The sequence below is a fragment of the Shinella sedimenti genome, assembly GCF_022601905.1.
In the GTDB taxonomy this organism is placed as follows: Bacteria; Pseudomonadota; Alphaproteobacteria; order Rhizobiales; family Rhizobiaceae; genus Shinella; species Shinella sedimenti.
This window is the reverse complement of the sequence record NZ_JAKVIN010000004.1, coordinates 394,741-449,217: the sequence shown is the minus strand read 5'-3', so window position 1 is coordinate 449,217 and position 54,477 is coordinate 394,741. Positions and strand designations below refer to the sequence as shown.

Genomic DNA, 54,477 nt, shown 5'->3' with positions numbered 1-54,477 from the left:
TCCGTGTTCGTCTTGAAGCTCATGTTCACAAGCCAGTAGATCGGCAAAAGCAAAAACACGATGTAAAACGTCGGCACTAGCCAGGACAGGCTACGCCTGGAGCGTACGCCCTTGCTGACGCGGGCATCGCTGGAGACCGTCTGAAGGGTGGTTGCGGTGGTTGCCTGTGAGGTCATGGTTTCCTCCCTCACGCCTGTTCGTCGCTGCTGGTCATGACCGTGTAGAAGATCCACGACAGAAGCAGGATGATCAGGAAGTAGATGATGGACATGGCCGCTGCCGGCCCGAGGTCGAACTGGCCGATCGCCATCTTCACAAGGTCGATCGACAGGAACGTGGTGGAATTACCCGGACCGCCGCCTGTGACGACGAAAGGCTCGGTGTAGATCATGAAACTGTCCATGAAGCGTAGCAGGAATGCGATCAGCAGCACCCGCTTCATCTTCGGCAGCTGGATATAGCGGAACACGGCCCAGCGTGACGCCCCGTCGATCTTGGCTGCCTGGTAAAAGGCTTCGGGAATGGAGACCAGACCGGCATAGCACAAGAGAACAACAAGGCTCGTCCAGTGCCAGACATCCATGATGATGAGCGTCATCCAGGCATCGAAGATGTTGTTGACGTAATTGTAGCTGATGCCGAGCGACACCAGCGCGTGGCCGAGCAGCCCGATATCGACGCGGCCGAAGACCTGCCAGATCGTGCCGACGACGTTCCACGGAATGAGCAGCGGCAACGCCATCAGCACGAGGCAGACAGGCACGCCCAGGCCCTTCTTCGGCATGTTGAGCGCAATCAGAATGCCGAGCGGGATTTCGATCGAGAGAATGATGACGGAGAACAGCAGGTTGCGCCCAAGCGCCTGCCAGAAGCGATCCGATGCCATGACATCGGAAAACCAGCCCACACCGTTCCAGAAGAACTGGTTGTTGCCGAACGTATCCTGCACGGAATAGTTCACGACCGTCATCAGTGGAATGACCGCCGAAAACGCGACCAGCAGCAGCACCGGCAGCACCATGAACCAGGCCTTGTTGTTCCAGGTCTTGTTCATCGTCAGCCCTCCCTGCCGACACGCCAGCTGTCGGCGTAGATGTTGATGGCGGCGGGATCGAAGATCACGCGCGGCTCGGCGGGGATTTCGCCGTCCTCCGGCACGACGATGGCGATCGGCTTGCCGGCGAATTCCGCCCGCACGATCTTCTGGCGGCCGATGTCTTCGACCTTGCTGATCGAAACCGGCATGCCGTCACGCGAAAGCGAAATGAATTCCGGGCGTATGCCGAGTTCAGTCCTGGCGCCGGCGGCGACAGCCGGCCTGTAATCCAGCGTTAGCGTCTGCCCGCCAACATTTACGCTGCTGCCGTCGATGGCGGCTGGCAGCACGTTCATGCCGGGCGAGCCGATGAAATAGCCGACGAAGGTATGTTTCGGTTTCTCGAAGAGCTCGGCCGGCGTACCGATCTGCACGATCTGGCCATCGTACATGACGACGACCTTGTCGGCGAAAGTCAGCGCTTCGGTCTGGTCGTGGGTGACATAGACCATGGTAAAGCCGAACTGGCGGTGCAGCTTCTTCAATTGCGAGCGCAGCTGCCATTTCATGTGCGGGTCGATGACGGTGAGCGGCTCGTCGAACAGGATCGCGTTCACATCATTGCGCACAAGGCCGCGGCCAAGCGAGATCTTCTGCTTCTGGTCCGCCGTCAGTCCCCGGGCCTTTTTCTTCGCCCAGCTTGCCAGATCGATCATCTCGAGGATTTCGCGCACCCGGCGGTCGACCTCCGGCTCGGCCACGCCGCGGTTGCGCAACGGAAAGGCGAGGTTGTCGTAGACGGTCATGGTGTCGTAGATGACCGGAAACTGAAAGACCTGCGCGATGTTGCGTTGCTGCGTGGACAGATGCGTGACATCCTTCCCATCGAACAGGATGCGGCCTTCGGAGGGCTGCAACAGGCCTGAGATGATGTTCAGCAGCGTGGTCTTGCCGCAGCCGGAGGGACCAAGCAGCGCATAGGCGCCGCCGTCATTCCACTCGTGATGCACTTCCTTCAGCGAATAGTCCGCCTCCGACTTTGGCTTTTCGCCGTAGGCGTGGCGGATATGATCGAGGGTGATGCGTGCCATAACCGTCTCCCCTATGCCGCCATCGCGACCGGCGCGCCGAGCGCCCTGCCATCCGCACCGAAGGCCATCAGATGGCGGGTATCGACATGGACGGTGATCAGCGTATCCGGCTCGATATTGTGGATGCCCGGTGAGAGCATGACCCAATGGCTGCCCTCGAACTGGACGTAGATGAAGCTTTCCGAACCCGCGATTTCCGAGATCGCCGTGCGGACCTGAAGGCTGGCCGATGCCGAATTCTGGCTTGAAAGCGCAAGATGATGCGGGTGGAACGCGATGGTGCAGGGACCGTCCGCCAGCGCAGACAGATGCGCCGGCACCGGCAGGACCGGCTTGCCGCCAACCTCGAACTGCCCGGCCTTCTTTGTGACCTGCATCGTGTTCAGCGGCGGGTCAGCGAAGGTGCGGGCCGTCAGGAGATCGTTCGGCCGGCGATAGACATCGATGGTGCGGCCGAACTGCGTGATGCGGCCTTCGGACATCGTTGCCGTGTTGCCGCCCAGAAGCAGTGCTTCCGAAGGCTCCGTCGTCGCATAGACGAAGATCGCGCCGGAGGCGGCGAAGATCTTCGGCAGTTCCAGGCGAAGCTCCTCGCGCAGCTTGTAGTCGAGATTGGCAAGTGGCTCATCGAGCAGCACGAGGCTGGCATTCTTGACGATGGCGCGCGCCAGAGCCGTGCGCTGCTGCTGGCCGCCGGACAGGTTGAGCGGCGTGCGGTCGAGATAGGGTGTGAGCTTGAGCAGTTCGGCCGCCTTGCGCACCTCGCGGTCGATGGTCGCCTTGTCGGCACCCTTGATGCGCATGGGCGAGGCGATGTTCTCATAGACGGTCAAGGCGGGATAGTTGATGAACTGCTGGTAGACCATGGCGACACCGCGATCCTGCACGCGCACGCCCGTCACATCCTTGCCGTCGAACCAGACGGACCCCGCCGTCGGCGTGTCCAAACCCGCCATCAGCCGCATCAGCGATGTCTTGCCCGACAAGGTCGGGCCGAGCAGCACGTTCAACGAGCCGCGTTCAAGCACGAGATTGGTCGGGTGGATGTGCGTCTCCGCTCCCGCCATCTTCGTGATGTTTTTCAGTTCAAGCATTCCTATCTCCGTAGCTCTTCCCAGACACCGGATTAGGCGCTATCGCCGGGCGTTTACCGCCCCTGCATATAGTCCTCCAGCACAGCCGCCTCGGCGGCCGAAATATGCAATCCTCTCTTCGTTCGGCGCCACAGCACGTCCTCGGCGTGCCGCGCCCATTCCTCCTGCATCAGCCAACGTACTTCGACCTCGTAGAGATCGCTGCCGAAATGCCGCCCCAGATCCTCCGTCGTCCGCGCATCGCCCAGCAGGGCGGACGCCCGCGTACCGTACAACCGCACCAGCCGGCGTGCATGGGCGGGTTGCAGGAACGGAAAGCGCGCGGAAAGCGCCGTCACTTCGCCGTCGAAACCGTCAATGTTGAAATCACCGCCCGGCAGGCGGGAATGCGCGGTCCAGCGCGCACCCTTGGCCCCGATGGCCTCGCCGATCTTCTCCAGCGCGGCCTCTGCAAGCCGGCGGTATGTCGTAAGCTTTCCGCCGAAAACATTGAGCAACGGCGCCTGCCCGTCCGCACCTTCCACCTTCAGCACATAGTCGCGTGTCGCTTCCTGCGCCTTGTTCGCGCCGTCATCGAAGAGCGGGCGCACACCCGAATAGGTCCAGACGATATCGTCGCGCAGCACCGGCTCGGCAAAATACTCGCTTGCCGACGCGCAGAGGTATTCGATCTCCTCGTCCGCGATGTGCACACCGCGCGGGTCGCCCTTGTAATCGCGGTCCGTCGTCCCGACCAGGGTGAACTCTTCCTGATAGGGAATGGCGAACATGATACGCCCATCCGGGTTCTGAAAGAAGTAGGCGCGGGGATCGGAAAATTTCTTCTTCACGACGATGTGGCTGCCCTGCACGAGGCGGACATTGTGCACGTCGTTGCGGCCGACGGCCAAGGAGAGGACCCTGTCCACCCAGGGCCCGGTGGCATTGACCAGCATGCGGGCCTGCATGGTTTCGCGCGCGCCGGTCTCGGCATTCTCCGTCTCGACGATCCAGTGCCCGTTTTCGCGGCGTGCATTGACGACCTCGGTGGCCGTGCGGATATCGGCGCCGCGATCGGCGGCGTCGCGGGCATTCAGCACGACGAGACGGGCATCATCGACCCAGCCGTCGGAATATTCGAAAGCCTTGCGGAAAAGTGCCTTCAGCGGCCGGCCGGCGGGATCCTTTGCGAGATCGAGGGTGCGTGTGGCAGGCAGCAACTTGCGGCCGCCGATATAGTCATAAAGGAAAAGACCGAGGCGGATAAGCCAGGCTGGCCGCAGGCCGCCCTTCTGGAACGGCAGCACGAAACGCATGGGCCAGATGACGTGCGGCGCCATCGCCCAGAGCACTTCACGCTCCATCAACGCCTCGCGCACCAGGCGGAATTCGTAATGTTCGAGATAACGCAGCCCGCCGTGAATGAGCTTGGTGGAGGCTGAAGACGTGCCGGACGCGAAATCCTTCATCTCCGCGAGCACGACCGAGTAGCCCCGCCCGGCGGCATCACGCGCAATGCCGCAGCCGTTGATACCGCCGCCGATAACGAAAATATCGTGGATCACGTCGCCCTGCAAAACACCCTCCCATTTCGCATTGCACAAATTTGCGCATCTGCGAAAGCAAGAAGAGTAAAAACGAAAATATTTCGAATGTCAAACGAATGCAGGCTGAAATAGCTGGCCAGCTCACTCCACGGCGGAAGTCTCGATGAGGCGCACGTCGTTTTCCTGGCAGATCGCCCGGATATCGTCGACGGGACAGCTGTCGGTGATGAAGGTGTTGACCTGCGAGAGGTGGCCGATCCTGACGGGCGCGGTTCGCTCGAACTTCGTTGCATCCGAAACGAGGATGACATGGCGGGCGTTCGCGATGATCGCCTGTGCGACCTTCACTTCACGGTAGTCGAAGTCCAGCAAAGCTCCGTCCTGATCGATTGCAGAGGCGCCAATGACGGCATAATCCACCTTGAACTGCCGGATGAAGTCGACCGCCGCCTCTCCGACGATGCCGCCGTCCGCGCCGCGCACAACGCCGCCGGCAATCACCACCTCGATTGAGGGATAGACGCGCAAGCGGTTGGCAACGTTGATATTGTTGGTGATGACCATCAGTTCCTTGTGGTCGAGCAAGGCTTCGCCCACGGCTTCCGTCGTGGTGCCGATATTGATGAAGAGCGAGGAATTGTTCGGGATCATCGCCGCGGCCGCGCGACCGATCGCCTGCTTTTCCGGCGCGGCAATGGAACGGCGCGCCTCGTATTTCACGTTTTCATTGCCGCTGGGAAACAGTGCGCCGCCGTGAATGCGCGTCAGCACCTTGTCGTCGCACAGATCGTTGAGGTCCTTGCGGATGGTCTGCGGGGTCACGGAAAAGCGCGCGGCGAGGTCTTCCACGAGCACACGCCCCTCGGCCTTGGCGAGATCCAGAATCTCCGCCTGCCGCCCTGTCAGAAACATGATACGCCTCCCACTGCTTTCGTTTTCTTTCATCATATGCAAAAACGAACCCACATCAATTGACCCGCCAAACCTTCTTGGTCCGCGCGTCGCTTTTGTGATACTGCCGGCAAGCGTGATATCGGGAGGAAAGCGCATGTTTCATCCAGCCTTGTTCAAGGGTGCCAACGTCGTCGTTACTGGCGCAGGCCGTGGCATCGGGCTGGAGATCGCCCGACAGTTTCTCGACTGCGGCGCGCATGTGCTTCTGCATGGCGGACGCGCCGCCTCCGGCCCCTTGCCCGATTTCCTGGAGAACGCCGTCGCGGAAGCGCGCGCCCATGTCGTCTATGCGGACTTCCTTGAGGAGGGCGGCATCGGCGCACTCTTGCAGCGGGCCGACAGCCTGTTCCCCCACGTCGATGTACTGATCAACAATGCCGGCACGATGGTCGGCCGTTTCCCGGCCGCCGACCTCACCGACGAGCAATACGAAACCGTCGTGCGCCTCAACCAGACCTCTGTCGTGGAAGTGACGCGCGCATTGCTGCGCTCGCTGCGCCGCGCGCAGCATGCCGCCATCGTCAACACGGTCTCCATTTCCGCGTTGACCGGTGGCAGCCCGGGTTCGGCGATCTACTCGGCCACCAAGGCGTTCGTGTCGACCTATTCCAAGGCCCTGGCCCGTGAGCTTGCGCCCGACGGCATCCGCGTCAACTGCGTCTCGCCTGGCACGATCACGACCGACTTCCATTCCCGCTACTCGTCCACGGAGAAGCTGGAGGCGACGCGCAAGACAATTCCCCTGCAGCGGCTCGGCACGCCGGAGGATTGCGCGCCCGCCTATCTCTTCCTGGCATCCAATGCCCTGTCCGGCTACGTTACCGGCCAGGTGCTGGAGGTGAATGGCGGCCAGCTCATCTGCTGACCGCTCCGGTCCTCACGCGTTGACGTCGATGACGACACGCCCCTTCACCTTGCCTTCAAGGATCTGGTCGGCCAGTTCCGGCAGGTCGGAAAGCCGGCGCTCGACCACCATGGCTTCCAATACATCCATCGGCAGGTCGGCCGCGATGCGGCTCCAAGCATCGACACGCTGGTCGTAGGGCCGCATGACGGAATCGATGCCAAGCAGGCTCACGCCGCGCAGCAAGAACGGGATGACGGTGAAGGAGGGCACCCCCGCACCGGCCGCCAGACCGACCGCGGCGACAGCGCCGTCATATTTCATCTGCTTGAGGACGCGCGCCAGCATGTCCCCGCCTACGGCGTCGATCGCGCCGGCCCAGCGCTCCGATTCGAGCGGCCTGCTGTTTGCCTCGGCAAGCTCCGCCCGCTCCACGATGGTTTCCGCGCCGAGCGATTTCAGATAGCCGGCCGTTTCCGGCCGGCCGGTGACGGCGGCGACCGAGTAACCAAGCTTCGCCAGCAGCGCGACGCCGACCGAGCCGACCCCGCCGGCGGCTCCCGTCACCAGCACCTCGCCCTTCAGCGGCGAGACGCCTGCCTTTTCCAGCGCGATGACGGACAGCATGGAGGTCAGCCCGGCCGTACCGATCGCCATGGCCTGCCGTGTCGAAAGCGTTTCCGGCAACGGCACCAGCCAATCCGCCTTCACCCGGGCCCGCGTCGCATAGCCGCCCCACCACACCTCACCAACCCGCCAGCCGGTCAGCACCACCCGGTCGCCCGGCCGGTAGCGCGGATCGTCGGAAGTCTCGACCGTTCCGGCGAAGTCCACACCCGGCACATGCGGAAAGGTGCGTACCAATCCGCCCTTGCCGTTGATGCACAGGCCGTCCTTGTAATTGAGCGTCGAATATTCAACCGCGACGGTAACATCCCCGTCGGGAAGCCGCGAATCGTCGAGCTCCTGGATCGAGGCGGTGACTGCGCCATCGCCGGCCTTCTCTACCAACAGTGCCTGAAACGTCATCGCGTGCTCCTCCTGTTCTGTACGTCATCGACATATAGGGCGCAGGGCATTGGTGCCGCCACTGTTCTTTTGTATCAAGGGGGCGGGAGGGCCGTTCGGACATGATAGACAAGCTAGAATATTTCATCGCGCTGGCACGCGAACGACACTTCGCCCGGGCTGCGGAAGAAATCGGCATCTCCCAGCCGACCCTTTCGGCCGCGATCCGCCAGCTGGAGGATCAGCTTGGTGTGATGCTCGTCGTGCGTGGCTCGCGTTTCCAGGGCCTGACGCCCGAGGGACAGCGCGTGCTGGAATGGGCGCGCCGCATCGTCGGCGATACCCGCACAATGCGCGAGGAAATGCGCGCGGCGCGAAAGGGCCTTTCCGGCCACATCCGACTTGCCGCCATTCCCACGACGCTGTCCATGGTGCCGCGCATCACCGCGCCTTTTCAGGAAAAACACCCCGACGTCACTTTCTCCATCGTCTCGACCACCTCGATCAAGATTCTCGGGCTCCTGGAAAATCTCGAGATCGATGCCGGCCTGACCTACCTTGAGAACGAGCCGCTCGGCCGCGTGACCAGCGTGCCGCTGCTGCATGAGCACTATTGCCTCATCACGGCCAAGGGCAATCCGTTCTCGGATCGCGAAACTGTGACCTGGCGGGAGGCCGGGACTGTTAGGCTTTGCCTATTGACCGCTGACATGCAGAACCGCCGCATTATCAACCGTCACTTTGCCGAAGCGGGCGTTACGGTCGAACCGTCGCTTGAGGCGAATTCGATGATCGTGCTGTTCTCCCATGTGCGCACAGGCCGCTGGTCCAGCATCATGCCGCGAAATGTCGCAAAATCGTTTGGATTTCCTGACGAAATCAGTATAGTTTCTCTCACCGATCCCGATCCGCACCACACGATCGGCCTCGTTGCCACGCACCGCGAGCCCTTTACACCGCTCGTCTCCGCTTTGCTCCATGAAGCGCGCACGCTGGCCGAGAAGGGCATGAGTTAATAGTAGTTTCCTATCGATCAACGGGTTTGCTTTATTGACCGTTCGCGTCGTGGCTGAGAAGCTGTCCAGATAGTCCGCGGGGATCGACAGGGTTCCGGTTCTCGTCGAGCAGTTTCAAAAGCATCGGCGCGCAGGAACCCATCTCTTCCGTGGTTTCATTCGTGTCGGTTGGGAGGCCTGACCATGAATGTGCATGTCCTCGGCAGCGATGTCGAAACAAGAACGCTGGCTATTGTCGGCGACCTGAAGGGGCTTGAGGGGCCGCTTCTCCCCATCCTGCATGAGATCCAGGCGGAGTTCGGCTACGTCCCGCAGGAAAGCCTGCCGGTCATCGCGCGGGAGCTGAACCTTTCGCGCGCCGAGGTGCATGGCGTCGTCACCTTCTATCACGATTATCGCGACCATCCCACGGGCAGGCATGTGCTGAAGCTCTGTCGCGCCGAGGCCTGTCAGGCGATGGGCGGCGACGATCTTGCCGAGCGCGTTAAGTCGCTACTTGGCATCGATTTCCATCAGACGACTCTGGACGGCGCGGTGACGCTCGAACCGGTCTACTGTCTCGGGCTCTGTTCCTGCGCACCCGCCGCCATGCTCGACGGCGAGGTGCACGGAAGGGTCGACGCCGATCTTGCCAAGGAACTTGTCACGGAGGCACGCCGATGACCATTACCATCTTCGTACCGCGTGATGCCGCCGCCCTGGCGCTGGGCGCAGACCGTGTCGCCACCGCGATTGCCCGCGAAATCGAAACCCGCGGCATCGATGCCCGCATCGTGCGCAACGGCTCGCGCGGCATGCACTGGCTGGAACCGCTGGTCGAGGTACGCACGGAGAGGGGTCGCATCGCCTACGGACCGGTCAAGCCTTCCGACGTGCCATCGCTTTTCGAGGCGGGCTTCCTGCAAGGAGCGGATCATCCGCTCTGTCGCGGGCGGACGAAGGAGATACCGTTCCTCGCCCGCCAGACAAGGTTGACCTTCGCTCGCTGCGGCGTCACCGATCCGCTTTCGCTTGAGGACTATCGGCATTATCAGGGCATGAAAGGCCTGGAGAAGGCCGTGACCATGCAGCCGACCGACATCATCCAGCAGGTGACCGATTCGGGCCTGCGCGGACGCGGCGGCGCGGGCTTCCCGACCGGCATCAAATGGAAGACAGTTCTGGAGGCGCCGGGCGCGCAGAAATATATCGTCTGCAATGCCGACGAAGGCGATAGCGGCACCTTCGCCGACCGCATGATCATGGAAGGCGATCCCTTCGTGCTGATCGAGGGCATGGCGATCGCCGGCCTTGCGACCGGCGCGACGAAAGGCTTCATCTATACCCGTTCGGAATATCCCCACGCCATCGAGACCATGATCGCCGCCGTGGAGATCGCCCGCAAGGCCGGCATCCTCGGCCCTTCCGTACTGGGTTCCGGCAAGGCCTTCGACATGGAAGTGCGCGTCGGTGCGGGCGCCTATGTCTGCGGCGAAGAAACCGCACTGCTCAACAGCCTCGAAGGCAAACGCGGCATCGTGCGCGCCAAGCCGCCGCTACCCGCCTTGCAGGGCTTCCTTGGTCGTCCCACCGTCGTCAACAACGTGATCTCTCTGGCGTCCGTGCCCGTCATCATGGATCGCGGCGCAGAATTCTATCGTGATTTCGGCATGGGGCGTTCGCGCGGCACGATCCCGATCCAGATCGCCGGCAATACCAGGCACGGCGGCCTCTTTGAAACCGCCTTCGGCCTTACGCTCGGCGAGATCGTCGACGATATCGGCGGCGGCACGGCCTCCGGCCGTCCGGTCCGCGCCGTGCAGGTCGGCGGCCCGCTCGGTGCCTATTTCCCACGCGCGTTGTTCGACACGCCCTTCGACTACGAATCCTTCGCGGCCAAGGACGGTCTGATCGGCCATGCCGGCATCACCGTCTTCGACGATACTGTCGACATGCTGAAGCAGGCACGCTTCGCCATGGAGTTCTGCGCAGTGGAAAGCTGCGGCAAGTGCACGCCCTGTCGCATCGGCTCGACGCGCGGCGTCGAGACGGCCGACAAGATCGCGCAGGGCATCGAGCCCCAGAAGAACCGCGAATTGCTGGCCGATCTCTGCAACACGATGAAATTCGGTTCGCTCTGTGCGCTCGGCGGGTTCACGCCCTACCCGGTGCTCAGCGCCATGACTCATTTCCCGGAAGACTTTTCGCCGGCGCCGATCGCCGAAGCAGCGGAGTAAGCCCATGCCTCTCGTTCCCGAAATCGATTACGGCACCCCCGCCTCCCGCTCCGAGAAAATGGTGACGCTCACCATCGACGGTAACGAAATCACCGTCCCCGAGGGCACGTCCATCATGCGCGCCTCGATGGAGGCAGGCATCCAGGTGCCCAAGCTCTGCGCCACCGAAATGGTGGATGCCTTCGGCTCCTGCCGGCTCTGTCTTGTCGAGATCGAGGGCCGCAATGGCACGCCGGCCTCGTGCACGACGCCGGTCGCACCCGGCCTCGTCGTTCATACCCAGACCGGCCGCCTGAAGGACATCCGCAAGGGCGTGATGGAGCTTTACATCTCCGATCACCCGCTCGACTGTCTTACCTGCGCGGCAAACGGCGACTGCGAATTGCAGGACATGGCCGGCGCCGTGGGCCTGCGCGACGTTCGCTACGGCTATGAAGGCGATAACCACGTCAAGGCGCGCAGCAACGGCGAAGCCAATGCACGCTGGATGCCGAAGGACGAATCCAACCCCTATTTCACCTACGACCCATCCAAGTGCATCGTCTGTTCGCGCTGCGTGCGCGCCTGCGAAGAGGTCCAGGGTACGTTTGCGCTGACCATCGAGGGCCGCGGTTTCGACAGCCGCGTTTCGCCCGGTATGCACGAGCATTTCCTGGAATCCGAATGTGTTTCCTGCGGCGCCTGCGTGCAGGCCTGCCCGACGGCGACGCTGACCGAAAAGTCGGTGATCGAGATCGGCCAGCCGGAGCATTCCGTCGTGACGACCTGCGCGTATTGCGGCGTCGGCTGCTCGTTCAAGGCGGAAATGCGCGGCGAAGAGCTGGTGCGTATGGTGCCGTGGAAGGATGGACAGGCCAATCGCGGCCATTCCTGCGTCAAGGGCCGCTTCGCCTATGGCTACTCGTCCCACCGCGAGCGCATCCTCAACCCCATGATCCGCGAGAAGATCTCCGATCCGTGGCGGGAAGTGACCTGGGAAGAGGCCTACGCCCATGTCGCCTCCGAGTTCCGCCGCATCCAATACCAGTACGGCCGTGATTCCATCGGCGGCATCACCTCGTCGCGCTGCACGAACGAGGAGACCTTCCTCGTCCAGAAACTCATCCGCGCCGGCTTCGGCAACAACAACGTCGACACCTGCGCCCGCGTCTGTCATTCGCCGACAGGCTACGGTCTCGGCCAGGCCTTCGGCACGTCCGCCGGCACGCAGAACTTCGACAGCGTCGAGTTCACCGATGTCGTCATCGTCATCGGCGCCAATCCCACCGATGCCCACCCTGTTTTCGGCTCGCGCCTGAAAAAGCGCTTGCGCCAGGGTGCCAAGCTCATCGTCATCGATCCGCGCCGCACGGAACTCGTGTCGTCGCCGCATATCAAGGCATCCTACCACCTGCCGCTGAAGCCGGGCACGAACGTTGCCGTCGTCACCGCGCTTGCCCATGTCATCGTGACGGAAGGTCTCTTCGACGAGGCGTTCATCCGCGAGCGGTGCGACTGGTCGGAATTCGAGGACTGGGCGTCCTTCGTCGCCGAACCGCGCCACAGCCCCGAGGAAACGGAAGCCTTCACAGGCGTTCCGGCCGAAGCGCTGCGCGGCGCCGCCCGCCTCTTCGCGACCGGCGGCAACGGCTCGATCTATTACGGTCTCGGTGTCACCGAACACAGCCAGGGCTCGACAACCGTCATGGCTATCGCCAACCTCGCCATGGCGACCGGCAATATCGGCCGTCCGGGCGTGGGCGTGAACCCGCTGCGCGGTCAGAACAACGTGCAGGGCTCGTGCGACATGGGCTCGTTCCCGCACGAACTGCCGGGTTACCGTCACATCTCCGACGACGCGACACGCGATATCTTCGAAAAGCTGTGGGGCGTGAAGCTCAACAACGAGCCGGGCCTGCGCATTCCCAACATGCTGGATGCCGCCGTCGAAGGCACCTTCAAGGGCATCTACATCCAGGGCGAGGACATCCTCCAATCCGACCCCGACACCAAGCACGTCTCTGCGGGGCTGGCTGCGATGGAATGCGTCGTCGTGCAGGACCTGTTCCTCAACGAGACCGCGAACTACGCCCACGTCTTCCTGCCGGGCTCCACCTTCCTGGAGAAGGACGGCACCTTCACCAATGCCGAACGCCGCATCAACCGCGTGCGCCGAGTCATGACGCCGAAGAACGGCTATGCCGACTGGGAGGTCACGCAGAACCTTGCCAAGGCCATGGGCCTCGACTGGAACTACACCCATCCGTCCGAGATCATGGACGAGATCGCCGCAACGACACCGAGCTTTGCGATGGTGTCCTACGACTATCTCGACAAGGTCGGCTCAGTTCAGTGGCCCTGCAACGAGAAGAACCCGCTCGGCTCGCCGATCATGCACATCAACGGCTTCGTGCGCGGCAAGGGTAAGTTCATTCGCACGGAATATGTCGCAACCGACGAAAAGACCGGGCCGCGCTTCCCACTGCTGCTCACCACCGGCCGCATTCTCAGCCAGTACAATGTCGGCGCCCAGACACGGCGCACCGACAACGTCATCTGGCATGAAGAGGACCGGCTGGAGATACACCCGCACGATGCCGAAAACCGCGGCATCCGCGAGGGCGACTGGGTGCGGCTTTCCAGCCGCGCCGGCGAGACGACGTTGCGCGCGCTCATCACCGATCGCGTCGCACCGGGTGTCGTCTACACGACCTTCCACCATCCGACGACGCAGGCAAACGTCATCACCACCGATTTCTCGGACTGGGCGACGAACTGCCCTGAATACAAGGTAACCGCCGTGCAGATCTCGCCGTCGAACGGACCGTCCGACTGGCAGGTCGAATATGACGAGCTCGCCCGCCGGTCGCGCCGCATCAAGGGCAAGCTGGAGGCGGCGGAATAGGATCGAGCGTGCCCGAATTTCCCACCAACACGAAGGTCCGCGAGACCGCCCGGCGCAACGGGCGGCTCTCTGACGGCGAGCGTTTCGTTCCCGAGGAAACTCCGATCGCCTTCTCCTACGCCGGCTCCACCCATGCCGTCATGATGGCGACTCCGGCGGACCTGGAAGATTTTGCCATTGGCTTCAGCCTGACCGAGGGTATCATCATGGACCCCGCGGAGATCGAAACGATCGACGTGGAGGCGGAAGACAAGGGCATCGACCTGCAGATCCGTCTTTCGGACGAACAGAACGACGCGCTGGTCGCCCGGCGCCGCCATATGGCCGGGCCTGTCGGTTGCGGCCTTTGCGGCATCGAATCGATCGAACAGGCCGTTCGCGTCACCCCGTCCGTGCGTACGTCGCGACTTACGCTATCGGAAGACGAGGTGGTGGAGGCCGTGCGGTTGCTCAACGGCCAGCAGCCGCTGCACATGGCGACGCGCGCCGTTCACGGCGCGGGCTTCTATGTTCCGGGCCAGGGTCTTATTGCCGTTCGGGAAGATGTCGGCAGGCACAATGCGCTCGACAAGCTTGTCGGCGCGGCGCGGCGCGCCGGCCATGCCGGTCATGCGGGAGCTGTCGTCGTGACGAGCCGTGTTTCCGTCGAAATGGTACAGAAGACGGCAATCATCGGCAGCCCCTTCATCATCGCCATCTCCGCCCCCACCGCGCTCGCCATCCGCACGGCGGAGGACGCGGGCATGACGCTGATCGCATTGGTGCGCGGCGACGAATTCGAGATTTTCACTGGTGCGGACCGCATCGGAGCCGGCGCCCAGCGGCGTCTGGGCAACGGCTAGGAGACGGATATGTCGGAAGGCAACAAGATCGTACGCATGGCGAACCAGATCGCCACCTTCTTTCACTCCCAGCCGGCGAGCGAGGGCCCGAACGGCGTGGCGACCCACATCAACAAGTTCTGGGAGCCACGCATGCGCCGGCAGCTCTTCGACCTCGTCGACAATCATGGTGGTGAAGGCCTCGACAGCCTTGTCCTGGAAGCCGTGCCACTCATCCGCCGCCCCCCGCCCGCCGAAGTGCCGCCCGCACAGGCCGCGGCACCGGCAGCACCCTGATATCGAGGGATTGAGCGGGATCGCCCGGCATTTCAGCCGGACGATCCCACTGCAAACCAATCAGAATTCTTCCCAATCGGCGGCCGCTTGTGCCGTTGCGCTGTGCGATGCCCGCATCGTGCGCGCCACCGCATGAAGCTGGGCGATAGGCGCCGCGCGTTGCGTCTGGTTTTCGGTTTCCGCCAGGCGGAAGCGGCGAATGAGGCCATGAAGCGCATCCGCCTCACGCGCCATAGAATGGCTGGCGGCCGTGCTTTCCTCCACCATCGCCGCGTTCTGCTGTGTCGCCTGGTCCATCGCGTTGACGGCCTGGTTGATCTCGCGAAGCCCTGTCGACTGCTCGCGCGATGCTTCGACGATGGCGGCGACATTCGTGTGGACCTCGAGCACCTGCGTCAGGATCTCGCGCAGCGTTCGCCCAGTCTCATCGACAAGCGACACACCGTTCTTTACCTGCTCGCCCGATGTCGTGATGAGGGCCTTGATATCCTTCGCCGCGCTGGCGGACCGTTGCGCAAGCTCACGGACTTCCTGTGCGACGACGGCAAAGCCCTTGCCGGCCTCGCCCGCCCGCGCCGCCTCCACGCCAGCATTGAGCGCCAGCAGGTTCGTCTGAAAGGCGATATCGTCGATGACGCCGATGATGCTGGAGATCTCGCGCGAGGATTGCTCGATCTGCCCCATGGCGTCGATCGCCCGCTTGACGACTTCGCCGGATTTCTCGGCACCCGCGCGGGTCTGTCCCACCAGGCTGCCCGCCTCGTCGGCGCGCCGGCTCGAATCGCTCACCGTCGTCGTGATCTGGTCGAGCGCGGCCGCGGTCTCCTCGACGGAGGCCGCCTGCCTTTCGGTGCGCCTTGCGAGGTCGTCCGCCGCCGAACGGATTTGCTGCGCGCCCGAGGCAATCGCGTTCGCATTGGTTTCGACCGTTCGCATTGCCGCGTGGAGACCCGAAACGGCCGCATTGAAATCGCTGCGTACCTTTTCCATAGAGGGGACGAAGGGCATGGCGAGATGTTGCGTAAGGTCTCCCTCCGCAAGCGCCTTGAGCGCACCGCCCAACGCATTGATCGCCGACATGCGCTCCGTGACATCGGTGGCGAACTTGACGACCTTGTAGACCCGGCCGTTCAGATCGCGGATCGGATTGTACGCCGCCTGAATCCAGATCTCCTTGCCGCCCTTGCCGTAACGCACGAACTCGCTGGAGATGAAATTTCCCGCCGCAAGGCTCGTCCAGAAGTCGGCATAGGCAGGCGTCTGCGCATAGACGGGATCGCAGAACATGCGGTGGTGCTTCCCGACGATTTCCGTCAGGTCATAGCCGAGCCCGGCACAGAAATTCTCGTTGGCGTGCAGAATTTCGCCGGTGGGCGTGAATTCGATGACCGCTTGGGAGCGCGAGATCGCATCGAGCTTGCTCGCGTCCTCGGCAGCACGGATTTTCGCAAGCGTGATATCCGTCGCGAACTTGACCACCTTATAGGGTTTGCCACCCCGTAAGACCGGGTTGTACGACGCCTGGATCCAGATTTCGCTGCCGTCCTTGCGCAGACGCTTGTAGCTGCCTGAATCATATTCCCCGCGCCCGAGCCGTGCCCAGAACTGCCGGTAGTTATCGCTGGCCGTATGCGCGGCGTCACAGAACATCCGATGATGCTGACCGACGATCTCTGTCAGGTCATAGCCAAGCGCCGTGCAGAAGTTTTCGTTGGCAGTGAGAACGTTACCGGCGAGGTCGAACTGTATAACGGCCTGCGAACGCGACAGCGCGTCGATGATGTGGCCCGAATCCGTAAAGCTTGCGAAAGAAATCATGACCTGTCCCCATATGTGACGGCCACGGCCTAGTGGTGATTGCCGCGTGGCGATCGTCGGTTGCGGGAGTGGTCGGCATGACCCGAACCATGCGCCAGCCTCCCTTAACGCAATCCTCGAAGAGAACCCCTATCTCAAGCAAAGGCTGCACAATCAAAGATAGAGTTGCTTCATTAAAAATTTATAAAAACAGAAATAGCTGATTTTGGGGCCCTTGCATTACAATAGCTTACTTCCGACGCCGTAAATGCAGACTGACGTAACGTAAGCACGCGGCGCAAAACGTCGCGCAAAAATATACTATAGGTTGCATTCCTTGGAAATAAAAAGACCGTCACACCAGCGCATGACGGTCTTTGACATTGCGAGTGGTACGGCCGCTCAGGCGGCCATGTCCTCCATATCGCGTTCCTTGAACATGCGTGCAAGGTTGAGGAAGCAGATCATACCGTTCTCATGGGCGATGATGCCTTCCGCATACACCTTGTCGAAGGAGGTCGTCACTTCCGGCACGGGCTGGATCTGCTCACCGCGAATGGTGAGAATGTCGGAAACCCGATCGACGACGAGGCCGACCACCATGTTGTGCACTTCGGCGACGACGATCGCGCTGCGCTCATTGGCTTCGGTGCTCTTCATGCCGAGCTTGTGCGCGAGATCGATGATCGGGATGACCGTGCCGCGCAGGTTCATCACGCCGATGACATCCGGCGGCGAATGCGGGATCGGCGTGGACGGCGCCCAGCCGCGGATTTCGCGGATCGTGGTCGTCTTCACGCAGAATTCCTGATCGTGCAGACGGAATGCGATGATTTCGAGCGTATCACCGGTAAAGCCGGTCGTCTTTATGGAGGTCATCGGGGTCTTCCCAGTTGGAGCGACGAATTGACCGATCCTATGCACGCCCTGGTTAAAATCTTTCCAACATCCGTCCCGACCAACAAAAAGGGCCCCGCGTCGCAGGGCCTTTCTTCGTCTATGGATCAAGATGCTCAGGTGCGCAGCACGGCCTCGAACTGCTCCAATGCCCAATCGACCTGATCGCCGGTGATGACGAGCGGCGGGGCAATACGGATCGTGTCCCCATGTGTATCCTTGGCGAGAATGCCGCGCTCCTTCAGCGCCTCGCAATATTTGCGCGCGCCGCCGGCCGCAGGGTCGAGCTCAACCGCAAGCATCAGGCCACGGCCGCGCACTTCCTTGATGATATTGGAGCGGATGCCCTTCAATCCCGCCCCGAAGCGTTCGCCCATCCGCTCGGAATTGCCGATCATGTCTTCTTCCACCAGTACCTTCAAAGCCGCGCGCGCAATGGCGCAGGCGAGCGGGTTGCCGCCGAAGGTCGAGCCGTGCTGCCCGGGTTTCAGCACGCCCAGCACCTCGCTGTTCGAAAGCACCGCCGAGACCGGGTAAAAGCCACCGGACAGCGCCTTACCGACCAGCGTCACATCCGCCTCGATGCCCTCGTGCTCTTCCGCGAGCAGCTTTCCGGTGCGGCCGAGCCCCGTCTGGATCTCGTCGAGGATGAGCGTGATGCCGTGCTGCGTGCAAAGTTCGCGGACGGCGGTGAAATAGCCGGCCGGCGGGATCAGCACGCCCGCCTCGCCCTGGATGGGCTCGATGAGGAAGGCTACCGTATTTTCGTTAATCGCAGTGCGGAAGGCGTCGATATCGCCGAAGGGCACATGGCGGAAGCCCGGTGCGAACGGGCCGAAGCCGATGCGCGCATCCGGATCCGTGGAAAAGCCGACAATGCCCATGGTGCGGCCATGGAAGTTGTTGGCGCAGACGATGATCTCGGCCTGGCCCTCCGGCACGCCCTTCACCTCATAGCCCCATTTGCGCACCGCCTTGACGGCAGTTTCGACTGCTTCCGCACCGGAATTCATCGGTAGCACCTTGTGCGACCCGGTGAGCGCGGCGATCTCTTCGTAGAAATGCGCCAGCTGATCGTTACGGAAGGCCCGTGAGGTCAAGGTGAGCTTCTGGGCCTGCTCGACCATCGCCGCCAGGATTTTCGGGTGGCAATGCCCCTGGTTGACCGCCGAATAGGCCGAAAGGCAATCCAGATACCGGTTGCCGTCGACATCCCAGACATACACACCCTCGCCCCGCGAAAGCACCACGTCGAGAGGCTTGTAGTTATGGGCGCCCAGGCGATGCTCGGTTTCGATCAGGCTTGCGGTCGACGGTGTCATGGTATCCTCCGGTTTCAGGCGCTGCGGGTCGGCCGGTCGAGAATGCGGCGGCCGAAAAGACTTGCGGTGAGCTCGACGAGAATGCGGGCGCTCTTGCCGCGGTCATCGAGAAAGGGGTTCAGCTCGACGAGATCGAGTGACGAGACGAGCCCGCTGTCGCAGAGCATCTCCATGATCAGATGGGCTTCGCGGAAGGTCGCGCCACCGGGCACCGTCGTGCCGACTCCCGGCGCGAGATCGGGATCGAGAAAATCGACGTCGAGGCTCACATGCAGCAGGCCATCCGCGGCCCGGATGCGGGCAATGACGTCGTGCATGATATGCGCCATGCCAATCTCATCGACAGCACGCATGTCGAAGACGTTGACGCCGTGCTCGGAGATCTCCTCCCGCTCGCGCGCATCGACGGAGCGAATGCCGACCTGGAACACGTTCTTCGGATCGACGAACGGGCGCCCAGCGTCGAGGATCGGCGCGAACTCCGCCTGGCCGCAAAAGAAGGCGACCGGCATGCCATGCATGTTGCCGGAGGGTGAACTCGACGGCGAATTGAAGTCGGCATGGGCATCCAGCCAGAGCACGAAAAGCGGGCGGCCGAGATCGGCGGCGTGGCGCGCCATGCCCGAGACGGACCCCATGGACAACGCGTGATCCCCGCCGAGGATAAGCGGAAACTTGCCGCTATGTGCGGCATCGTAAACAGCGGTATCGAGCGCACGCGCGAAGGCGGCGACGACCTGCAGGTTGTTGGCCTTGGGATGGTTTGCGAGGTCGCGCGCCGGCACCGGTTTCAGGTCGCCCTCATCCGTGACCGTATGGCCGAGGTCGCGCAGGGTCGAGTCGACGCCAGCGATGCGGAGGGCCATCGGCCCCATAGAAGCGCCGCGACGGCCCGAGCCCTCTTCGAGAGGCGCGCCGATCAGCGCGATATGCGTGTTGTTGTCAGCCATGATTTCCCCGCGAATGCGTGAAGCCGGTTTGCCCCGGTTTTGGGTAATTATCGCCGGTCAGGCTGTTGGCAAAAAGGGGAAAAACTGACAAATAGATTGCCTGTATCAGCATTTTGCCAAGTACGGATCGACACAATGATAAGCCTTGACGATCTCGATCATTCCCTGATCAGCGCCTTGCGCCACAATGCGCGGACTCCCGTATCATCGCTCGCCGCGATGACCGGCGCCTCGCGTGCAACGGTTGCCGCGCGGATCGAACGGCTCGTTTCCTCCGGCACCATCGCCGCCTTCACCATCAAGACCGGTGCGGAACTGACGGGCAGCGGCGTGCGCGCGATCGTAATGATCGAGGTTCACGGCAAGATGGCCGACCGCGTGGCAACGCAGCTGCGCGGCCTGCCGCAGGTCCGCGCGCTTCATTCGACCAATGGCCGCTGGGATTTCATCGCCGAACTCGAGGATCGAGACCTCGGCACCTTCGACGAAACGCTGCACCGTATCCGCCTGATCGACGGCATCAACGGCACCGAGACCAACATTCTCCTCAAGACGACGAAGAATGCTTTCGCCTGAGCGAATGGGCCTCAGTATTCCTTTTCATAGAAGATGCCCGCACCCGCGCTGCCGGCGCTGCCGGCTTCGCCGCGCAGCTTGAGGCCGCGTCCGACATCCAGATTGATTACGGCCTTGGCGCCGTTCGTTTCGGGATCCTGCTTCAGTTCGATATAGGTGCGATCGTTGAGATACTTGCCGGCGGAAACAGCCGCGCGGCCCTCCGCATCCGTTGTGATGTCGAGATCGTCGACGCCGAGCTTGCTGCGAAGGCTGTCGAGCAGGCCCGTGGAACTGCCGCCGGCCAATTGGCTTGCAGCGGCGGCAAGCTGCGCGATCTGCACGGCAGACAGATTGGACATGGAGCGGTTGAAGATGAGCTGTGCCAGGATCTCGTCCTGCGGCAGGGCAGGCGAGGAGGCGAATGTCACGGTCGGATTGCTGGCAACGCCTGCCACGGTGACAGTGATTTCCGTCGTGCCGGCCGTGCTTCCGGCAACGAGGTTGACAGTCGGCACGAGGCCGCCGGCAAAGCCGATATGCGCGCTGGAGAATTCCAGCCGGCGCGCGAGGATTTCCATGCGGCCGCGCTCAAGCTCGAAACCACCCGACACCACAGGCGACGAGGATGTCCCCGTCACTGTGAGACTGCCGCCCAACTCCGCATTGATGCCGCGGCCGCGCACGAAGAGCTGCCCCGGTGCCTCGATTGTGAGGTTCAGGCCAATACCGCGCGAAGCCCCACTCGACCCCTGGTCACGCTGTACGTCGGCAGTCATGCGCTTAACATCCGCCGGGGCATTGCGATGCTTGATATCGATCTCCGACAGCGAAGCCGGGAGTTTTTGCGGAATGGTGATGTTGGCCTTGTTGATGCGCACCCGACCGGCCAGCACGATATCGGCCACCGGGCCCTTGAGGGTGAGATCGCCGGTCACATTCGCGGTGACCAGCGTGCCGTCGACATAGGTGACATCGCCCAGCTTGATCGCCACGTCGACAGGGAAACCGCTCGCCGGATCGATGCCGACGCGCCCGCTGGCAGAAAGCTGCCCGCCGCTCGCCAGCTTGCCGGACAGCGTTTCGATAACCGCCTGCCGGCCGTCCATGGTGACGCGGATCGTCAGGTCGTCCACGGCGAGATTGCGCCTGACATCGACCAGCCGCGCGCCGCCGGCCGTAATGCTGCCGGTCACCGAAGGCGCGGCCGCCGTGCCGCCGATCGAAAGATCGACATTGGCATTGCCGGTCAGCACGAAGCCCTGCGCAGAAAGCTGGCCCTGCAACAGTCCGAACGGCACCGTGCCATTGAACTTCAGGCCAAGCGGCGTTGCGCCGCCGATGCCGACCGTTCCGCCACCGCGGAAGGATAGCCCGCCCGCGCCCGAAAGTACCGTGTCGAGCCGGACCTGGTTGTTGGCGAATTCGCCCTTGGCGTTGATATCGACCGCCCCGATGCCCGCGCCCCGGGTCTGGCTGATGACGGCGCCCTTCCAGTCGAGTGCATAATTGACGACAGGCGAAGCCGCCCTGCCCTTGACCGTCACGGTGCCGCCAATCGCGCCCTCCGCACCAAGGCCCGGAGCGAAGTTGTTGACGAGCGCCGCCGGCAAGGCATTGAGACCAAGCGACAGGTCGAGCGTCTCACCCGCCCGGCCCGATACCGCGACCGACCCGTTACCTGCCTGGATGGTGAGCTTGTCCAAAACCGCGACGCCGTTGTCGACGCCGATCGTCGTCGGCCTCGCGAGCTTCAAGGCGATGCCGCGCGGCGCGGCCTCGAACGTCTGCAGGGCGACATCAAGGCCGCCATTACGTTGCACGACCTGGCCCTTCGCGACCAGCGGCGCATTATCCAGGCGACCGCCGAGATCGAAGCGGGTAGCCTGCCCCTCACGCGAGAAATCAAGATTGAGCGCGTCGACACGGTTCTCGCCCGAAACGATGCGTTCGGCCCGAACCGTGCCGGTAATTGCAAGCGTTGCGAGATCGGTGATCGTGAGGTCTACCGCCGGCTTTGCGATGCTGATCGCATCACGCCTTATTCCCGAACCGCTCGCCTGGACGGCTGCCGAGGTTCTGCCGTTCGTCGTCGCGATCTCCACCTGACCGGAGAGATCACCGGCAGCCTGCTGGCCGGCCATGGCAGCAAGCAGCCCGAGATCGGGAAAATTGAAGCGGATCGTGCCGTCAGGCATAAAATCCGGCGTCAGCGCCAGTGAGCCCTTCAGCGTGTTCGCCCCGATCTCCGCTTCCAGCACCGGCACGGAAATGCGCCCGCCTTCCGACGTGATGCTGGAGCGTACATTGATCGCCTGCCCATCGAGTGCACCGGTCGCCGTCAACTCCCCGGATGGCCTGTCCGCAACGGCCTTCCCGTTAAGCGTGACGACGAGATCGCTCAGCGTGCGTCCCGAAAGCGTAGCACCACTCGACGTGATCTTCGCCGCAACGTCGAGTCCATCGACAGGCCCCTTGGCGGAGACATCGAAGGCTGCCTCGCCCGAGGCATCGCCCAGCAGCTTGCCAAGGCTCAAGACCTTGCCGGCAAACGTCGCATCGAGATTACCCTCCGCGAGTGCAACATCGCCGGCTGCCTCGACCGTCCCGGACTTGACCTGGAGACCGGATAGCTGAAGCGCGCCGTTGCCGGCCAGCTGAAGGCGGCCTTCCATCGCAATCGTCGTATCGAACTTGCCGGACAGGGCCGGCGGCAGGACTGCGGGCAGCGCGAAAAGACGGAAATTGACGTCGGCCTCGCGGCTTTCAAGCCCATAGCGGCCCGAAAGCGTTCCACCGATGCTGGCACTCTCCAAGGTCGCGGGGTCGAAGGCAATCTCAGCGGGAGACACGTTCAGCGTTGCGACGAGCTTGGCCGGCCCCTTCACCATGCGGTCGATATCCGCATTGGCGAAAGCCATGTCGCCCGTCTCGACCGTCACGTCGACACGACCGGACTGGCTTGAGACGTTGAACGCATCGCTGCGGGCGGAAAGGCGGATATTCTCGATACGGCCCGCCGGCAGTGCCGCCGATACCACGGCTGCATCAGCGCGCAAGGCCGCGGCGCTCGCCTCGCCGGTCAGCGAAATGTCGGCGCCGTCGATCAGGATGCGGGCATCGCCATCGGCGAGGGGCCAGCGGAAGTCGATCGGGCCATCGCGGCCGTCAAGCTTCACATTGAGGTCATTCGCACCCGCCGCACTCACGGCACCGGATGCAGCAAGTGTCATCGCACCTGTCGCGATGGCGCCCTTCTCGATGCGCACCATGTCGGAACCGTCGAAAGCCGCGACGAGGTCGATACTCGTCTCACCGGCAAAAAGCGGCCGCAACTGTGGCGGCATCAGCGCATCGAACGTGCCGCCACCCTTGAGTGACAGGGTATGCAGCCCATTGGCGGAAAGGTCGTGGCGGCCATCCACACGCAGCATCTCCGTGCCGTCGAGCGCGGCGGAAAGACGACCTTTCCACTGCGACAATGGCCCATCCCCCGTCAGGCGGATGGAAACGGCAGGCTCGTTCGGCAATTTGAGCAGGTTGGCGAGCAGGCCGCCCTTCGGTTCAGCGACATCCGCCTCGAGACGCAGCACGTTCTCGGCCGGATTGAAGACGATATCCGCAGCCAGTCGCGCCTCCGGGCGCTCCAGTTCGTTGGCCGAAAGGTTGATGGCCACGCTCTCGGCCGTCGCATCGCCACGGCCGGAGACGACGATCCGCTGATCGCGACCGGCGACGGCGCCCGACACGAAGAGCTCGGGGATCGCCAACGAATCGATATGAACCTCGACAGGCAGTTTGAACGGCGTGTCGGAGGGCTGTGCGTCCGCCTTCGATTCCGGCAGGCGCAGCAGCGAGATCGAGGACGCCGAAACGCGCGACGCATCAAAGCTGAAAAAGAGAAGCTCCAGCGGCGACCAGTCGACGGCGAGGTCGCGGATTTCCGCGTAGGTGCCCTTCTCGTCTCCGAGGGTGACGGCACCGGCGCGCAGCCGCCCCGTCAGAAGGCCGGACGGCTCGCTGATGGAAATGACCTGCCCGCTGGCGGCGGAAAGCTTTTCCACATAGGACACGGCCATGCGGGCGCCCGCATCCGTGAAGCCGACAAAGCCCAGAATCGCGACCAGAAAGACAAGCAGCACCGCAAGGCCGTAGCCGGCATAGCGGAGAATGGCGCGGAGAATTCGAGACAGCCTCGTCATGCTTCATCCATTTCACGTGCGCGGGCGCGCAGAATCGCTCCCCACCGTCTAGAATCCCAATCGAACTGAGGATCAAGAGCCTAGCGGAAAATTGCGGCGCCAGTCAGAACGACTGACCGATGCCGGCGTAGACCCCGAAGGACGTTCCGCCCTCATATTTCTTCAGCGGCACCGCGACATCGAGCCGAAGCGGTCCGAACGGCGTCGCATAGCGAAGACCGACACCGGCGCCGGCGCGGATATCCTTGAAGTCGGGCACCTCGTCCGTCGAGACGGTGCCGACATCGATGAACGGCACGATACCGATGGTTTCGGTGACACCGATGCGGACCTCCGCGGAGCCAGCCACATAGGATCGCCCACCGAGCAGCTTGTTGTCCGCATTGCGCGGCGAAATCTCCTGATAGCCATAGCCGCGCACCGTGCCGCCGCCGCCGAGGAAGAAGCGACGCGTCGCCGGAATATCGGCTAGCTCGCTGCCGCCTATGATCGTTCCGGCGGAAAGCTTGCCGGCCAGCACGAAACGCTCCTCCGCCCCCAGCGCCTGATAGCCGGTGATGGCCCCTTCGAAACTGGAGAAGAACGTGCCGCGATAGGTCTCGTAGCTCGGCTTGGCGTTGATGAGGAAGCGATAGCCTTCCGTCGGGTTGAGCTTGTCGGTGCGGGTATCGCGCACATACTCGATCGGCAGGCTCACCGTCAGATACTTGTTCTTGCCGAAGACGTCCTCGATGTTGCTCCACGCCACCTCGCCGCCGGCGCTGACGGTATCCCGGTCAGAAAGCTCGACGCTCACCCCTGCCGCCGCCGTGGTGGTGAAGGCCTTGTAGGCGTCGGGATCGACGATCGAGGCCTTGAGGCTGGCATTGAACGTCGTTGCCGGGCCGAAGGCGCCGGGTTTGGAAAACAGGATAGCCGTCGAATAATCCAGGTCGCCGATGTCGGATTCACCGATGCGGTTGACCGAACCCTCGATACGCAGCGATTCCGCCTGCCCGAACAGATTGCGATGCCCCCAGTACCCCTGCAGGCCGAAACCGTCGGTGTTGGAATATTGCGCGCCGACACCGAAATAGCGGTGCTTGCCTTCGGAAACCTCTATGGTCATCGGCAGCGATCCATCCGGCGCAAGCTGGCTCGCCTCGCGGATGGTCACGCTGGAGAAAACACCGAGCGTGCGCAGTCGTTCCGCAGCCTTGTTGAGGGCCTCGAGCGAATAAGGCTGACCGGCATTGATGCGCGAATAGCGCTGCACGAAGCCCGCATCGACCGTCTTCGTGCCCGTGACGCCCACCTCGCCGACCGGTGCGATCGGACCGCCCTCCGCCGCGATGACCACATCCACCGTGCGCGTCTTGTGGTCGGCCGTCGCGTTCCGCTCGACAAGCTTGGCCAGCGGCCGGCCCTCGGCCTTGAGATCGACGACGACCTTCTCGCCGGCTTTCAGGATGACGGTGGAGTCCGCACGCGCGCCGGCCACCAGGCCGTAATCCGCCGGATTGAACCTGTCGGCGTCGCCGGAGAAGGCGACATCGCCGAATGTGAAGACGGGACCCGGATCGACCCGGATCGTCACCGGAATGGCGGCGCGGTCGTTGAATTCAGGGTTGGGCGGCAGCGAATCGAGATCCTGCCCGTTGACGGTGACATTCACCACGCCGCCATAGCGGGCGTTCTCGTAGAGGGCGGCGAGGATGCGATCGCGATCGTCGCGCGCCTTGATAACGAGGCCAAGATCGCCGGACACCGGCTGACCCTCGTCCTGCTTGAGCCGCGTCGTGTTCTCGATGGCGTCCTTGAGAGCGCTGTCATCCGTGCCAGGATCGAGCGTCAGCGTATAATTGACCGGATCGATGACGGTCACGGCCTCTTCATCGCTTTCGAAGAACTTCATCCCGAAAAGCTTGAAAGCCATGGCCGGGCGGACGGACAGGGGCGCGCACGCCAAGGCGGTAGCAACCGCGAGTGCGGTGCCAGCCTTCAGAAACGCAAAACTCTTTTCCGGCCGGTTCACTTTATCCCGCATCCGCAGCTATCCGTCGCCTTTTCCTCGAAGTGCGGTATGCGCATCAGCTTCCGACACAAACCAGGTTCGCTCCGATTCATTCGAAGCATTTGGCAAGAAAAGACCCTAACGCGTTAGGTTTTCCGTAATGTTAACGCCGGTTCTACACGCACACGCCCCGGATTTGAAGCGCCGGACGCTATTTTGTGCCATCGCCGGACAAGCAAAAGCCCCGGGGGATGCCCGGGGCTTCGCATAAGTTGCATCAGTCGGCTATCAGTAACCGGACGGGCAACGGTCGATGTAACGGCGACCGTAACGATCACGGTAGTAGCACTGACCGGGCTGTTCGGACACGCTGCCGATGACAGCGCCGGAAACGCCACCGATGGCCGCGCCAACGGCAGCACCGCGGACGTTACCCGTGACGGCGCCACCGATGATCGCGCCGGAGACGGCGCCGATACCCGCACCCTTTTCCGTCTGCGTGCAGCTGGCGACAGCAAGGCCGACCAGAACGAGCGCAATGACTTTCTTCATGAAGATGTTCTCCAAAGTTGAGTTGCGTCCCGGTCTTCCAGGTCCGCACTATCCCCTTCTGTTGAGCTAACATACGCGCCCGCCTCACGACGGTCATGTCTGTTCAGAGATGAAAATATACCGCGAAACGGGGAAGTCTATGGCGGCGAACTATTTTTTTACACTCCGAATAAATATGGCTGCCATTCCGTTTATTCTCCCCCGTTCGAGCGCCTCCGCATTGCGACGGAAAAGCTGAAACTGGTTCGATGAAACGAGCGGTTCAGCCCGTCCCTTTTTTCGTGCAGACTTGACATGCATCAATAGGAAATGGCCTTTGGGGACCTAACATACATTGGAATGGTTCAAAGGTGGCGCCGATTTGCCGCAGCGCGACGCGTTGCGAAGGATGGGCGCCTGATATAGCCGGATGAACGACCGTCAATGACGATAATGCCCGGGACGATGCCGGGCTGGAGACTCTGGATGGACTTCGAGACTTTCTTCAAGAACGAGCTGGACAGCCTGCATCAGGAAGGCCGCTATCGCGTTTTCGCCGACCTTGAGCGCCAGAAGGGCAGCTTCCCCAAGGCAACGCGCTATACGGCCGAAGGCCCGACGGATGTCACGGTCTGGTGTTCCAACGATTATCTCGGCATGGGCCAGCACCCGAAAGTGACCGAGGCGATGAAACTCGCCATCGACCAGTGTGGCGCCGGTGCCGGCGGCACCCGCAACATCTCCGGCACCAACCACTACCACGTCCTGCTCGAACAGGAGCTTGCCGACCTCCATGGCAAGGAAGCGGCCCTGCTCTTCACCTCGGGCTATGTTTCGAACTGGGCGGCTCTTGGCACGCTCTGTTCCAAGATACCCGGCCTCATCTGTTTCTCCGATGCCGGCAACCACGCATCGATGATCGAGGGCATTCGCCACTCCAAGTGCGAGCGCGTGATCTGGAAGCACAATGACCTGAAGGACCTCGAAGCCAAGCTTGCGGCAGCTGACCCGAAGGCACCGAAGCTTATTGCCTTTGAATCGGTCTATTCGATGGATGGTGACATCGCGCCCATCAAGGAAATCTGCGATCTCGCCGACAAATACGGCGCGATGACCTATCTCGACGAAGTGCATGCCGTCGGCATGTACGGCCCGCGCGGCGGCGGCATTGCCGAGCGCGACGGCCTGATGGATCGCCTCACCGTTATCGAGGGTACGCTCGCCAAGGCCTTCGGCGTGATGGGCGGCTATATCGCCGCCTCCACCGCGCTGTGCGATTTCGTGCGCTCCTTCGCATCGGGCTTCATCTTCACGACGTCGCTGCCGCCGTCGCTTGCCGCCGGTGCGCTCGCCTCGATCCGCCACCTCAAGGAAAGCCAGATCGAGCGCTTCGGCCATCAGGACCGCGTGCGCAAGCTGCGCGCGGCACTCGACCGCGCCGGCATCCCGCACATGCCCAACCCGAGCCATATCGTGCCGGTCATGGTGGGCGATGCATCAAAGTGCAAATGGATCTCGGACCTGCTGCTCGATAATTTCGGCATCTATGTCCAGCCGATCAATTACCCGACCGTGCCGCGCAAGACCGAGCGTCTGCGCATCACGCCGACGCCGCTGCACACCGATGCCGATATCGAGCATCTCGTGGGCGCACTGCATTCGCTGTGGTCGCGTTGCGCACTGGCCCGCGCCGTCGCCTGATATCGAAGACGCAGCCTTACCTGATAAGCCCGGCAGCCACCTGTCGGGCTTCTTCGTCTGCGGCGAAGACATCGTCCATGGATGCGGCCGGCGGTAGATACGCCAGCTTGTCCATCACCTGCTCGGCAATATCCGCCATCGACAGGAACCCGATCCGTCCACCTACGAAGGCGTGGAAAGCAACCTCCTCCGCCGCGTTCATGATCGCACCCTGAAGCCCGCCGCGCGTGAGCGCCGTGCGCGCCAGGCGGAGCGCCGGGAACCGCGTCTCATCAGGCGCTTCGAAATCGAGGCGGGACAGTTTGGCAAAATCCAGCCGCTCGACATCGAGCGTCGAGCGCTGCGGATAGGTCAGCGCATAGCCGATCGCCGTTCGCATGTCGGGCGCACCGAGCTGCGCCAGCACCGAGCCGTCGACATATCCCACCATCGAATGAATGATCGACTGCGGATGCACCACCACCTCGATCTGGTCCGGGCGCACATCGAAGAGATGTTTCGCCTCGATCATCTCCAAGGCCTTGTTGAACATGGAGGCACTGCCGATGGAAATCTTCAGGCCCATGGACCAATTGGGATGGGCGCGCGCGATTTCAGCCGTGACACCCGCCATCTGCTCGCGGCTCCAGGTGCGGAACGGGCCGCCGGAGGCCGTCAGCACGATACGCTCCACGGCATGACGCTGGTCGTCCTCCAGCGCCTGGAAGATCGCGCTGTGTTCGCTGTCGACGGGGATGAGCCGCCCGCCGCCTTCCGCCACGGCCTGAACGAAGAGGTCGCCCGCCGACACGAGGCACTCCTTGTTGGCAAGCGCGATATCGGCACCGCGCTTTGCCGCGGCAAGCGTCGGCGCAAGGCCCGCCGTGCCGACAATCGCCGCCATAACCCAATCCGCCTCGCCGGATGCCGCTTCCAGCAGCGCCGCGCGCCCGGCCGCTACCGCAATCCCGGTGCCGGCCAGCGCATCCTTGAGCGCGCCGTAGCGGTTTTCGTCAGCCGTCACGGCCAATCGTGCGCCGCAATCGCTCGCCTGTGCGGCAAGCAGGTCCACATTGCCGTTGCCGGTGACGGCCAGAACGTCGAAACGGTCACGGCCGCCGAGCTGCCGCAGCACGTCCAGCGTGCTGGTGCCAATCGAGCCGGTAGAACCGAGGATGGTGATGCGTCGCTTTTGCTGCGCGTCGAGAGCCATGATGGGGTCCGCAGTTTTCTTCTTGTCAGAAGAGGCTCTACAGGCGAAAGACGCCTGCAACAAGTCATGGAAATGCTGTAAAGCAAAGGCTTGGGCGGACTTCTGGAACCGGCCGCTTGACCTTTTCACCCGGACGGCCATAACGTCCCCGCAAACGGTCTGCAGACCTGGACGTGATTGGAGAAACCTGTGCACCGACGCCTGAGAGTATGGACCCTCGCTTGCCTTGCCATTCTGGCGGCAGCTCCGGCCTGTGCCGACGAGCCGGTCCCCGGTGGTCTCGGTGGAACGTGGCTCGCCGAGGACATCGCCGGTAATGGCGTCATCGACAATCTCCAGACGACGCTGGAGATCAAGCCGGACGGCTCCTATGGCGGCAATGGCGGCTGTAACACCTATCGCGGCAAGCTCAAGGTCCAGAATGGCAACATCGCCTTCGCGCCGGCGGCCGCAACCCGCAAGATGTGCGCGCCCGCCATCATGGATCAGGAGCAGAAGTTCTTCGACGCGCTCGGCACCGTCACATCGTGGAAGCTGGAAAACGGCATCCTCCATCTCACCGCCAAGGAAGGTGCCCCGGCGATTCGCCTCGCCGCGATGAAGAACAACACCGATGTCGTCATCCGCCTGCCTGGCCCGGAACAGAGCGTCGCGCGAGAGACTATCAACTACCAGTGCGACGACGAACTGCGCATCGTCGTTGAATATATCAATGTCGGCGACAATTCGCTGGCCGTGATCCGGCGCGGCGAGGAAACGTTCATCGCCTCGAACGTCATCGCGGCATCAGGCGCGAAATATGCCGGCGGCCATTTCGAGTGGTGGACGAAGGGCGACGAAGCCACCCTCTACGACCTGACGAAGGGCGAAAATGCCCCCGGCGTCATCTGCCGCAAGACCGGCTGACGGCACGGAAAGGAAGAGCGCCATGCCCACGTTCCAGGTCGGACAAAAGGTCGTCTGCATCAATGACCGTTTCAAGAACGTCTCGATCGATCAGGGCATCCGCAAGGGGCAGGTCTATACGGTACGCTGGGCCGGCCACTACCGGCATTATGTGGATGGCGACTTCTACGGCATCAAGCTGATGGAACTCTATCGCGGCAAGGATGACGGCCCGGAGGGCTACGGCGCCGTCGACATGCCCTTCCGCGCCAGCCGTTTCCGCCCGCTGGTCTCCGACCGCATCCGCAATATGCTTGGCATCAAGGCTCCGCAGCCGAAGACGGTCGTCTCCAAACCTTCCATCGTGCCCGCCATACGCCCCAAGCCACGCGTCGTCACGCCGGAGCGTGAAAAGGAAGACGTCTGATCTTTCGGGGAAATGGTGATCCCGCCGCGATTCGAACGCGGGACCCCCAGATTAGGAATCTGGTGCTCTATCCTGCTGAGCTACGGGACCACTGACTGCACCCATACAAAAGCCTTAGCGTGAAGCCAAGCGATTTCCGTGGTGCGACCACGCGTTCCCTCCGCAACATCGCAGCATGGCACAGTTAGCCATCGGATAGAATCACTCCATCCCCTACATCTTCACTTTCCGAACGGCCGCGGCTGGGCTTTTCGGCGGCCGGGCACTTTCGTCAGGCGGCGAGACGGCTTTCGGCGAGCTTGACCCAGTAGGTCACGCCATGCGGGATGGCGTCGTCGTTGAAATCGTAGGCGGGATGATGCAGCCCGGCCGTATCGCCGTTGCCGACGAAGATGAAGGCACCGGGGCGGGAAAGCAACATGTAGGAGAAATCCTCGCCGCCCATCATCGGGGCGATGGCGGGTTCGACCGATGCATCGCCGGCAATCTCGCGCGCCACGGCGACGGCATGGCCGGTCTCCTGCGCGTGGTTGACGGTAACCGGATAGTTGCGGTGGTACGTCACGACGATCTCGGCGCCATGGGCAGCGGCAAGGCCGGCGCAGATCTGCCGGATACGGGCTTCGGCCCCTTCGCGCATATCAGGGCTCAGCGTGCGCACGGTGCCGGCGAGCTGCGCCGTTTCAGGGATCACATTGTGGGCGAAGCCCGCATTGAACTTGGTGACGGACACGACGAGCGAATCGATGGGGTCGGCGACGCGCGACACGATGGTCTGCAACGCCGTCACGACCTGTGCACCGATGACGATAGGGTCCACCGTCTTGTGCGGCAGCGCCGCATGGCCCCCGCGTCCTGTCACCACGATGTTGAACTCGTCGGTGGCCGCCATGATCGGCCCGGAACGCGTGCCGAAGGCACCGACAGGCATGCCGGGCAGATTGTGCATGCCGTAGACCTCGGCAATGCCGAAGCGCTCCATCATGCCATCCTTGACCATTTCGTTGCCGCCGCCGCCGCCCTCTTCCGCCGGCTGGAAGATCACCGCGACGCTTCCGGTGAAATTGCGGGTTTCGGCGAGATACTTGGCAGCCCCCAGCAGCATGGCGGTGTGGCCGTCATGACCGCAGGCATGCATCTTGCCCCTGACGGTCGAGGCCCAGGGCTTGCCGGTCGCCTCCTCGATGGGCAGTGCGTCCATATCGGCGCGAAGACCGATGGTGCGCCCCGCGCCTTTACCACGGATGATGCCGACGACGCCCGTGCGTCCGAGGCCGGTGACGATCTCGTCGACGCCGAATTCGCGCAGTTTTTCGGCCACGAAGGCGGCCGTCTTCTCCACCGCGAAGAGAAGCTCCGGCTCCCGGTGCAGGTGCCTGCGCCATCCGGCGATTTCATCCTGCATTTCTGCGGCGCGGTTCAGAATCGGCATGCAACACGTCCTGTCATATCAGCCTGAAATTCGGCCATCGGCTCTCGATGGCTTTGCCATCACGATGCCATATAGGTTAAATAGGGCGACGGTTCGAGACAACTCCCGATTTCGAGGACAGATCTTTGCAGATGAACGGACGTACGACGCGCTTGGGCGCGCGCCTTCTGGGCTCCGCCCTGTTGCTTGCAGCCACCCTCTCCGCAACCGCGACCATGGCAGGCCCGCGCATGCTGGTGGATGTCAATACGCTCCAGGTCATCGAGCACGAGGATGCCTTCCAGCGCTGGTATCCGGCCTCGCTGACCAAGCTCATGACCGCCTACACGGTCTTCCGCGCCATCAAGGCCGGCGAGATCACGCTGGACAGCCCAGTCACGATGAGCAAGCACGCCGCCGCCGAACCGCCGAGCAAGATGTACTTCAAGCCCGGTCAGAAGATGACGCTCGACAGCGCGCTGAAGATCATCCTCGTCAAGTCCGCCAATGATGTCTCCGTCGCCATCGCCGAATCGATTTCCGGTTCCGAACCGGCCTTCGTCGACCGCATGAACGCCGAAGCCAAGCGCATCGGCATGAGTTCCTCACGCTTCATCAACCCGAACGGCTTGCCCGGCAAGGGCCAGTATACGACGGCCCGCGACCTCGCGGTCCTCGCCGTGACGCTGAAGCGGGAATTCCCGCAATATGCCTCCTATTTCTCGCTGGAAGGCTTCACGACCGGCAAGAAGCAGTATCCGAACTTCAATATGCTGATCGGCCGCTTCGACGGCGCTGATGGCATGAAGACAGGCTTCATCTGCGCATCGGGCTTCAATCAGGTCTCCTCCGCCACCCGCAATGGCCGCAGCGTCGTTTCCGTCGTTCTTGGCTCCGACAGCCTCGGCGCGCGCGCCGATATTTCCGCCGGCATGCTGCAGAAGGGCCTGACGGGTCGCCCCGGCAATGTTCCCACGCTCGGCCAGCTCAGACCCTATGGCGAGACGCGCGATGTGGTCGCCGACATCTCGCAGGAAATCTGCTCCAAGCATGCCGCCAAGGTTCGCAGCGAAGGTCGCGATGAGGCTGGCCGCCAGAAGCTGGTGTCGCCCTACATCCATGAACTCGACCGGCCGCTGCGGTTCGTTTTCGCCGGCCTTCTGAGCGGCGGCGATACGGCAAAGCCTGATGGTATCGAGACGGTCGCGTCGAACGCCGTGGGCGACATCGCCAACGTGCCCGTCCCGATCCCGCGCCCCACCTTCTGATTGACCTCTGATTCCTGACTGGAGCGACCATGACAATCGCTGAGCGGCGTGTGCCGGTTTCCGTGCTGACCGGCTTCCTGGGTGCGGGCAAGACGACCCTGCTCAACCGCCTGCTGAAAGACCCCGCACTCACCGATACGGCCGTCATCATCAACGAGTTCGGCGAGGTGGGCATCGATCATCTGCTGGTCGAGCAATCGGGCGACGGGATCATCGAGCTTTCGGACGGATGCCTGTGCTGCACGATCCGTGGCGAACTGGTCGATACATTGGCCGACCTGATGGATCGCATGCAGACGGGCAAGATCCAGCCGCTGAAACGCATCGTCATCGAGACGACCGGCCTTGCCGATCCCGCCCCGGTGCTGCAGGCGGTGATGGGCAATCCTGTCCTGTCGCAGTCCTTCAGCCTCGACGGGGTGATTACCGTCGTGGATGCGGTCAACGGTCTCTCGACGCTCGCCAACCATCCCGAAGCCGTCAAGCAGGTCGCCGTGGCCGACCGCGTGCTGATCAGCAAGGCCTCGCTTGCCGACACGGCGACGCTCGATGCCGTGCGCCGGGAAATCGCCGCGCTCAATCCGCGTGCCGTCGTCTCCGATGTCGATGCTCCCGGCCTTGCCAGCCCCGACCTGCTGGCGAACGGCCTCTACGATCCCGGCAGCAAGATTCCGGATGTCCGCCGCTGGCTGCATGAGGAGGCGCACGACGACCACCACCATCATGGGCACGACCATCACCACCATGATCATTGCGACCACGGTTGCGATCACAGTCATCACCAGGAGCATGCCCACCAGCATGCCCATGACGTGACGCGCCACGATACGACGATCCGTTCTTTCAGCATCCTGCACGATCGGCCGATCGATCCGATGGCACTGGAAATGTTCATCGATCTCCTACGCTCGGCTCACGGCGAAAAGCTGCTGCGCATGAAGGGTATCGTGCTCATGGAAAACAGTCCCGAACGGCCGTTGGTGCTGCATGGAGTGCAGAGCGTGTTCCACCCGCCGGAGCGGCTGGCCGCCTGGCCGGAAGGCGCCGAGCGCCGCACACGCCTTGTGCTGATCACGAAGGATCTGCCGGAGGCTTTCGTACGCGACCTCTTCGACGCCTTTACCGGCACGCCGAAGATAGACCGTCCGGACCGCGCCGCTCTCGCCGACAATCCACTCGCCATCCCCGGCCTCAAGCTCTAAACGTCAGCCGTGAGGGGCCGAGCAGGGCGGCCATGCCGCCCTGCCGAAGTTCTAGGCCTTCAGTCGCATCATGGCATTCTCGAAGGGCAGCCCTTCACTGTCGGTTGCCCGGCGTGACAGCTCTTCGAAGCCGAGGCTCTTGTAGAAGCCGTAGGCCTGCACGTTCGCGGTGTAGACCTCCAGGCTCAGCTCGCCCTTCAGATCAAGCGCATGGGCGATGAGTGCCCGGCCGATTCCCAACCCCTGCCGATCCGGCGCCACGAACAGCCCGCCGATGAAGGTGTCCAGTAGGCTGATGAAGCCGACTGGCGCGCCGGCGTGGCAGGCAACCCAGGTTTCCGCCTGCGGCAGGTAGATCGTTTCGATCGCGACACGCTGCTCGCGCAGACGCGCCTCACCGAGGAATGCGTGCGCAGCCATCGAGGCTTCGAACCAGATGGCAGACAGTTTCAAAAGATCCGACGCCTCGTCATAGGCGCGGATGCGAATTTCCACGTTTTTCATGATTTGTCCGTAGATTAGAATGCACAAAACAGCGCCCGCTGGACGCTCGGAGCACCGCGACAAAGCGGTTCAATTGGGGCTTCTGTGCATCCATCTCCTTCTAACGCGACGGCCACGATATACCCCGGAAGGATGGATAAGCCAAGGGCCTGAGGTTCAGGCCTTCTTGCGGATCAGGAAACGGTGGCCGCCCTCGATGCGCTCGCTTGCCTCGAGCGCATGGCCGTCCTCGTGGCAGAAATGCGGAATGTCGATGACAGCGAGCGGATCCGTCGTCTCCACCCAGAGGGCCGCCCCGCCGCGCATCTTGGACAGCCGCTTGCGGGCCTTCATCACCGGAAGCGGGCATTTCAGGCCGCGCAGGTCATAGACCTCGGCCTCCGCCCGCGCCGCATTGCCGGTCATTTCTGCCAGAACTTCCAGAAGGGCTTCTTCTGCGTCTGCTCGACGACCTGCTGGCCCGCTTCGCCACCGGCGACGGGCAGTGTGGCGACCGCCTCCGTCTGCTGCTCGACGGGCGCGTTCCTTGCGCTTTTTCCGGCTGACGTCGCGGTTTCGCCGGCGCGCACCGGCTGATCGCCCTGGAGAGCGACGTTTTCGTTGACGACCGGCTGCACCTGCTCTGCCTGCCGCGGCTCACTATCCTGGCTGAAGAGCTTCCAGAAGGGTTTCTTTTCTTTCTTCTCGACGGCAGAGGCGATCCCCGGATTGTGTTCCGGCACCGGTAGAGCGCCGACGCCCCGCGCCTGCTTTTCCGCCTTGGCGGCGGCGACATCTGCCGCGAAATCGGCCGCGGCCTTGTTCTTGGCCTCCTCGGCTTCACGCACTGCGCGCTCGGCAGCCTCGACCTTGCGCCGTTCGGCCTCTTCAGCCTTCCGCTTCTGTTCGGCGATCTCCCGCTCGGTCATCAGCTTGCCGGCATCGAGAGAATTGCCGGTCGGCGCATAGGCCAGTTCGCGGCCCTTGCGCTGATCGGCCACGATGGCCTTGCGCTGGGCCTCGGACGGCTCGATCCAGACGGTGCCGGCATATTTGCTCATCGCTTTGGCATAGGCGGTCGCATATGTCTTGTTGTAGCTCGCAAGCGCCGCTTCGAGGCCACCCGGCGTGCTCATCGCGGGGCAGGCGCCGGCCGGCGAGAACGGCTTTTCCGCTTGCTGGTTGAAGATGTATTTGCCTTCGCAGACATTCACTTCGGGCGGACGCTTCGTTACCTCGAAATGGTCGTAGCCAACCTTCAGCATCTTCCAGAATTCGATATTGGGATTGTCGCGATGACGCGCCATGTTTTCCGCCGTCATGCGGAACGGAAACGCCTGGAGCTGAACCGATTTCTGCCCGCCATCGAAGGCATCGCGCGCGAAGGCGAAGATTTCCAGCATCTGCTCGTCGGTCATCGAGTAGCAGCCCGACGAAGAGCATGCGCCATGGATCATGAGATTCGTGCCGCTCGCCTTGTTGGCGCGGTCATAGGTATTCGGGAACCCGGTGTTGATCGCCAGGAAGTAGCTCGAATTCGGATTCATGTTCGCGCGTGAAAGCGGGTAGAACCCTTCCGGCGCCTGGCGGTCGCCTTCCTTCATCTTCGGGCCGAGCTTGCCGGACCAGGCGCAGATCTTGTAGTTGCGCACCAGCTGGAAACGGTTGGTACGGTCGGCCTTCCAAAGTTCGAGCCGGCCTTCCTCCTTGAAGATGCGCAGCATGATGGGCGAGGAACGGTCGATCTTCATCGACGCGAGCTTGCTCACGATGGACGGCGACAGCTGATAACTGGTCTTCGAGGAGACCTTGGAGATATCCACATCGACCTTGTCGAACGAATCGAGGGTCTCGTTGGTGCATCCCGCGGCAGCCACGGCGAGAAGCGAAACAGCGGCAAGAACAGACAGGCGCATGCAAGGGTCCGTGAGCTATCGTCAGATCGCGAGCCGTCGTACCGGCAAGGCGGAACAGGCTGTCGTAACCGGCTTATACTTCATAAATGCTTAACCGGGAATTCCTTCGCGCAGCCGAACACCGGCTGCAACCGTTTCAGACACAAGGAATATGGCCGAGATGCGGCAAAGGCGGCGCGAGCGCCGCCCCGATCAGAGTTGACGGCCGATATTGAGGTAGCGCTGGCGGCGGTCCTTGCGCAGCTGATCGCCCGGCTTGGCCGAAAGCTCCTTCAGCGACGAAGCGATCACGTCGCCCGTCCGCGCGATGACAGCCTGCGGGTCGCGGTGGGCGCCGCCCATCGGCTCGGGGATGATGCCGTCGATGATGCCGAAGGCCTTCAGGTCTTCGGCCGTGATCTTCATGTTGCTTGCCGCTTCCTTGGCGCGGGTCGAATCGCGCCAGAGGATCGATGCCGCACCTTCCGGCGAAATGACGCTGTAGATCGCATGCTCCAGCATGTAGACGCGGTCGCCCGTGGCGATCGCGATGGCGCCGCCGGAACCGCCCTCGCCCAGCACGACCGAGACGATTGGAACGCGGACATTCAGGCACATTTCCGTCGAGCGGGCGATGGCTTCCGCCTGGCCGCGCTCTTCCGCGCCGATGCCCGGATAGGCGCCGGCCGTGTCGATCAGCGTGATGACAGGCAGGCCGAAGCGATCCGCCATTTCCATGACACGGATGGCCTTGCGATAGCCTTCCGGGCGCGCGCTGCCGAAATTGTGCTTCAGGCGCGACTTGGTGTCGTTGCCCTTTTCCTGACCGATGACGGCAACGGCCTCACCGCGGAAGCGGCCGAGCCCTGCGAGGATCGCTTCGTCCTCGGCGAACTTGCGGTCGCCGGCAAGCGGAGTGAACTCTTCGAAGAGCTGGGAGGCATAATCGACGAAATGCGGACGCTGCGGGTGGCGCGCGACCTGCGTCTTCTGCCAGGGCGTCAGCTTGGCGTAGATATCGGCCATGGCCTCGCGGGCGCGGATTTCCAGCCGGCCGATTTCGTCGCTCGTGTCGATGCTCTCATCTTCTTCTGCGAGCTTGCGAAGCTCGTGGATCTTGCCTTCGAGATCCGAGATGGGCTTTTCGAAATCGAGGTAATTGTGCATGAGATGCGTTTCCGATCGTTTGCTCAAACCGCGCCAGGCTGCCGTCGGCCAGAGGGCCAGTCGCCAGCGATGGGGGTCCTAATCCGTTTTTTTCGCCTGTTTGGCAAGAGGGTGATGGTTTTGAACAAGCTCGTGAAGCCGTTCTTCCAGCACATGCGTATAGATTTGTGTCGTCGAAATGTCCTGATGGCCCAGCAGTTCCTGCACCGCGCGCAGGTCCGCGCCGTTCTGCAGCAGATGGCTGGCAAAAGCATGGCGAAGCACATGCGGCGATAGCGTCGCAGCCCGTATTCCCGCCCGTCCGGCCAGCGCCTTCAGATCGCGCGCAAACACCTGCCGGGGTAGATGCCCCTCCTTGCTCTGCGCCGGAAACAGGAAGTCTCCCGCCGCCGGATCATCGCCGATCTCGGCCGCCAGAGCTTCGCCATAGGCCTCCATCGCAGTGAGGGCGGCGCGCGACAGCGGTACCAGCCGCTCCTTGTTGCCCTTGCCCTTCACCACGAGGAACCGCCCAGTCTGCGCGAGGACGCTCCCCGGCAGGGAAACGAGTTCGCTGACGCGCATGCCCGTGGCATAGAGCAGTTCGACCAGCAGATGCATGCGCCGCTTCAGGAGAAGATTGCCGCCAGGCTCGCCCGCTTCCGTCTCGGCCCGTGTAATGAGACGCGTGACATCGTCAACGGACAGCGTCTTGGGCAGTGAACGCGCCTTCTTCGGCGCATCGAGGATGGCGGTGGGATCGTCGCCGCGCAGCCCCTCGCCGTAGAGAAACTTGAAGAACTGCCGCAGCGCCGAAAGCCGCCGCGCCTGCGACGACGCCGCAAAGCCCTGTTTGGCGAGATGGCCGAGATAGGCGCGCAGATCGTCCGGCGCCGCCTCCGTCAGGCGCACACCACCCGCGTTGAGGAACGATTTTGCGTCTTCCAGATCGCGCTCGTAGGATTGCAGGGTGTTGGTCGCGGCCCCGCGCTCGGCACTCATCATTTCGAGAAAGGATTCGACCTGAAGCGCTGACAGATCCCTCATTGCGGCGGGTTTACCCGTTCGGACGGTATCCGGATCGTGACCTCGCGTTCACTGGGCTGGACGAAGGTCACCAGCGCCACCATGACCCCATAGATCGATCCGGCGATCACGGCGCAGATGAACAGGAATCGGAACAGGGTGGGCATGGCAGTCTCCGGGGCAACGCCCTCTATATCGCCCTGCCCTGCCGCCAGTGCAAGGGATGGATGGTCACGCAGGCTTGACGCTTCCGGCGCTTTGTCGATACGGAAAGGGACGAAAACCCGGAAAACGCAATGACCGAGCTGATCGAACAGCCCCCCCTTACGCTTGCCGCAGAGGCCCGCGCCGCCCTCGGCAAACGCAATCTCGTGCTGATCGGCCTTATGGGCGCAGGCAAGTCGGCGATCGGGCGCATGACCGCGCAGGCGCTCGGCATTCCCTTCGTCGATTCCGACCACGAGATCGAGCGCGTCTCGCGCATGTCTATCCCCGACCTGTTCGCCACCTACGGCGAGGCGGAGTTCCGCGCGCTCGAGACCCGCGTCATCAAGCGGCTGCTGCGGTCGGGACCGCGCGTCGTCTCCACCGGCGGCGGGGCCTATATCAACGAGAACACGCGCCGGCACATCAAGCGCGGCGGGCTGACCGTCTGGCTGAAGGCCGATCTCGACGTGCTGTGGGAGCGGGTCAGCAAACGCGACACCCGCCCGCTGCTGAAGACGGAAAACCCGCGCCAGACACTCGAAAACCTCATGAACACCCGCTATCCGATCTATGCGGAAGCCGAGGTCACGGTCATTTCGCGGGATGTGAGAAAAGAAACCATGGTGGACGAGGTGCTTGCCGCGATCGCCGCCACCCGCAAAACCTGACGAGATAGCCATGACTGCTTCAGCCACCGCGCGCCGCACCGTGCGGGTCGACCTCGGCGACCGCTCCTACGATATTCTTATCGGCCCCGGGCTCATCGCGGCCGCGGGACGCGAGATCGCACTTCGCCTCAAGGGCCGAAAGATCGCCGTCATCACCGACGAACACGTCGCCCCGATCTATCTCGATGGCTTCATGGCTGCCCTCAAGTCCGAAGGCATTGACGCCGTTTCACTCGTGCTGCCGGCCGGCGAGAAGACCAAGAGCTTCGAACATCTCGTCAGCGTCTGCGACAGCGTGCTCGCCGCCCGCATCGAGCGCAACGACGCGGTCGTGGCGCTCGGCGGCGGCGTGATCGGCGATCTCACTGGCTTCGCCGCCGGTATCGTGCGCCGTGGCTCGCGCTTCATCCAGGTGCCGACCTCGCTTCTCGCGCAGGTCGATTCCTCCGTCGGCGGCAAAACCGGCATCAATTCCCCGCACGGCAAGAACCTGATCGGCGTGTTCCATCAGCCCGACCTCGTGCTCGCCGATACCGACGTGCTCGACACGCTCTCACCCCGCGAATTCCGCGCCGGCTATGCCGAAGTCGCCAAATATGGCCTGATCGACAAGCCGGAGTTCTTCAACTGGCTCGAACAGAACTGGCGGGCCGTCTTTGCTGGCGGCGAGGCGCGCATCGAAGCAATTGCCACGAGTTGCCAGGCGAAAGCCGACGTGGTCGCCGCCGACGAGCGGGAAAACGGCCAGCGCGCGCTGCTCAATCTCGGTCACACCTTCGGCCACGCGCTGGAGGCGGCGACGCATTATGACAGCGCCCGCCTCGTGCATGGCGAAGGCGTTTCCATCGGCATGGTGCTGGCGCACCAGTTTTCCGCCCGCATGAACCTGTGCAGTCCCGATGACGGCAAGCGCGTCGAGGCCCATCTGCGCGAGGTCGGGCTTCCCACCACCATGTGCGAAATTCCCGGTAGCCTGCCGCCGGCGGAGGTTCTCATGGACGCCATCGCGCAGGACAAGAAAGTCAAGGCCGGCAAGCTCACCTTCATCCTCACGCGCGGCGTCGGCCAGTCCTTCGTCGCCGATGACGTGCCGCAATCCGAAGTCATCGCCTTCCTCAAGGAAAAGCTGCCGACATGAACAGCGAAACGCCCGCCGCGCTCGCTCCCTTCTCCTGGCCGGTGATCGTCCTTGTCCTCGGCCTGATCCTTCTCGTCATCCTGCTGTTCCGGTGGCGCAATCATCAGAGTGCGCGCGACGCCGAGGGCGAACGCCGCCAGAGCGACGGCTCGTCGGCAAGACCCGACCGGGAAAAGCTCCTGAGCGCGCTCGATCTTGATGCGCTCGAAGTGTCCGACATCATGATCCACCGCACGACCATGCGCGGGCTCGATGCCGGCGATCCGCCGGAAGAGGTCGTCAGCGCCGTGCTGGAAAGCCCGTATACGCGCATGCCGCTCTGGTCCGGATCGGTCGACAACATCGTGGGCGTCGTGCACGCCAAGGACCTCCTGCGCGCGCTGGCCGAGCCGGGCGTCGAGCCGAAGAACCTCGATATCACCAAGGTCGCGCAGAAACCGTGGTTCGTGCCCGACACGACGACGCTGAAGGAACAGCTCACCGCCTTCCTGCGTCGCAAGGAGCATTTCGCCACCGTGGTGGATGAATATGGCGAGGTGCAGGGCCTCGTCACGCTCCAGGACATCCTGAAGGTCATCGTCGGAGATTTGTCCGATGAAAAGGATGTCGATGTCCAGGGCGTGCGGCGCGAAGCCGATGGCTCGTTGGTCGTCGATGGCAGCGTCCCGATCCGCGACCTGAACCGTGCCTTCGACTGGAACCTGCCGGATGAGGAAGCAACGACGATTGCCGGTCTCGTCATCCACGAATCGAAGTCGATTCCGAAGGAACGGCAGGCCTTCACCTTCTACGGCAAGCGCTTCATCGTGATGAAACGGGTGAAGAACCGCGTCACGCGTCTGCGCATCCGCCCTATCGAGCCGGAACAGCCCGCAGCCTGACCTACCAGCGCGTTGGCTCGCCCGGAGCCGCAGCCTCGACGGCGAGCGCGTGCAATCCCGCATCGAATTCCGCCGTCACGAGATCGTTGATTGCCCTGTGGCGCGCCACGCGGCCCATGCCGGCGAAGGCGGCCGAGACGATTCGCACACGCAGATGCGTCTCGCCCGCGCCGTCATGGCCATGATGGCCGGCGTGCAGATGGCTCTCGTTGATGACCTCGAGACGTTCGGGCGAAAAGGCTGCTTCAAGCTTCTCGGCGATGCTGGATTTCACGGACATTGAAAAACCTTTGCGTTGGAAAAACGGCTTGTCGCAACGCAACAAAATAGTTTCACAAAGCCAGCAACAAACCGCTTTGTCAATTCTTGTTGCGGGCTCGCCGCAACCCCATAATGAGCGCCATGAAACTCGATTCCAAATACTTCGACCGCATTCGCACGAAGCGGCGCGTGGAGCGTCCCGAACGTTCCGCGCCGATCTGTCAGTGGGACGGCTGCGAAGAGAATGCCGTGCATCGCGCGCCCGTGGGCCGCAATGCCGAAGGCCAGTATTTCATGTTCTGCTTCGAGCATGTGAAGGAATACAACAAGGGCTACAACTACTTCTCCGGCCTCTCCGACGGCGAGATCGCGCGTTACCAGAAGGAAGCCATTACCGGCCATCGCCCGACCTGGACCATAGGCGTCAACAAGGCGTCCAAGAACGGCCCCGCGCAGGGCAATGTGCGCTCGGGCTCGGCCGGGGCAAATCAGCGCATGCGCGACCCCTTCGGCTTCTTCAACGAGAGCAAGGGCCGCCGCCCGCAGATGGAGCCCCGCGCAAGAAAGCTGAAGACTCTGGAGGCGAAGGCTTTCGATACGCTAGGCCTCTCGGCGAATGCGACAAGCGACGACATCAAGTCGGCATACAAATCTCTTGTCAAAAAGCACCACCCGGATGCAAATGGCGGTGATAGGGGCTCGGAAGAGCGTTTTCGCGCGGTCATCCAAGCATATCAATTGTTAAAGCAGGCCGGCTTCTGCTAGAGCATTTTGCAGTCGGGCGGATTCCCGCCGGGCATCGCATGAATGCGGTCGAAACAGACGAGCATCGCCGGCAACAGACATTTGGGTGGAGGAGAGCCCGCCGCCCGCGGAGACGTGATGAGCAAGATGGATATCGATATTTCCAACCTCCCGGACACCACGGTTTCCGTACGGGAGGTTTTCGGCATTGATACGGACCTGCGGGTCCCGGCCTACTCCAAGGCGGACGCCTATGTGCCGGATCTCGATCCGGACTACCTGTTCGACCGCGAAACCACGCTGGCGATCCTCGCAGGCTTTGCCCATAACCGCCGCGTCATGGTTTCCGGCTATCACGGCACCGGCAAGTCGACCCATATCGAGCAGGTCGCAGCCCGCCTCAACTGGCCATGCGTGCGCGTCAACCTCGACAGCCATGTCAGCCGTATCGACCTCGTCGGCAAGGACGCCATCGTCGTCAAGGACGGCCTTCAGGTCACCGAGTTCAAGGACGGCATCCTGCCCTGGGCCTACCAGCACAATGTCGCGCTCGTCTTCGACGAATACGACGCAGGCCGCCCGGACGTCATGTTCGTCATTCAGCGCGTTCTGGAATCGTCGGGCCGCCTGACGCTGCTCGACCAGAGCCGCGTCATCCGCCCGCATCCCGCTTTCCGCCTGTTCGCCACCGCCAACACGGTCGGCCTCGGCGATACGACAGGCCTCTATCACGGCACCCAGCAGATCAACCAGGCGCAGATGGACCGCTGGTCGATCGTCACCACGCTGAACTATCTGCCGCACGACAACGAAGTGAACATCGTCGCCGCCAAGGTGAAGCGTCTTGCCGCCGGCAAGGACGGCCGCGAGACGATTTCGCGTATGGTGCGCGTGGCCGATCTCACCCGTGCCGCGTTCATCAACGGCGACCTTTCGACGGTCATGAGCCCGCGTACCGTCATCACCTGGGCAGAAAATGCCGAAATCTTCGGTGATATCGCCTTCGCCTTCCGCGTCACCTTCCTCAACAAGTGTGATGAGCTTGAACGCACGCTGGTTGCCGAACTCTACCAGCGCGCCTTCGGCATCGAGCTGAAGGAAAGTGCGGCCAATATCGTGCTGGAGGCCACGGCCTAAGGCCCGGTAGAAGCGCATGGCAGCTCGCGGAGACAATTCGAAGCCGAGGCCCGGCGGCGTGGTCGACATGGAACCGTTCCGTCGCGCGGTGACGGGCTGTGTCCGCGCCGTCTCCGGCGATGCGGAGGTGGAGGTCACCTTCGCCAACGAGCGTCCGGGCATGACGGGCGAGCGCATCCGCCTGCCGGAACTGAGCAAGCGGCCCTCGCCGGCCGAAGTCGCGCTCACCCGCGGCCTCGGCGATTCCATGGCGTTGCGCAAGGCCTGCCACGACGCCCGCGTGCACGCCACCATGTCGCCGCAGGGAGCGGATGCCCGCGCCATCTTCGATGCCGTCGAGCAGGCGCGTGTCGAGGCGATCGGTTCCAACCGCATGCAGGGCATGGCGCAGAACCTGAACGTCGTGCTGTCGGAAAAATACGCCAAGGCTAATTTCGGCGCGATCACCCGTCAGGCCGATGCGCCGCTTGAGGAGGCCGTGGCGCTTCTGGTGCGCGAGAAGCTGACGGGGCAGGCCCCGCCGGCATCCGCCGGCAAGGTGGTCGATCTCTGGCGCGATTTCATCACGGACAAGGCCGGCAAGGATATGGACGGCCTCTCGGCCGCCATCAACGACCAGCAGGCCTTTTCCCGCGTCGTGCGCAACATGCTCGCGTCGATGAACGTTGCCGAACAGTACGGCGACGACGAGACCGAGCCGGACGACAACCAGACGCCCGAGGACGAGAACCAGCCGCGTAGCGACTCACAGGATGACAGCGACAGCCAGGAAGAGGCTGGCGACGACAGCGCCCCTGCCGACGAAAACGAAACGTCCGACGAGCAGATGGAAGAAGGCGAGATGGAAGGCGCGGAAATCTCCGACGACGACCTCGCCGACGACGACGGCGACGAGACGGACAAACCTGGCGAAGTCCGCCGCCCGAACCAGCCGTTCTCCGATTTCAACGAGAAGGTCGACTACACGGTCTTCACGCAGGAATTCGACGAGACGATCACCGCGGAAGAGCTTTGCGACGAAGCGGAACTCGACCGCCTGCGCGCTTTCCTCGACAAGCAGCTCGCCCATCTCCAGGGCGCTGTTGGCCGCCTCGCCAACCGACTGCAACGCCGCCTGATGGCGCAGCAGAACCGCGCCTGGGAATTCGATCTTGAAGAAGGCTATCTCGACAGCGCCCGCCTGCAGCGCATCATCATCGACCCGATGCAGCCGCTGTCCTTCAAGCGCGAGAAGGACACAACCTTCCGCGATACGGTCGTAACGCTGCTCATCGACAATTCCGGCTCCATGCGCGGCCGGCCGATCACGGTTGCCGCCACCTGCGCCGATATCCTCGCACGCACGCTGGAGCGCTGCGGCGTGAAGGTCGAGATCCTCGGCTTCACCACCAAGGCGTGGAAGGGCGGCCAGTCGCGCGAGAAGTGGCTCGGCAGCGGCAAGCCGCAATCGCCCGGCCGCCTCAACGACCTACGCCACATCGTCTACAAGGCTGCCGACGCACCGTGGCGGCGCGCGCGCCGCAATCTCGGCCTGATGATGCGCGAGGGCTTGCTCAAGGAAAACATCGACGGCGAAGCGCTGATCTGGGCGCATGATCGTCTTCTGGCACGGCCCGAGCAGCGCCGCATCCTGATGATGATTTCCGACGGCGCGCCGGTCGATGATTCGACGCTTTCGGTGAACCCCGGCAATTATCTCGAGCGGCACCTGCGCGCCGTCATCGAACAGATCGAGACCCGTTCACCGGTCGAGCTTCTGGCCATCGGCATCGGCCATGACGTCACGCGCTACTACCGCCGCGCCGTCACGATTGTCGATGCCGACGAACTGGCCGGTGCCATGACTGAGCAGCTTGCTTCCCTCTTCGCCGACGAGACGACAAGCAGCCGCCCGGCCCGCCGCCGTGCGGGCTAAGCTGACGCCCGCCCGGCAATCCCTGCTGCAACGCCTTGCAGGTGCGGCGCTCTGCGCCGCTCTTTTCCTGCCCGTCGCGCGCCCGGCCGCAGCCGACATCATCGATGTTCCCGTCGTCAACCGCGCCTTCTCGCGGTTCATGCTCGGATCCGACCAGCGCATCTTCGGCAAGCTCGAATTTCTCGGCGGCATCAGCTACACATCGAGCACCAACCTGCTTGGCTCCATCTCGGCCATTCGTTTCCGCGAGGATCGCGAAAGCTTCGTCGCCGTGCTCGATACAGGGCATTGGCTGACCGGGCGCATTGAACGGGATGCCGAGGGACGGTTGAGCGGCATCACCGACGTGAAAACGCGCTCCATGTTTGATCGCAATGGCCAGGACGAGCGCGTCAAGAACAGGATGGATGCCGAAGGCCTCGCACTCGTCGATGGCGAGGCGCTGGTTTCCTTCGAGGTCTATCACCGGATCGACGCCTACCCGGATCCCGGCTTCATGGAAGCGCGGCCGAAGCGCCGCATACCCTTCCTGATCGACCCCAAGGAGTTGCGCTTCAACCGCGGCATGGAGACGCTTGCCCTGTCGCCCGCGGCAGGGCCGCTCGGCGCGGCGCTCGTCACAGTCACCGAACGCAGCCTCGATCCTGACGGCAATGTCTTTGCCGCCGTGCTTTCCGGTCCGCGTGCCGGCATCTTCTTCGTCAAACGCAACGACCCATGGGACATCACCGACGGCGCTTTTCTGCCGAACGGTGACCTGATTCTCCTGGAGCGGCGGTTCCGCCTGGCAGACGGCATGGGTATGCGCATCCGCCGTATCGACGGCGATACGATCCGGCCTGGCGCGGTCGTCGATGGCGAAGTGCTGATCGATGCCGATCTCAGCCAGCAGATCGACAATATGGAGGGGCTGGACGTCGTGGTGATGGCGCCGGACGATATCCGGATCATCGTCGTTTCCGACGACAACCACTCCATCCTCCAGCGCAACCTGATGCTGGAATTCCGTCTTCCCAATTGAAAAAGCCGCCCGCGCACGGCGGACGGCTGTCATCTGGTCAGGAACGGTTCTCAGACCGCTTTTTCGATACCCGGCATCGGCTTCAGCCTGGTCATCAGCGCGCCATAGGGCAGCAGCATGACCACGCCGACGAGCACCTTCACCGAGAAATCGCCCATCGCCCATGAAATCCAGCGGGGAGCCTCGGCATGGAAGATGCCGAGAACCGGCGCCCAGGCGATCGCGAAATCGTCATTCGGCCCGAAGATCGAGAAGAACGGCGCAAAGGCGAAGGAAAAGAAGATCACCGTGTCCAGAACCGAGCCGATCAGCGAGGCGATCAGCGGCGCGCGCCACCAGCTCTGCCTGCGCAGCCGGTTGAAGACAGCGATATCGAGCAACTGGCCGGCGAGGAACGCCGAGCCCGAGGCAATCGCGATGCGCGGCATGGATACGGCAAACGAGAAGGCCACCGCCACCACAAAACCCGCGGCGACGACACGGCGCGCAACGCGCGGGCCGAACTGCCGGTTCGTCAGGTCGGTGATGAGAAAGGCGACGGGATAGGTGAAGGCGCCATAGGTCAGGAGATCGCCAAGCGCGATGCCGAACAGCTCTCCCGACAGCGGGTATTGCACCAGCACGTTGGAGGCGACGACCACGGCGGTCATCAGGAGGACATAGATAAGGGTAATGCGGTTCGCTTGCATTTTTTTATCCTGGGTGATGCCACCAGTTGGATTGACAATGATTTTCTCAACGCATTGAGGCCTGCCCGATGAACGGTCAAGCCTCAATGAGAATACGTTTGCTCAGCGCCTGGAATCAGGCAGCAGCAGCGGTCTTCTTGGCGATCTGGCGGCGCAGCAGACGAGCGCGCATCGACAGTTCGTTCTCTTCAGCCTTCAGAAGGAAGGCGTCGAGGCCACCGCGGTGCTCGACGGAGCGCAGGGCAGCAGCCGAAACGCGAAGACGGAAACGCTGGCCGAGGGCGTCGGAAATCAGCGTGACATTGCACAGGTTCGGCAGGAACTTGCGCTTCGTCTTGTTGTTTGCGTGGCTCACATTGTTGCCCGACTGGACGCCCTTGCCGGTCAATTCGCAACTACGGGACATGGTACACCTATTTGTTCTTGTTCAGGACAACACGTTTCCGGCAGCGAAACCGGCCGCAGTCCGTCTGGCCTTTTTGGAAAGTTGCGGTTCTATAGTCACACTGACCGGCGACGTCAAGCCAAACCTGCGCACAGGCTGGAAATCAGTTGCCAAGCCACACGATTCGCGGGAATAGCAGAACACGCTGAAATTCTCCACGGCGTATAATCGCCGCAATGGCAGGCTAGGCGAAGCGTTTGAACGGGAGCGTCCAGATGAACAAGCAGGGTTGGGTTGCCGGTGCGGTCGCGTCGCTTGCCTTGACGGTGAGCGCGGCACCCGTTTCGGCGGAAGAAATCCTGCATCGCACGGACTACAGCATCCGCCTTTCCGGCCTTCCAGTGGCGACGGCGAGCTTCCAATCCGCCTTTGACGGACGGCGCTATTCCATTTCCGGCAGCATGAGCTCCGCCGGCCTTGCCGATATCTTTGCCAGGACGAAGGGCACGACCTCAGTCTCGGGCATCGTCAGCCGCGACAGGCTGCGCGCGACGTCTTACTCGGTCAACTACCAGAGCGGCAAGCGCGGCCGGGCCATCGACGTCACCTTCCGCAACGGCAATGTCGTCAATGCCAGCATGATGCCGCCGCGCAAGAAGCCGGAAAACTGGGTGCCGGTTTCCACCGCCGATATGCGCTCAGTGCTGGACCCCATTTCCGGCCTCATCATTCCCGCCGGCAACCGCATCTGCCCCAAGACCCTGCCGATCTTCGATGGCGAATCGCGTCTCGATCTGCGCCTGACGTCCAAGGGCACCCGGTCCTATACCACCAAGGGCTTTGCGGGCGAGGTCACGGTCTGCGGCATTCGCTTCATCCCGAAATCTGGCTACAGGAAGGGCCGCGAGGACGTGGAATATCTGCGCCGGCTGAGCACCATGGAAATCTGGTTTGCCAAGGCCGAGGCGGCGAATGTATATGCTCCTGTTTATGTGAAGATTCCGACCAAGCTCGGTCCCGTCACCGTATCGGCCACCCGCTTCGGCGACTGAGCCTTCGGTCGATCGAGCCCCGCTCGGCAGACCGGAGACATCGGCCTTGAAGACGCGTGCAACCCTGATCGGCTTTACCGCGATCCTGATGTGGGCGCTGCTTGCGCTGTTGACCGCAGCATCCGGCAAAATGCCGCCTTTCCAGCTTTCGGCGATCTGCTTTCTCATCGGCAGCCTGCCCGGCATCGTGGTGCTGCTGGCCCGGCCGCAGCGTGTGCGCCTGCTTAAGCAGCCGGCAAAGCTATGGATCACCGGCATCCTGGGCCTGTTCGGCTATCATTTCCTCTACTTCACCGCACTGCGCAACGCGCCGGCCGTCGAGGCCAGCCTGATCGCCTATCTCTGGCCGCTCCTCATCGTCACCGGCTCCGCGCTGCTTCCGGGCGAGCGCCTGAAATGGAACCATATTCTCGGCACACTGCTGGGCCTGGGCGGTACGGCGCTCATCGTGGGGCGCAACGGCGTTTCCTTCGACAGCGCCTATCTTGTCGGCTACGGCGCCGCCTTTCTTTGCGCCTTCACCTGGGCAGGCTATTCGCTTATTACCCGGCGTTTCGAGGCGGTCTCGACGGATGTGGTGACCGGTTTCTGCATTGCGACCTCCATCCTCTCCCTGATGTGCCATCTGGCACTCGAGACGACGGTCTGGCCGCAGACCGGATCTGAATGGCTGGCCATCGCCGGCCTGGGCCTGCTGCCCGTGGGGGCTGCCTTCTATGCCTGGGATTTCGGCGTGAAGAACGGCGATATCCAGATCCTTGGCGCAGCCAGCTACAGCGCGCCGCTTCTTTCGACGCTGGTGCTCATCGTGTCCGGTTTCGCCGAACCGTCGCTCAGCATCGGCATCGCCTGCCTGCTCGTGACAGGCGGCGCGATGCTGGCCGCCAAGAACATGATCTTCCGCAAAACGGCCGCCAACCCGGCCTGATCTCAGAACCGGTCCTTGCGGGCGCGGATCTCGGCAAAGACTTCCGCATCGCTCGCCGTCTTCATGCCGAGGTGTTGCCGGATGGCGGGATCGGCCGCACGCAGGAACGGGTTCGTCGCCTTCTCCAGACCGATCGTTGTCGGCGCCGTGAAGGCATCTTTGGCCCGCAAGGCCTCCACGTCCTCGACACGAGCCCGCAGAGCGGCATTGTCAGGATCGACTGTCAGTGCGAAACGCGCATTGGACAGCGTGTATTCGTGGCCGAAATAGACCACCGTGTCATCGGGCAGCGCCGCGAGCTTCGAAAGCGAATCCCACATCTGCGCCGGCGTCCCCTCGAAGAGCCGGCCGCAGCCGAGCGCAAAGAGCGTATCGGCCGCAAACAGCAGCTTGTCCTGCGGCAGGTGGAAGCAAATATGCCCGAGCGTGTGGCCGGGCGTCAGGATGACATCGACAGGCCGGCCGGCGAAGGTGAAGCTGTCACCATCCTCCACCTTGCGGTCGAGACCCGGTATGGCTTCATGCGCCGGGCCGATGATCGTCACGCCGAAACGCGCCTTGAGCGCGCCGTTCGCCTCCACATGGTCCTGATGATGATGGGTCGTGAAGATGTGGCTGAGCGTCCAGCCGCGCCGGGCAAGCGCATCGAGGATCGCCTGCTCCTCCGGCGCATCGATGCTCGCCGTTTCCCCCGTCGCCGGATCGTGCAGGAGCACGCCGAAATTGTCGCTGCGGCAGGAAAAGAGTTCGATTTCGAGCGGGGTCATGGCGCAGTCCTTGTATTCACGGGGTCATTCACGGGGCATCGGTCAGGGCGAATGTAAGGCAATCGCCCTTGAAGTCTACCGGCCCATCGCTAACATCCTTGCCATGCATGCAGATATCGTTGACCTCCGTGAGTTCTACCATTCGTCGCTTGGCCGCCTCGCCGACCATTCCATCTCCATGGCGCTCGCTTCGCTCTGGGCGCGCCTGCCGGACGAGCGGCTGGTCGGCCTTGGCTATGCCGTGCCCTATCTCGACCGGTTCCGTGTCGATACAGAACGCACCTTCGCCTTCATGCCCGCCGGCCAGGGCGCTGTGAATTGGCCTGCGGGAGAGATGTCGGCCACCGCGCTCGTCTTCGACGAGGAGTTGCCGCTGCCGGATTCCTCCGTCGACCGCATATTGATGGTCCATTCGCTGGAATTCGCCGAAAACCCCCGCGAAACCATGAAGGAGCTGTGGCGCGTCCTGTCGCCCGGCGGACGCCTCGTCATCGTGGTGCCAAACCGGCGTGGCGTGTGGGCCCGCATGGAGCACACGCCTTTCGGCTCCGGGCGTCCCTATTCGCGCGGCCAGCTAACGGCGCTTCTGCGCGAAACCAATTTCACCCCCGGCGCATCTGCAGAAGCGCTGTTCTTCCCGCCGTCCAAGCTGCGCAGCGTGCAGAAACTGCGCGGCGCCTTCGAGCGGCTGGGGCGCATGCTGTGGCCGATGTTCTCCGGCGTCATCGTGGTGGAGGCGCAGAAGCGGCTTTACCAGGGCCTGCCGGTTGCCGCACGCGCATCGCGCCGCGTCTTCGTTCCCGTCCTGGCGCCCCAAGGCGTGCCGACCACGCGCGACCGCCTGCCGCGCTGATCCTCTCGACAAAAGCGGGCCTGCCCGTTAGACGGGCGGGAAAGAGCTAAAGGCGAGACATCATGACGGACGGACATTTCGACAAGATCGCACTGATCGGCATCGGCCTCATCGGCTCGTCCATCGCCCGCGCTGTCAAGCTCAAGGGCCTTGCCAAATCCGTCGTCATCTCCAGCCGCAGCCAGGAGACGCTGGACCGCGCCCGCGAGCTTGACCTCGGCACCGACTACGTGCTCGACGCCGGCGAGGCCGTCGAGGGCGCCGATCTCGTCATCGTCTCGGTTCCTGTCGGCGCGTCCGGCAAGGTCGCAGAGGCGATCGCACCGCACCTCAAGCAGGGCGCCATCGTCACCGATGTCGGCTCCACCAAGGCATCCGTCGTGGCGCAGATGCTGCCGCATATCCCCAAGGGCGTGCATTTCATCCCCGGCCACCCGCTGGCGGGTACGGAGCATTCCGGCCCGGACGCCGGCTTTGCCGAGCTCTTCCAGGGCCGCTGGTGCATCCTGACCCCCGTGCACGGCACCGACAAGGACGCCAAGCGCAAGCTTGCCGCCTTCTGGGAGGCGCTCGGCTCGAAGGTGGACGAGATGGACATGGAGCATCACGACAAGGTGCTCGCCATCGTTTCGCACCTGCCGCATATCATCGCCTACAACATCGTCGGCACCGCCGACGACCTGGAGACGGTCACCGAATCGGAAGTCATCAAATATTCCGCATCCGGCTTTCGCGATTTCACGCGCCTTGCCGCCTCAGATCCGACCATGTGGCGGGACGTGTGCCTGCACAACAAGGACGCGATCCTCGAAATGCTCGCCCGCTTCTCGGAGGACCTGGCCTATCTGCAGCGCGCCATTCGCTGGGGAGACGGCGAGAAACTCTTCGATCTCTTCACCCGCACCCGCGCTATCCGTCGCTCGATCATCGACGCGGGTCAGGATACGTCGGCGCCGAACTTCGGACGCCCCGGTCCCGACGAAAAGGCCTGATCAGAGCGGCGGGATTTCCGCGACCGCGAACGGCCCGAGATAGACGGTGCCCTGCTGCACATTGAGCTTGACCACGGCCCGGTCCTGCCCGCCCGACAGGGCGCGCAGCGCGCTCGCCACACGCTTCACAGTCTTGGCCGCCTCCGGAAACGTCTCTGAGATCCGGTCCCGCCACAGGTCGATACCCTCGATGGTGAGGTCGACAGTGCCGGAGACGTAGCCGTCGTCACCGATGGAAACCGGCCCCGAAAGCGTCATCGTCCGGCCCTCGCCGAGATCGAATGTCAGGGCACGCAGCTCCGCGGTCGTGCCGAGTGGCAAGCCGGCCGGCGGGCCTTCCTTCGAAAGCCAGCTCGCCGCATTGGCGATCGTCATGTCGGCGGCCATGTTGAACGGCGGCAGCGTCTTGTTGCCGAGATCGAGCGAAAGCTCGTCCAGCGACGCTGCGACATCGAGCGCCTCGCCCGACTGCCGCACATGGTGTTCGCCATGCGTCACCGAAACGCCCACGGAAACGCCCTGCGAAGGCGCATTCAGCCGGCCCTTCAGGCCGTCATAGGCGATGGAGGCTCGGTCGAGGCCGGTCGTCCACGCGACCACGCTCGCGCGCATCAGGTCCCAGTTCGCGTCAAAGGCGAGATCGGGCGTCACGCGAACCTGCGCGGGCCCGTCGAGTTCGATGATCCCATGCCCCGGCCGGTAGACCTGCGCCGCCGAACGCAGCGCACCGAAGCTCGCCGAAAGACCCGCCGGACGATCATCGAGGCCGACGGAATCACAGAAAACGCCGATACGGAACGGAAAGCCACGCACCGACAGGTCCGTGCACGACGCAGCATGCATGCCCTGCTGGGACGCGGCAAGCTCCTGCGCGATGCGCTCCTTCAATTGGCTTGCGGCATAAAACCATCCGCCCGTATAGAGCGCGACAGCGACAACGATGGCAACGGCAAGCAGGATGAGCTTGCGTGTAACGCCGGATGTGTCGGCGCGGCTTGACGATGCCATACTGTTCTCCAATGGTAGCGGACTCGATTTGTCCGAATGCGCGTCAAAGCCGGCAATTGCGGCGGCTTTTAGAGAGATGGTCCCGGTGACGGTGGATATGAACGAATTCTGGGTGTTTGGCTACGGATCGCTGATGTGGAATCCGGGCTTCGAGTACGAGG

Annotated in this window: 50 protein-coding genes, 1 tRNA gene and 2 pseudogenes (1 of these 53 only partly in view); 25 read left to right on the top strand and 28 right to left on the bottom strand. The window is 63.0% G+C overall.

The features are described from left to right. From MKI86_RS23880 to MKI86_RS12350, 6 genes and pseudogenes are all read right to left on the bottom strand, one after another. Nucleotides 1-89: pseudogene (locus tag MKI86_RS23880) on the bottom strand (carbohydrate ABC transporter permease); the annotation flags it as partial. A 98-nt stretch (nt 90-187) separates the two neighbouring features. Next, nucleotides 188-1,054, bottom strand: a complete 867-nt coding sequence (locus MKI86_RS12370; protein ID WP_241601194.1) for a carbohydrate ABC transporter permease — start codon at nt 1,052-1,054, stop codon at nt 188-190. A 2-nt stretch (nt 1,055-1,056) separates the two neighbouring features. Further along, on the bottom strand, nt 1,057-2,127 hold the full coding sequence (locus MKI86_RS12365) for an ABC transporter ATP-binding protein (RefSeq protein ID WP_241601193.1): 1,071 nt from the start codon (nt 2,125-2,127) through the stop codon (nt 1,057-1,059). Between the two features lie 11 nt (nt 2,128-2,138). Continuing rightward, on the bottom strand, nt 2,139-3,221 hold the full coding sequence (locus MKI86_RS12360) for an ABC transporter ATP-binding protein (protein ID WP_241601192.1): 1,083 nt from the start codon (nt 3,219-3,221) through the stop codon (nt 2,139-2,141). A gap of 53 nt (nt 3,222-3,274) precedes the next feature. After that, entirely contained in the window at nt 3,275-4,777 is a 1,503-nt protein-coding gene (gene glpD / locus MKI86_RS12355) for a glycerol-3-phosphate dehydrogenase (protein ID WP_241601191.1), read from the bottom strand. A gap of 111 nt (nt 4,778-4,888) precedes the next feature. After that, entirely contained in the window at nt 4,889-5,659 is a 771-nt protein-coding gene (locus MKI86_RS12350) for a DeoR/GlpR family DNA-binding transcription regulator (protein WP_241601190.1), read from the bottom strand. 136 nt (nt 5,660-5,795) lie between these two features. On the opposite strand from MKI86_RS12350, the gene MKI86_RS12345 reads away from it, so the two are divergent. Further along, a complete protein-coding gene (locus tag MKI86_RS12345; RefSeq protein ID WP_241601189.1) occupies nt 5,796-6,566 on the top strand; it encodes an SDR family NAD(P)-dependent oxidoreductase in 771 nt (256 codons plus the stop codon). A 12-nt stretch (nt 6,567-6,578) separates the two neighbouring features. Here MKI86_RS12345 and acuI read toward each other — a convergent pair whose 3' ends face one another. Further along, a complete protein-coding gene (gene acuI, locus MKI86_RS12340; protein ID WP_241601188.1) occupies nt 6,579-7,574 on the bottom strand; it encodes an acrylyl-CoA reductase (NADPH) in 996 nt (331 codons plus the stop codon). 101 nt (nt 7,575-7,675) lie between these two features. Here acuI and MKI86_RS12335 point away from each other — a divergent pair, with 101 nt between their 5' ends. The 6 genes from MKI86_RS12335 (at nt 7,676) to MKI86_RS12310 (ending at nt 14,787) form a co-directional block, all read left to right on the top strand. Continuing rightward, nucleotides 7,676-8,569, top strand: coding sequence for a LysR family transcriptional regulator (locus MKI86_RS12335; protein ID WP_241601187.1), 894 nt, complete (start codon nt 7,676-7,678; stop codon nt 8,567-8,569). A gap of 183 nt (nt 8,570-8,752) precedes the next feature. Continuing rightward, nucleotides 8,753-9,232, top strand: a complete 480-nt coding sequence (locus MKI86_RS12330; RefSeq protein ID WP_241601186.1) for a formate dehydrogenase subunit gamma — start codon at nt 8,753-8,755, stop codon at nt 9,230-9,232. After that, a complete protein-coding gene (locus MKI86_RS12325) occupies nt 9,229-10,785 on the top strand; it encodes a formate dehydrogenase beta subunit (RefSeq protein WP_241601185.1) in 1,557 nt (518 codons plus the stop codon). Before MKI86_RS12330 ends, MKI86_RS12325 begins: the two co-directional genes overlap by 4 nt. 4 nt (nt 10,786-10,789) lie before the next feature. Beyond that, a complete protein-coding gene (gene fdhF, locus MKI86_RS12320; protein WP_241601184.1) occupies nt 10,790-13,669 on the top strand; it encodes a formate dehydrogenase subunit alpha in 2,880 nt (959 codons plus the stop codon). An 8-nt stretch (nt 13,670-13,677) separates the two neighbouring features. After that, complete coding sequence (gene fdhD / locus MKI86_RS12315; protein WP_241601183.1) at nt 13,678-14,511, top strand: formate dehydrogenase accessory sulfurtransferase FdhD; 834 nt, start codon at nt 13,678-13,680, stop codon at nt 14,509-14,511. A gap of 9 nt (nt 14,512-14,520) precedes the next feature. After that, complete coding sequence (locus tag MKI86_RS12310) at nt 14,521-14,787, top strand: formate dehydrogenase subunit delta (protein ID WP_241601182.1); 267 nt, start codon at nt 14,521-14,523, stop codon at nt 14,785-14,787. A 60-nt stretch (nt 14,788-14,847) separates the two neighbouring features. Here the strand turns inward: MKI86_RS12310 and MKI86_RS12305 are convergent, their stop codons facing one another. From MKI86_RS12305 to rocF, 4 genes are all read right to left on the bottom strand, one after another. After that, the gene (locus MKI86_RS12305) at nt 14,848-16,605 is read right to left on the bottom strand and encodes a methyl-accepting chemotaxis protein (protein WP_241601181.1); all 1,758 of its coding nucleotides are present in this window, start codon (nt 16,603-16,605) and stop codon (nt 14,848-14,850) included. Nucleotides 16,606-16,986: 381 nt separating this feature from the next. Beyond that, nucleotides 16,987-17,463, bottom strand: coding sequence for a chemotaxis protein CheW (locus tag MKI86_RS12300; RefSeq protein ID WP_241601180.1), 477 nt, complete (start codon nt 17,461-17,463; stop codon nt 16,987-16,989). 134 nt (nt 17,464-17,597) lie between these two features. Beyond that, on the bottom strand, nt 17,598-18,803 hold the full coding sequence (rocD, locus tag MKI86_RS12295) for an ornithine--oxo-acid transaminase (protein ID WP_241601179.1): 1,206 nt from the start codon (nt 18,801-18,803) through the stop codon (nt 17,598-17,600). Nucleotides 18,804-18,817: 14 nt separating this feature from the next. Next, on the bottom strand, nt 18,818-19,753 hold the full coding sequence (gene rocF / locus MKI86_RS12290) for an arginase (protein ID WP_241601178.1): 936 nt from the start codon (nt 19,751-19,753) through the stop codon (nt 18,818-18,820). Nucleotides 19,754-19,888: 135 nt separating this feature from the next. Here rocF and MKI86_RS12285 point away from each other — a divergent pair, with 135 nt between their 5' ends. Further along, nucleotides 19,889-20,329, top strand: a complete 441-nt coding sequence (locus MKI86_RS12285) for an Lrp/AsnC family transcriptional regulator (RefSeq protein WP_241601177.1) — start codon at nt 19,889-19,891, stop codon at nt 20,327-20,329. 11 nt (nt 20,330-20,340) lie between these two features. On the opposite strand, the gene MKI86_RS12280 is transcribed toward MKI86_RS12285, so the two are convergent. The 3 genes from MKI86_RS12280 to MKI86_RS12270 form a co-directional block, all read right to left on the bottom strand. Continuing rightward, nucleotides 20,341-24,510 (bottom strand): translocation/assembly module TamB domain-containing protein, encoded by a 4,170-nt coding sequence (locus MKI86_RS12280; protein ID WP_241601176.1) that lies wholly within the window; start codon nt 24,508-24,510, stop codon nt 20,341-20,343. Between the two features lie 103 nt (nt 24,511-24,613). After that, nucleotides 24,614-26,536, bottom strand: a complete 1,923-nt coding sequence (locus tag MKI86_RS12275) for an autotransporter assembly complex protein TamA (RefSeq protein ID WP_241601175.1) — start codon at nt 26,534-26,536, stop codon at nt 24,614-24,616. A 255-nt stretch (nt 26,537-26,791) separates the two neighbouring features. After that, a complete protein-coding gene (locus MKI86_RS12270) occupies nt 26,792-27,055 on the bottom strand; it encodes a YMGG-like glycine zipper-containing protein (protein ID WP_064331830.1) in 264 nt (87 codons plus the stop codon). Between the two features lie 465 nt (nt 27,056-27,520). On the opposite strand from MKI86_RS12270, the gene hemA reads away from it, so the two are divergent. Continuing rightward, a complete protein-coding gene (gene hemA, locus MKI86_RS12265) occupies nt 27,521-28,735 on the top strand; it encodes a 5-aminolevulinate synthase (RefSeq protein WP_241601174.1) in 1,215 nt (404 codons plus the stop codon). Between the two features lie 16 nt (nt 28,736-28,751). Here hemA and dxr read toward each other — a convergent pair whose 3' ends face one another. Beyond that, a complete protein-coding gene (dxr, locus tag MKI86_RS12260; protein WP_241601173.1) occupies nt 28,752-29,927 on the bottom strand; it encodes a 1-deoxy-D-xylulose-5-phosphate reductoisomerase in 1,176 nt (391 codons plus the stop codon). Nucleotides 29,928-30,116: 189 nt separating this feature from the next. Between dxr and MKI86_RS12255 the strand changes: the two genes are divergently transcribed. Together MKI86_RS12255 and MKI86_RS12250 are read left to right on the top strand one after the other, a co-directional pair. Next, on the top strand, nt 30,117-30,833 hold the full coding sequence (locus tag MKI86_RS12255) for an META domain-containing protein (protein ID WP_241601172.1): 717 nt from the start codon (nt 30,117-30,119) through the stop codon (nt 30,831-30,833). Between the two features lie 22 nt (nt 30,834-30,855). Beyond that, a complete protein-coding gene (locus tag MKI86_RS12250) occupies nt 30,856-31,239 on the top strand; it encodes a CAP-Gly domain protein (protein ID WP_241601171.1) in 384 nt (127 codons plus the stop codon). A gap of 13 nt (nt 31,240-31,252) precedes the next feature. On the opposite strand, the gene MKI86_RS12245 is transcribed toward MKI86_RS12250, so the two are convergent. Beyond that, a tRNA-Arg gene (locus MKI86_RS12245) sits at nt 31,253-31,329 on the bottom strand. 181 nt (nt 31,330-31,510) lie between these two features. Continuing rightward, on the bottom strand, nt 31,511-32,671 hold the full coding sequence (locus tag MKI86_RS12240) for a M20 aminoacylase family protein (RefSeq protein WP_241601170.1): 1,161 nt from the start codon (nt 32,669-32,671) through the stop codon (nt 31,511-31,513). Nucleotides 32,672-32,802: 131 nt separating this feature from the next. On the opposite strand from MKI86_RS12240, the gene MKI86_RS12235 reads away from it, so the two are divergent. Both MKI86_RS12235 and MKI86_RS12230 read left to right on the top strand, forming a co-directional pair. After that, nucleotides 32,803-33,918 carry a D-alanyl-D-alanine carboxypeptidase family protein gene (locus MKI86_RS12235; protein WP_241601169.1) on the top strand — a complete coding sequence of 372 codons (1,116 nt, stop codon included), beginning with the start codon at nt 32,803-32,805 and terminating at the stop codon, nt 33,916-33,918. 29 nt (nt 33,919-33,947) lie between these two features. Continuing rightward, on the top strand, nt 33,948-35,120 hold the full coding sequence (locus MKI86_RS12230; protein ID WP_241601168.1) for a CobW family GTP-binding protein: 1,173 nt from the start codon (nt 33,948-33,950) through the stop codon (nt 35,118-35,120). Nucleotides 35,121-35,171: 51 nt separating this feature from the next. Here the strand turns inward: MKI86_RS12230 and MKI86_RS12225 are convergent, their stop codons facing one another. From MKI86_RS12225 to MKI86_RS12200, 6 genes are all read right to left on the bottom strand, one after another. Then, nucleotides 35,172-35,624, bottom strand: a complete 453-nt coding sequence (locus tag MKI86_RS12225; protein ID WP_241601167.1) for a GNAT family N-acetyltransferase — start codon at nt 35,622-35,624, stop codon at nt 35,172-35,174. Between the two features lie 156 nt (nt 35,625-35,780). Continuing rightward, complete coding sequence (locus tag MKI86_RS12220) at nt 35,781-36,029, bottom strand: sulfurtransferase TusA family protein (RefSeq protein ID WP_241601166.1); 249 nt, start codon at nt 36,027-36,029, stop codon at nt 35,781-35,783. Next, on the bottom strand, nt 36,026-37,519 hold the full coding sequence (locus tag MKI86_RS12215; protein WP_241601165.1) for a L,D-transpeptidase family protein: 1,494 nt from the start codon (nt 37,517-37,519) through the stop codon (nt 36,026-36,028). Before MKI86_RS12215 ends, MKI86_RS12220 begins: the two co-directional genes overlap by 4 nt. A gap of 192 nt (nt 37,520-37,711) precedes the next feature. Next, nucleotides 37,712-38,665: an acetyl-CoA carboxylase carboxyltransferase subunit alpha gene (locus MKI86_RS12210; protein ID WP_241601164.1), complete on the bottom strand. Its 954-nt coding sequence runs from the start codon at nt 38,663-38,665 to the stop codon at nt 37,712-37,714. 78 nt (nt 38,666-38,743) lie between these two features. Then, nucleotides 38,744-39,691 (bottom strand): site-specific tyrosine recombinase XerD, encoded by a 948-nt coding sequence (gene xerD, locus MKI86_RS12205; RefSeq protein WP_241601163.1) that lies wholly within the window; start codon nt 39,689-39,691, stop codon nt 38,744-38,746. Beyond that, nucleotides 39,688-39,837 carry a hypothetical protein gene (locus MKI86_RS12200; RefSeq protein WP_241601162.1) on the bottom strand — a complete coding sequence of 50 codons (150 nt, stop codon included), beginning with the start codon at nt 39,835-39,837 and terminating at the stop codon, nt 39,688-39,690. Before MKI86_RS12200 ends, xerD begins: the two co-directional genes overlap by 4 nt. A gap of 129 nt (nt 39,838-39,966) precedes the next feature. On the opposite strand from MKI86_RS12200, the gene MKI86_RS12195 reads away from it, so the two are divergent. From MKI86_RS12195 to MKI86_RS12185, 3 genes and pseudogenes are all read left to right on the top strand, one after another. After that, nucleotides 39,967-40,545, top strand: a complete 579-nt coding sequence (locus MKI86_RS12195; protein WP_241601161.1) for a shikimate kinase — start codon at nt 39,967-39,969, stop codon at nt 40,543-40,545. Nucleotides 40,546-40,555: 10 nt separating this feature from the next. Then, the gene (gene aroB, locus MKI86_RS12190; protein WP_241601160.1) at nt 40,556-41,683 is read left to right on the top strand and encodes a 3-dehydroquinate synthase; all 1,128 of its coding nucleotides are present in this window, start codon (nt 40,556-40,558) and stop codon (nt 41,681-41,683) included. 182 nt (nt 41,684-41,865) lie between these two features. Next, a pseudogene (locus MKI86_RS12185) lies at nt 41,866-42,564 on the top strand (transporter associated domain-containing protein); the annotation flags it as partial. Between the two features lies 1 nt (nt 42,565). Here MKI86_RS12185 and MKI86_RS12180 read toward each other — a convergent pair. Further along, complete coding sequence (locus MKI86_RS12180) at nt 42,566-42,844, bottom strand: BolA family protein (RefSeq protein ID WP_241601158.1); 279 nt, start codon at nt 42,842-42,844, stop codon at nt 42,566-42,568. Nucleotides 42,845-42,957: 113 nt separating this feature from the next. On the opposite strand from MKI86_RS12180, the gene MKI86_RS12175 reads away from it, so the two are divergent. From MKI86_RS12175 to MKI86_RS12160, 4 genes are all read left to right on the top strand, one after another. Beyond that, nucleotides 42,958-43,590 (top strand): J domain-containing protein, encoded by a 633-nt coding sequence (locus tag MKI86_RS12175; RefSeq protein WP_241601157.1) that lies wholly within the window; start codon nt 42,958-42,960, stop codon nt 43,588-43,590. Between the two features lie 117 nt (nt 43,591-43,707). Further along, nucleotides 43,708-44,706, top strand: coding sequence for a cobaltochelatase subunit CobS (cobS, locus tag MKI86_RS12170; protein WP_241601156.1), 999 nt, complete (start codon nt 43,708-43,710; stop codon nt 44,704-44,706). A gap of 16 nt (nt 44,707-44,722) precedes the next feature. After that, a complete protein-coding gene (gene cobT, locus MKI86_RS12165) occupies nt 44,723-46,621 on the top strand; it encodes a cobaltochelatase subunit CobT (protein WP_241601155.1) in 1,899 nt (632 codons plus the stop codon). Then, nucleotides 46,611-47,642, top strand: a complete 1,032-nt coding sequence (locus tag MKI86_RS12160; RefSeq protein ID WP_241601154.1) for an esterase-like activity of phytase family protein — start codon at nt 46,611-46,613, stop codon at nt 47,640-47,642. The genes cobT and MKI86_RS12160 overlap by 11 nt, the downstream gene beginning before the upstream one ends. 50 nt (nt 47,643-47,692) lie before the next feature. Here the strand turns inward: MKI86_RS12160 and MKI86_RS12155 are convergent, their stop codons facing one another. Both MKI86_RS12155 and rpmB read right to left on the bottom strand, forming a co-directional pair. Beyond that, entirely contained in the window at nt 47,693-48,331 is a 639-nt protein-coding gene (locus MKI86_RS12155; RefSeq protein ID WP_241601153.1) for a VUT family protein, read from the bottom strand. 115 nt (nt 48,332-48,446) lie between these two features. Further along, nucleotides 48,447-48,737 carry a 50S ribosomal protein L28 gene (gene rpmB / locus MKI86_RS12150; RefSeq protein ID WP_064331573.1) on the bottom strand — a complete coding sequence of 97 codons (291 nt, stop codon included), beginning with the start codon at nt 48,735-48,737 and terminating at the stop codon, nt 48,447-48,449. A 254-nt stretch (nt 48,738-48,991) separates the two neighbouring features. Between rpmB and MKI86_RS12145 the strand changes: the two genes are divergently transcribed. Together MKI86_RS12145 and yddG are read left to right on the top strand one after the other, a co-directional pair. Next, entirely contained in the window at nt 48,992-49,768 is a 777-nt protein-coding gene (locus MKI86_RS12145; protein ID WP_241601152.1) for a DUF3108 domain-containing protein, read from the top strand. A 46-nt stretch (nt 49,769-49,814) separates the two neighbouring features. After that, nucleotides 49,815-50,696 carry an aromatic amino acid exporter YddG gene (yddG, locus tag MKI86_RS12140; RefSeq protein WP_241601151.1) on the top strand — a complete coding sequence of 294 codons (882 nt, stop codon included), beginning with the start codon at nt 49,815-49,817 and terminating at the stop codon, nt 50,694-50,696. 2 nt (nt 50,697-50,698) lie between these two features. Here yddG and gloB read toward each other — a convergent pair whose 3' ends face one another. After that, a complete protein-coding gene (gene gloB / locus MKI86_RS12135) occupies nt 50,699-51,463 on the bottom strand; it encodes a hydroxyacylglutathione hydrolase (protein WP_241601150.1) in 765 nt (254 codons plus the stop codon). A 103-nt stretch (nt 51,464-51,566) separates the two neighbouring features. On the opposite strand from gloB, the gene MKI86_RS12130 reads away from it, so the two are divergent. Further along, on the top strand, nt 51,567-52,316 hold the full coding sequence (locus tag MKI86_RS12130) for a class I SAM-dependent methyltransferase (RefSeq protein WP_241601216.1): 750 nt from the start codon (nt 51,567-51,569) through the stop codon (nt 52,314-52,316). A 62-nt stretch (nt 52,317-52,378) separates the two neighbouring features. Then, a complete protein-coding gene (locus MKI86_RS12125) occupies nt 52,379-53,308 on the top strand; it encodes a prephenate/arogenate dehydrogenase family protein (RefSeq protein ID WP_241601149.1) in 930 nt (309 codons plus the stop codon). On the opposite strand, the gene MKI86_RS12120 is transcribed toward MKI86_RS12125, so the two are convergent. Next, nucleotides 53,309-54,316, bottom strand: coding sequence for a DUF2125 domain-containing protein (locus tag MKI86_RS12120; RefSeq protein WP_241601148.1), 1,008 nt, complete (start codon nt 54,314-54,316; stop codon nt 53,309-53,311). It abuts the gene before it with no gap. Between the two features lie 85 nt (nt 54,317-54,401). Here MKI86_RS12120 and MKI86_RS12115 point away from each other — a divergent pair, with 85 nt between their 5' ends. Continuing rightward, a protein-coding gene (locus MKI86_RS12115; protein WP_241601146.1) for a gamma-glutamylcyclotransferase crosses the window boundary here: on the top strand, nt 54,402-54,477 show its 5' portion. It continues 476 nt past the right edge of the window; the window shows 76 of its 552 coding nt (coding positions 1-76); it begins with the start codon at nt 54,402-54,404; its stop codon lies off the right edge, out of view.

Bases quoted from the DNA above. Each gene is read 5' to 3' on its own strand.
- MKI86_RS12370 (WP_241601194.1), bottom strand. From the start codon at position 1,054: ATGAACAAGACCTGGAACAACAAGGCCTGGTTCATGGTGCTGCCGGTG.
- MKI86_RS12270 (WP_064331830.1), bottom strand. From the start codon at position 27,055: ATGAAGAAAGTCATTGCGCTCGTTCTGGTCGGCCTTGCTGTCGCCAGC.
- MKI86_RS12230 (WP_241601168.1), top strand. From the start codon at position 33,948: ATGACAATCGCTGAGCGGCGTGTGCCGGTTTCCGTGCTGACCGGCTTC.
- gloB (WP_241601150.1), bottom strand. From the start codon at position 51,463: ATGACCCCGCTCGAAATCGAACTCTTTTCCTGCCGCAGCGACAATTTC.
- MKI86_RS12155 (WP_241601153.1), bottom strand. From the start codon at position 48,331: ATGCAAGCGAACCGCATTACCCTTATCTATGTCCTCCTGATGACCGCC.
- cobS (WP_241601156.1), top strand. From the start codon at position 43,708: ATGAGCAAGATGGATATCGATATTTCCAACCTCCCGGACACCACGGTT.
- xerD (WP_241601163.1), bottom strand. From the start codon at position 39,691: ATGAGGGATCTGTCAGCGCTTCAGGTCGAATCCTTTCTCGAAATGATG.
- MKI86_RS12360 (WP_241601192.1), bottom strand. From the start codon at position 3,221: ATGCTTGAACTGAAAAACATCACGAAGATGGCGGGAGCGGAGACGCAC.
- hemA (WP_241601174.1), top strand. From the start codon at position 27,521: ATGGACTTCGAGACTTTCTTCAAGAACGAGCTGGACAGCCTGCATCAG.
- MKI86_RS12275 (WP_241601175.1), bottom strand. From the start codon at position 26,536: ATGCGGGATAAAGTGAACCGGCCGGAAAAGAGTTTTGCGTTTCTGAAG.
- MKI86_RS12125 (WP_241601149.1), top strand. From the start codon at position 52,379: ATGACGGACGGACATTTCGACAAGATCGCACTGATCGGCATCGGCCTC.
- MKI86_RS12280 (WP_241601176.1), bottom strand. From the start codon at position 24,510: ATGACGAGGCTGTCTCGAATTCTCCGCGCCATTCTCCGCTATGCCGGC.
- MKI86_RS12120 (WP_241601148.1), bottom strand. From the start codon at position 54,316: ATGGCATCGTCAAGCCGCGCCGACACATCCGGCGTTACACGCAAGCTC.
- MKI86_RS12350 (WP_241601190.1), bottom strand. From the start codon at position 5,659: ATGTTTCTGACAGGGCGGCAGGCGGAGATTCTGGATCTCGCCAAGGCC.
- fdhF (WP_241601184.1), top strand. From the start codon at position 10,790: ATGCCTCTCGTTCCCGAAATCGATTACGGCACCCCCGCCTCCCGCTCC.
- MKI86_RS12225 (WP_241601167.1), bottom strand. From the start codon at position 35,624: ATGAAAAACGTGGAAATTCGCATCCGCGCCTATGACGAGGCGTCGGAT.
- MKI86_RS12210 (WP_241601164.1), bottom strand. From the start codon at position 38,665: ATGCACAATTACCTCGATTTCGAAAAGCCCATCTCGGATCTCGAAGGC.
- MKI86_RS12145 (WP_241601152.1), top strand. From the start codon at position 48,992: ATGAACAAGCAGGGTTGGGTTGCCGGTGCGGTCGCGTCGCTTGCCTTG.
- MKI86_RS12330 (WP_241601186.1), top strand. From the start codon at position 8,753: ATGAATGTGCATGTCCTCGGCAGCGATGTCGAAACAAGAACGCTGGCT.
- MKI86_RS12130 (WP_241601216.1), top strand. From the start codon at position 51,567: ATGCATGCAGATATCGTTGACCTCCGTGAGTTCTACCATTCGTCGCTT.
- MKI86_RS12310 (WP_241601182.1), top strand. From the start codon at position 14,521: ATGTCGGAAGGCAACAAGATCGTACGCATGGCGAACCAGATCGCCACC.
- MKI86_RS12175 (WP_241601157.1), top strand. From the start codon at position 42,958: ATGAGCGCCATGAAACTCGATTCCAAATACTTCGACCGCATTCGCACG.
- MKI86_RS12335 (WP_241601187.1), top strand. From the start codon at position 7,676: ATGATAGACAAGCTAGAATATTTCATCGCGCTGGCACGCGAACGACAC.
- MKI86_RS12195 (WP_241601161.1), top strand. From the start codon at position 39,967: ATGACCGAGCTGATCGAACAGCCCCCCCTTACGCTTGCCGCAGAGGCC.
- rpmB (WP_064331573.1), bottom strand. From the start codon at position 48,737: ATGTCCCGTAGTTGCGAATTGACCGGCAAGGGCGTCCAGTCGGGCAAC.
- dxr (WP_241601173.1), bottom strand. From the start codon at position 29,927: ATGGCTCTCGACGCGCAGCAAAAGCGACGCATCACCATCCTCGGTTCT.
- MKI86_RS12180 (WP_241601158.1), bottom strand. From the start codon at position 42,844: ATGTCCGTGAAATCCAGCATCGCCGAGAAGCTTGAAGCAGCCTTTTCG.
- MKI86_RS12300 (WP_241601180.1), bottom strand. From the start codon at position 17,463: ATGACCTCCATAAAGACGACCGGCTTTACCGGTGATACGCTCGAAATC.
- MKI86_RS12220 (WP_241601166.1), bottom strand. From the start codon at position 36,029: ATGACCGGCAATGCGGCGCGGGCGGAGGCCGAGGTCTATGACCTGCGC.
- rocD (WP_241601179.1), bottom strand. From the start codon at position 18,803: ATGACACCGTCGACCGCAAGCCTGATCGAAACCGAGCATCGCCTGGGC.
- MKI86_RS12215 (WP_241601165.1), bottom strand. From the start codon at position 37,519: ATGCGCCTGTCTGTTCTTGCCGCTGTTTCGCTTCTCGCCGTGGCTGCC.
- MKI86_RS12200 (WP_241601162.1), bottom strand. From the start codon at position 39,837: ATGCCCACCCTGTTCCGATTCCTGTTCATCTGCGCCGTGATCGCCGGA.
- aroB (WP_241601160.1), top strand. From the start codon at position 40,556: ATGACTGCTTCAGCCACCGCGCGCCGCACCGTGCGGGTCGACCTCGGC.
- MKI86_RS12365 (WP_241601193.1), bottom strand. From the start codon at position 2,127: ATGGCACGCATCACCCTCGATCATATCCGCCACGCCTACGGCGAAAAG.
- MKI86_RS12325 (WP_241601185.1), top strand. From the start codon at position 9,229: ATGACCATTACCATCTTCGTACCGCGTGATGCCGCCGCCCTGGCGCTG.
- MKI86_RS12235 (WP_241601169.1), top strand. From the start codon at position 32,803: ATGAACGGACGTACGACGCGCTTGGGCGCGCGCCTTCTGGGCTCCGCC.
- MKI86_RS12240 (WP_241601170.1), bottom strand. From the start codon at position 32,671: ATGCCGATTCTGAACCGCGCCGCAGAAATGCAGGATGAAATCGCCGGA.
- acuI (WP_241601188.1), bottom strand. From the start codon at position 7,574: ATGACGTTTCAGGCACTGTTGGTAGAGAAGGCCGGCGATGGCGCAGTC.
- MKI86_RS12345 (WP_241601189.1), top strand. From the start codon at position 5,796: ATGTTTCATCCAGCCTTGTTCAAGGGTGCCAACGTCGTCGTTACTGGC.
- cobT (WP_241601155.1), top strand. From the start codon at position 44,723: ATGGCAGCTCGCGGAGACAATTCGAAGCCGAGGCCCGGCGGCGTGGTC.
- MKI86_RS12285 (WP_241601177.1), top strand. From the start codon at position 19,889: ATGATAAGCCTTGACGATCTCGATCATTCCCTGATCAGCGCCTTGCGC.
- MKI86_RS12250 (WP_241601171.1), top strand. From the start codon at position 30,856: ATGCCCACGTTCCAGGTCGGACAAAAGGTCGTCTGCATCAATGACCGT.
- rocF (WP_241601178.1), bottom strand. From the start codon at position 19,753: ATGGCTGACAACAACACGCATATCGCGCTGATCGGCGCGCCTCTCGAA.
- MKI86_RS12305 (WP_241601181.1), bottom strand. From the start codon at position 16,605: ATGATTTCTTTCGCAAGCTTTACGGATTCGGGCCACATCATCGACGCG.